Here is a 54,979-nt window from a genome sequence, read left to right on the forward strand (position 1 = left end):
CCGGCATCCGCCGTTCCGGTTTTTCATTCCCTTCGTTTCCGTTGGGAGTGCAAAGGTAGGAATCTTTTTTTAACTTCCAAATAAAATTTAATTTATTTTTTCGTCTTTTTCTTATTCCAAATCCCCCTCTTCAATACCGCTGTTTGACCAGCATCGCTTCCTTCCGAAGCGGGTTGCAAAAGTAGAAAACTTTTTTCAATCACCAAATTTTATTTTAAAATAATTTCCGGCGTTTTCAGCTTCTCATTTTCTTAACCCCTCTTCCTCCGAAGCGGGTTGCAAAAGTAGAAAAATTATCTGTTTGCACAAAGGAGGCAAACCTTTTATTTGTTAGTCTAGCCCTAACTGCATGGATTTCAAGGAGAAAAAATCATGTTGAATCAAAACTTTTTGGCCGCGTAGTTTGTTTGGAGTGGTTTTTCTGACGTTTACAGGGGTTGTTTATTTCGATGCACAGGCGTTTTTAAGGGTTTCCCGCAGATGCCCGCAGATAAAAAATGCAGATTCAAAAGGATTTTTTGTTTGTTAGAGGTTTTTTATCACCTAAGACACCTTGGTAGAATGCAATAACAACTTTCAAACTTCAAAACATTTTAACTTTCAAACTTTCAAACAATAGAACAACACTATAAGAATAACCACTTTTACCATCTAAGGCACTTAAGAATATCTAAGTGGCGAGGTTTGCTTTCAAATTCAAACCTTCCAACTTTAAAACATTCAAACTTTCAACTCTGCAACCTTCAAACCAAATCAGCCAGAGGAGCAAAACAGATAAAAAGAATGCATTTTCTTCGGAGCTTCTTCGAAGCTTGTTCGAAAAAAGCACCCATTTCTCGAAGAAGTCTCGAACAAGGCACCTAGAAAGTGCAATAAAACCCATGCGGTAGAAGATGGGATTTTCTAAAGATTATGGAAATTCAAAGCACTCCAAAGTTAAGCAGATTGTTCAATGCCTAAGCTCAAAACATTTCAACTTTCAAACTTTCCAACAATACAACAACACGATAAGAATAACCACTTTTACCATTTAAGGCATCTTAGAACAGCTAATTAGCGTGGCTTCTTTCAAATTCAAAACCTTTAAACCTTAAAACATTTAAACAATTAGCAAGCTCTAGTGCTGTAAACCTGCGTAAAATAAACCCGGGTGAAATGGAAAACCCGCAAGTGAAGCGCAGCGAAACGAGGATTTGGAATGGAAAACGGGACGAACGTTGATATGAAAGCCGAAGCCTGATTTACTAATTCTTTAATATTGTCCCGTACTTAAAAGCACTAATGTACAGGCTCTCATTGGTTCGATATTATGTTTATCTAAAAGTTTTTCGAATTCGTAATTTTCTGTACCAGGATTAAAAATTACACGTTTCGGCTTGGTATCGATAATATAATCATAGTATTGCGGCTGCAAAGCAGGGCCTATGTATAGGGTTATGGTATCAATATCTTTGTAGACTGCGCCCTGTTTTTCGATTCCTACGCCAGCAACTTCGCCACTTTTTATGCCCACATTTACAATTTCATGGCTGAAACGGGTTAGCATATGGGCTGCTTTATAGGCATAACGAGATGCATCTGGTGAGGCGCCAATAATTAAGGTCTTTTTCATTTTATTAAAATTTAGAAATTAATGCAATTTGGCCGGAGTGATATGCATGGTGTTGAATAAGTCCGCTTAGTAATTCCATCTTAGTAAGATTTGCCGTAGGTGTTAAGTTTTCTGACTTTCCCAATTTATTACTCCATTCTGCATCCTTAAATGTTTCGCAGAGGCGAATTAATTCTTCGTTAGCAATTTTAAAGTTAAAAATTATACGCTCCCATGCTTGTGGTGATTTTTCTACAGGCTCTGGCCAATCGCCGATTTGAGGTTCAGCAGCTTCATTACCCAATAAACGTGAGGTTACTTCTTCTGTCCAAGCGGTTAAGTGCAACGCAATTTCGGCAATGGAATGGGCATTTTGAATGAAATGCGTAAATGCAATTTCGGGTTTTACATTGTTTAGCGTTTGCATAACGTGATTTCCATGCCACGCATCTCCATTAAAAGATTTTTTTATTTCGCTAGTGATATTAAACATATTCTAAGAACAAGCCAAAATACATAATGTTTATTATTTTGAATTTAGAATTGCATTTGCGCAATTAATTCCATCAATAGCTGCAGAAACGATGCCACCTGCATAACCCGCACCTTCTGCGCAAGGATATAAACCTTTAATCTGCGGATGCTGATAGGTTTCCTTATCGCGGGGAATGCGTACTGGTGATGAAGTTCGACTTTCTACCCCAACCAGAATCGCCTCGTTTGTATAGTATCCTTTTATTTTTTTTCCGAATAAAGGAAGTGCAGATTTTAAGCTGTCTGAAACGAAAGTGGGCAAAATATTATCGAGCATCACACTTTTTGTGCCTGGTAAATATGAATTTTTAGGTAAATCGATAGAGAGCTTGTTGTTTACAAAATCCATCATCCGTTGTGCGGGCGCTACTAAATTCCCACCTCCAGCCTCAAAGGCCAGCTTTTCGATTTCAGACTGGAAGTTTAGCATTCTTAATGGATCGTAACCTAAAACATCATTTAATGTTACTTGAACAACCGTACCCGAATTGGCGTATGGATTATTTCTCTTGGATGGCGACCAGCCATTTACAACGATTTCATTTTCGCCTGTGGCGCAAGGTGCGATGATTCCACCAGGGCACATGCAGAAGGAAAATACGCCACGAGCGCCAACCTGTTCTACCAAACTGTAATACGCAGGGGGCAAAAATTCGGAACGGGTATCGCAGTGGTATTGAGCAGAATCGATTATTTGTTGTGGATGCTCGATACGAACACCCAATGCAAAGGGTTTTGCTTCTATTAAGATATTTTTACTGTGTAATAATTCATACACATCTCTGGCCGAGTGTCCTGTTGCCAGTATTACATTATCAGCAAAAAATTTATCTTCGAAATTGATTTCGATGCCTTTAATTTTCCCAAACTCGATAATAATATCGGTCATTTGGCTATCGAACATTACTTCTCCACCGGCATTTAATATGGTATCTTTTATTGAAGTAATAATATGCGGAAGTTTATTGGTACCGATGTGCGGTCGGGCATCGACAATAATATCTTTTTCGGCGCCATGATCTACAAAAACCTGCAGCACTTTATTGATATCGCCCCGCTTGTTGGAACGGGTATATAATTTCCCATCGGAGTAAGTTCCTGCACCACCTTCCCCATAGCAATAATTAGATTCTGTATTGACAAGGCCTTGTTTATTTATTGCAGCTAAATCTCGCCTACGTTGTTTAACATCTTTACCCCTTTCGATAATGATTGGCTTTAAACCATTTTCGATACATTGCAGAGCGGCAAATAGTCCGGCCGGACCAGCACCAATAATCAAAACCGGCTTCGCTTGACTGACATTTTGATACTTTATGGTGTGAATTTCTACCTGTGGATTTTCATCAATATAAACTTTTACCTGAAGGCGGAAAATAACTTTTCTAGAACGGGCATCTATAGACCTTTTTAAGATTTCAAAGCCCTTTATACGTTTTTGAGGAAGTTTTAAAGCTTCTTCAAGCTTTTGGTTTATCACTTCCACTTGCTCAACCTGATGCGGGAGCAGCGTAATTTCGATATCTTTCTGCATACAACATGTCAGGTTTTTATCCTGAATTGTAACAAAGGTACAGATTTTGCAATCTTATTAGTAAATTGAATAAAATTCGATTGAATCAAAAACAAAAACCATAAAAATGAAAAGATTAGTATTTGGAATTTTAGCTGCTGTTATTGCAGTAAGCACTTTAAGTTCATGCGGTTATAATAGCATGGTTAAGCTTGATGAAAATGTAAAATCTAAATGGGGAACTGTTCAAACCCAATATCAAAGAAGAGCAGATTTAATTCCGAATTTAGTAAGTACTGTAAAAGGTGCAGCAAAATTTGAACAAGGAACATTAACTGCTGTAGTGGAAGCCAGAGCAAAAGCTACACAAATGACCGTTAAAGCTGATGATTTGACACCTGAAAACATTCAAAAATATCAGGCAGCTCAAGGTCAGTTGAGTCAGGCTCTCGGTAAATTATTATCGATTACGGAAGCCTACCCAGAATTGAGGGCTACACAACAATTCAGCGATTTATCGGCACAGTTAGAAAGTACCGAGAATAGAATTACTGTTGCACGTAAGGATTTTAATGATGCTGTGCAGGAATACAATGGCAAAATCAGATCTTTTCCAAATAATTTAACAGCAGGCATGTTCGGGTTTAAGCCTAAGGGTTATTTCGAAGCTGATGCAACTGCGAAAGATGCGCCTAAAGTAGAATTTTAATATTCTGTAAAATAACATTTCAGGGTGATAGATGTTTATTCAGTTAAATATCTATTACCCTTTTTAATTAAATCTAAAATATAATCATGTCATTATTTTCTGATATTGAACAAGATAAAATTGCACACGCTATAGCTGAAGCTGAAAAAGCTACATCAGGAGAAATTAGAATTGCAATAGATAAGCATTGCGAAGGCGATGCTTACCACACAGCCACAGAATATTTTGCTAAACTTGATATGGATAAAACGGCGCAAAGAAATGGTGTTTTAATTTATCTAGCCCATGCTGACCATAAATTTGCAATAATTGGCGATAGCGGTATAAATAAACTAGTACCTGAAAATTTCTGGGAAACCACAAAGATTGCCATGAGTGCGCATTTTGCAAAAGGGAACCTTGCAGATGGAATTGTTGCAGGTGTTGCACTCGCTGGCGAAAAACTTGCGCTTTTTTTCCCGTACCAAAGTGGAGATATAAATGAGCTCCCGAATGATATCGTATACATGGACAAACAAGAAAACAAATAAGTAATGAAAAAAATAATCCTATTATCCGTTTTCAGCTTATTATGCCTGTTTGGATTTGCGCAAGATTTCCCTGCCAAACCAAGTACGCTTGTGAATGATTATTCTGGGGTTTTATCTGCCGAGCAAAAAGATAATTTAGAAAGAAAATTAGTTGCTTTTGATGATTCTTCTTCAACACAAATTGCCATTGCGGTTTTAAAATCAGTAGGTGATTACGATATTAATGAATATGCTGTAGAGTTAGGCAGAAAGTGGGGCGTTGGACAGAGCGGCAAAAACAACGGGATCATGATTGTTGTTGCCGTTGGCGATAGAAAAATTTCTATCCAAACCGGTTATGGTGTAGAAGGTGCGCTGCCAGATATTTATGCAAAGCGGATTATCGATAATGATATTAAACCAAATTTTAGGGCTGGTGATTATTATGCCGGTCTGGATGAAGCAACTACATCAATTATAAAGTACACAAAAGGAGAATACAAAAACGATAAACCGAGAGCTTCGAAAGGCGGCGGAACAGGCAGCATTGCGGTCATAATCATTATCGTAATTGTAATTATCATTATTATGCGAAAAGGTGGTGGAGGCAATGGTGGTGAAATCATTGGAAGCCGTGGTGCTTCAAACGCACTATTTTGGGCCATGCTTTTTGGCGGGAGTGGTCGTGGTGGAGGTGGTAGTGGTTGGGGCGGTGGCGGCTCATCAGGTGGAGGTGGATTTGGCGGTTTTGGTGGCGGAAGCTTCGGAGGCGGCGGCTCTAGCGGAAGCTGGTAATTTTATTAAAAGGGTTTCGTTGGTCGTCACTCGTTTTTCGATTATAAATTTGAATTACGAAGTTTTACCTGTACATATCCTAAAAATAAACGAAACTTGTAATGAAATAATTCCCTAATGACTAATTAACTGAAAAATGTATAGAAAAGATTTAATTACGTCTGAGATACAAAAACTAGCTGAAGTCTTAGCGAAAATAATGGGCCTCAAATTAGAAGGCAAATTCGTTGAGGCGCAAAACATTTTCGAGGAAACCATGGTTAATTCCTTTCATTTGCCTTTAGCAATTCTGGAAAACCAAGATGTTACGGTTTTTGAAGATTGGTTAGAAAAAAGCGAACTGCCAGCCGGGAAATTAGATTCGCTTAGCGAGTTTTTGTATTATGAACTCGGCTTAAGTTCTGAACAGAATAAACTCATTGCGCCAAAGCTTAACCTCATTTATAAATTACTTTCTGATAAACACAAAATTGTTCATCTGGTTAATTTCCATCGTCAAAATAATATACAACAGTATTTAAAATAAAACATTCAACTATATATGATTATTGAGAAGTGGCGAAAAATTGCCTCGAAATATTTGGTTCGAGAGAAATGGGCAACCTTAAGAGTTGATACTTGTGAATTACAAACTGGAGTGGTTAAAGATGATTATTATGTTTTAGAATATCCGAATTGGGTAAACGCAATTGCTTTAACAGAAGAGGGAAAAGTAATTATGGTTCGCCAGTACCGCCATGCGGCTGATATTATTTCCCTTGAAATTCCAGGTGGTGTTATTGATGGTGATGAAGAACCTGAAACTGCGATTAAAAGGGAGTTGCTTGAAGAAACCGGCTACAGTTTTAAGACTTGCAAATATATTATAGAACTCTATCCTAACCCTGCAACATCAACCAATAAAACATTTACTTATTTTTTAACTGGTGGCACTAAAACGCATGAACAGCATTTAGATGAACATGAAATTTTAAATGTTGAAGAATATACGGTTGAAGAAGTAAAGCAATTACTTACCGATAATCAGATTGCGCAAGCCCTGCATGTTGCGGCTTTGCATTATGGTTTAGCAGAAATAGATCGTTGAATGACTTAATTTATTTACCACCTAAGACACCTTAGAATATTTTACTATAAGATATCGGTTAAATAAATAAGGCCTGATTTTTATCAAATCAGGCCTTATTTATTTTGGTAAACTTTAGATTAGGCATTTTGATTTTACCTTAAACCCTCAGCCATCTAACCTCTAACCTTAAATTAGCTCATTTTTAATTTTTTCTGGATATCATGAACGTAAGCTTTAAACTTCTTATCCGTATCGATTAAATCTTCTACTGTTTGGCAAGCATAAATTACGGTACTATGATCACGACCCCCAAAGAAAGCACCAATAGTTTTTAGTGATGATTTTGTGTGGCTTTTTGACAGATACATTGAAATCTGGCGGGCTTGGACAATTTCGCGTTTACGCGTTTGTGATTTAACCATATCAACCGGAACTTCGAAATATTCGCAAACTAACTTTTGAATATATTCCATCGAAATTTCTTTTGAAGTATTTTTGATGAAGTTTTTCAACATTTGCTTCGCAAGATTTAAGTCGATTTCTTTTTTGTTCAAAGTAGCCTGCGCCAACAATGAAACCATTGCACCTTCCAGTTCACGTACGTTGTTATCAATATTATGCGCAACATATTCCACAACTTCACCAGGCAACTCAATACCATCGGCATACATTTTCTTTCTTAAGATTGCGATACGCGTTTCCAAATCCGGAATTTGTAAATCGGCAGATAAGCCCCATTTAAAACGGCTTAACAAACGTTCTTCTAAACCAGCTAAATCTTTTGGCGCTTTATCTGATGTTAAAATAACCTGTTTACCTGATTGATGTAAGTGATTAAAGATATGGAAGAAAATATCTTGTGTTTTTTCTTTACCCGCAAAGTTGTGTACATCATCCATAATGATAACATCCATTGCCTGGTAAAAGTTAACAAAATCGTTAATAGTATTATTCTTTAATGAATCTACAAACTGCTGGCAAAATTTCTCGCAAGAAACATAGATAACCAACTTATCTGGCATGCTGCGTTTAATCTCATTACCTATGGCCTGTGCCAAGTGTGTTTTACCTAAACCTACGCCACCATAAATCATTAATGGATTAAATGATGTACCTCCAGGTTTTGCGGCGACCGCATAACCAGCAGAACGTGCCAAACGGTTGCAATCTCCTTCAATATAATTTTCGAAAGTATAATTAGAGTTTAATTGCGGATCGACATTTAACTTTTTTAGTCCGGGAATAATAAACGGATTTTTAATGTCTTTATTTATTGATACCGGAATTGGCATCGATTGTACCTTTGCTTCTGCCCCATTTCCGTTTGAGGGCATATTTGTTGTATAAGGGCTTCCGCTATTAGAAGATTTATCTACTACAATATTATATTCTAACCTACCATCTTCCCCGAGCTGCTTTTTTACAGTCTTTCGGAGTAAGCCTACGTAGTGTTCTTCAAGCCATTCGTAAAAGAATAAACTCGGTACCTGAATGGTTAAAACCTTACCTTCCAATTTAAGGGCTGTTATAGGCTCGAACCAAGTTTTGAAACTTTGATTCGGGATATTATCCTTAATAATTTGAAGACAGTTCTTCCACACTTCTGTACAAGTTTTTTCCATTGCGATTTCTATAATTTATTGGTTTACAGTGCCGATTCGAATTTACGGGGTGGTCCGTTTCGGGACTACGAATATTGAGAAAATTATCAACATTTGAAACAAAAATTTCAATTATTTTGTAACCTATTCATAAGCAGGTAGCTAACCTACTTAACCTAAATTTTTAATGTGGATAACTATTTATTAACATAGGTTTTCCACATACAAAATCGTTTTATCGGCTATTTCACCCAATTATTCAAATCAGCATCGCAAATGCAAATTCCAAGCCATAATCTATAATTTTAATAAAAATAAAAACGAGAAATAGTTGAAACAACTGATAATCAAAGTCCTAATTTGATACACGACAAACAACCATCGTACTTGTATAATATATTGCGAAAATACTGTAGCCATATTTACCCTATTTGGGTAATTTTATCAAGTATTCGCCGCAAAATTTTAGTACTCACCAAAGGTTTCACGGAATACATCAGCAATTTCGCCAAGTGTAGCATATTGTTCAACGGCCACAACAATAAAAGGCATCAAATTTACATCAGTTCTTGCTGCATCCTTCAGGTTATTTAACGCTTGTTCAATTGCTTTGTTATCTCTCGATGCCTTCAACTGATTTAGTTTTTCCGTTTGAAGTTGCCTGATGGAATCATCAATATTAAAAACCTCGGTTAACCCTTGCTCTTCCTGAATGAATTTATTTACACCAACAGAGATGCGATCTCCATTTTCGATTTCTTTTTGGTATTGATAAGATGCTCCTGCAATTTCATTTTGCATATATTCGCTTTCTATTGCATTTACAGATCCACCCATTGCATCAATTTTATCAATGTATTTCCAGGCCGCATCTTCTACTTCATCTGTTAAATTTTCTATAAAATAAGAACCTGCTAAGGGGTCTACAGTGTCTGTAACACCACTCTCAAAACCTATAATTTGTTGAGTGCGCAAAGCGATTTTTGCCGCAGCCTCCGTTGGGAGCGACAAAGCTTCATCGTAACCATTAGTATGTAGCGACTGTGTACCACCTAAAACCGCAGCCATTGCCTGGTTGGTAACTCTTATTACATTATTAAGCGGTTGTTGTGCCGTCAAAGTAGAACCACCTGTTTGGGTATGAAAACGCAACATTTGTGCCTTTTCTTCAGTTGCACCGAGTTCTTTGGTTATTTTCGCCCACATCCTTCTTGCTGCCCTAAATTTTGCAATCTCTTCGAAAAAATTATTATGGCAATTGAAAAAAAACGATAACCTTTTAGCAAAAATGTTGATATCCAGGCCCTTGTCAATCGCAGCCTTTAAATAGGTTTTGCCATTGGCTAAGGTAAAAGCCAATTCTTGGACGGCCGATGAGCCTGCTTCGCGAATGTGATAACCTGATATGGAGATGGTATTCCACTTCGGAACTTCATTGCTGCAAAACTCAAAAATATCAGTAATTAAACGCATTGATGGCTTCGGTGGATAAATATAAGTTCCACGGGCAGCGTATTCTTTTAGTATATCGTTTTGGATGGTTCCCGAAATTTGCTTTAAATCTGCGCCTTGTTTTTTCGCTAAAGCAATGTACATAGCCAATAAAATTGAAGCCGTGGCATTGATTGTCATGGAAGTTGTTATATCTTTCAATTCGATGCCATCAAACAAAATTTCAATATCTTTTAACGAATCAATGGCCACACCCACCTTTCCAACTTCACCTTCTGCCATTTCATGATCAGAATCATAACCAATTTGAGTAGGTAAATCAAAAGCAACAGATAAACCAGTTGTTCCTTGCTTTAATAAGTAATGATATCTTTTATTAGATTCTTCTGCTGTTGAAAACCCGGCATATTGCCTCATCGTCCACAACCGACCACGATACATATCCTTCTGAATTCCTCTTGTAAATGGAAATTCACCCGGTTTTTCTTCAACAGGGTTAGCGGAAGTATAAAGTTCCTTGATCTCAATTCCTGAAGTGGTAGTATGTTTTTTATCGCTCATATTTGGTTGATTAGTTCATTGGCTCATTAGTGATTGGTTCATTAGTTATAGATTTCATATCTGAAATTATCAATACAACCTTTAAACTTTTTAATATTTCAACATTCCAACCTAACCTTAAAACAGCTGTTGTATATCTTTCTTAATCAATTCAATGGTTAAATCGTATGGGTTTTCATCGATGCTAGCCATATGTTGCAAAATTGCTTTACTTAATTCTATTCCATTTGCACCTGCAGGCAAACCTTGCACTGCATTATTAATCATGCCGATGGTATCATCCTTTAATTTTCGAACAACATTCCAGGTTACACTATTAATATATAGTTGTTGTGTAATGTTATGTTGATATTCCGAACGAACTTCATTTAAAATACCAGCCTGCAATGTAGAAATATCAATTCCTTGCTGATGTAAACGCACAAGTAAATTCGCCGGATTAATTCTATCGATAAAAATAATTAAGCGTTCGTGTGCTTGCAGTCTTAAAGGCAACAATTGAGCCCTACTTTCTTTATTCAGTTCTATATTTTTCAGATTAAAAAACCGATGAATATCGTTCTTTACCAAATAATAAATTGTTAGGAACGCTAAGGTAATGCCTACAAATAATGTTAAAATATCTATTACGATTTGCTGTATAATCATATCTATTGTTTAATTACGGTAATATTAACATCCCGCTAAAAGCAAAAATGTACATTATTATTTATATTTGTAAAAGATAAAATTTAAATAACATGAGTACTACAGTTGATACAGCATTTGCCCCGGTTTCTTTTTCAGAAGGAGCAACTAAAGAGTTATTAAAATTAAAAGATCAGCAAGAGATTAGTGAAGATTATGGCTTACGTGTAGGCGTTGAAGGAGGTGGTTGCGCAGGTATGAATTATGTTTTAGGCTTTGACCAGAAAAAAGACGGTGACCAGGAATTTCTTATCGAAGGCATTAAAGTTTTTATGAATAAAGCGCATCAAATGTATTTAATGGGCATGATGATTGACTGGCAAGACGGTTTAAACTCAAGGGGTTTCACGTTTGTTAACCCAAATGCAACTAGTACTTGTGGTTGCGGAACAAGTTTTTCAGCATAAAAAAAATTATATTGTAACATATTGCACAGTCCCTTTGTCTAAACATCGGGACTTTTTTATTTTTATAGATATTTGTCTGCCACAATTAATTGCAAACTCCAACAAACTAAATGAATTACAGGGAAAATATCAGGCTCGCACTGCAATCAATCAAAAGTAATCGGTTACGCACAATGCTTACTGCATTAATTATTGCTATTGGCTTAAGTGCTTTAGTTGGTATTTTAACCACTTTGGATGCAGTAAAAGCAAGTATGACCAGTGCTTTTAGTAGCATGGGTGCTAATTCATTTACCATTCGTAACCGAGGTACAGGTATTAGAATTGGCGGGCAAGGTAAAAGACCAAAACCCTTCAAAGCGATTAGATACGAAGATGCCGTTAAGTTTAAGGATAGTTTGAATACACCAGCAACTGTTGCCGTTAGTGTATTTGCAAGTGGCGGTTCTACTGTAAAAAACGGAAGTTTAAAAACTAACCCAAATATTAATGTTCAAGGTATTGATGAAAACGGATTAAATTCACAAGGCTTGAGTCTTTCTGATGGTCGTAATTTTAGCAAATCTGAAGTTCAAATGGGCAGCAACGTTTGTATCGTTGGTAGCGAAGTTGTAAATAAGTTATTTAAAGATACTGAAGCGATTGATAAGATGGTTAATGTTGGAAACAATCGATTTAAAATTGTAGGAATTTTAGCGGCTAAAGGTTCAAGTATGGGTTTTAGTGGCGATAGGGCGGTGTATGTACCATTATTAAAAGCCAAACAAATTAATTCGAATGCTAATCCATCTTATACGATAACCGTAATGGTTCCTACAAATGAGATGCAGGAAGCAGTTATAGGAGAATCAACATCGTTATTCAGAAACATCCGTAAGGTTAAAGTTAACGACCCGAACAATTTTGAAATCACTAAAAGTGATGCGATAGCGCAGACCTTATTTGAGAACTTAGCTTTCGTAGCGATTGGTGGTGTGGCCATTGGAGTTATTACACTAATCGGTGCATCAATCGGCTTAATGAATATCATGTTAGTTTCGGTTACAGAAAGAACACGCGAAATTGGCATACGTAAAGCCATTGGCGCAAATCCGAAAGTAATTAGAAGACAATTTTTAATAGAAGCTGTTGTAATTTGTTTAATGGGCGGGACGTTCGGTATATTTTTAGGAATCGTTATCGGAAACCTCATTTCGCTAGCGATGGGCGGCTCATTTATAATTCCATGGGCATTTATTATTGGTGGCTTTGGTATTTGCGTTGGAGTTGGAATTATGTCTGGCTATTATCCAGCTAAAAAAGCCTCTCGGTTAGACCCTGTTGAAGCACTCAGATACGAGTAAAAATATCTAAAGCGTGCTGTTAAGCAATTGATGTTGGGTGATTAGCGTATTAATTCCATTAGTAAGCAATGAACTTTCTAAGGCCGCAGCATGTTTTAGGTGATGCATGTCACTTCCGATAAAATCAACTAAATGATGCTCTACCATTTCATCGGCAATTTTCTTTGCACCTGTTCCATAGTAGCCTGTTACTGCAATAGAATTTAGTTGCAGTAAACATCCAGCCGACTTTATTTTGTGAAAATTCTCGATAGAAGCGTAGTAGTAAGGATATCTTTCGGGGTGCGCTAAAACGGGTGTGTAACCAGAATCTTGAATTAACTTTATAAACTCGAACAGGTTTTGCGGTAAGTTTATGTAAGATAGCTCAAACAAAACATATTGTGCACCGAAAGTTAAAACTTGTTTTTGCTTTATCTTCTTTTCCAGCGTTTCATCAAGGTAATATTCCGCGGCAGCATCAACTTCTAAATCAATTTCAGCTTCTGATAAACCTTTTCTTAATATATCCAAGCCACGATTAATGATATCAGGTGTATTACGAAAATAATCAGCCATTACGTGTGGTGTAGCAATCAGTTTCTTAAAACCAAGCGCTTTAAGCTTCTGAGCCAGTAACAGAGAATCTTTCAAGCTTTGTGCTCCATCGTCAATACCTGGAATAATATGCGAGTGCATATCGGTACCGATTGTCGAAAAGTTAAATTCAGGTGCTACTTTCTTTTTCTTGAATAATCCAAACATCTTAAGCTATGCGATAAATTAAACTTCTGTTGGTAAATCAGAAGATTCTGCAATTGCTGCTAATTTAGAAGAATATATTTTACTGAGCAATTGATTTAAGTTTTCGGTCAAATCAAACTGTATATCTTCGTGAAGTTTTTTGAATTTATTTATGGTAACCTGAATGGTTTTGATATAGAAGCTTGAAAATAGAATTCCAAAATCCCGATAGCCGAAAAAAGATTTTTTATACTCCAGAGGAATCACACTCAGTACAAATATTTTGAGCTCAACCTCGCCAACATTGTCTTTAGTAACCTTGTAGAAATGATTTACGAGTGTAATCATCTTTCTAACTTTTGCCAATGCCTCTTTAGCATTTAACTTTTTAAGTTCGGCAAGCTGGTCTTCAATAGTATTCTTAATGATTTCTTTGCGCCCTTCCAAATCGCTTTCATCTTCCAATAGTTTATAATGAAGATGTTCGGTAAGCACTTTATCTTTTGCAATTAATCGCAATAACAATTTATCCTTTTCTTTGATGGGTAAATCCGTTATTGCGATTTTTAAGTCTTTGTGCTCCGCAAGCTTCATTTAAAAAGGATTTGCCTTAATGTACTTTTCCCACTCCCAGGCAGAACGCATCATTTCATTTAAATCAAGTTCTGCTGTCCATTTCAAAACCTCTTTTGATTTTGTAACATCGCCATAAACCTGCTCGATATCGCCGCCGCGTCTTGGTCCGATTTGGTAGTTAAGTTTTTCTCCTGTAGAGCTTTCAAAGGCAGTAATGATTTCTATAACTGAAGAACCTTTTCCTGTACCTAAGTTAAATACTTCATAATTACTGTCGGCTTCGCCAGATTCTAACCTTTTAATGGCTGCAACATGTGCTTTTGCCAAATCCACAACGTGGATATAGTCGCGAATGGCACTTCCATCTGGAGTATTGTAATCGTTTCCGTGGACGGTAATGGGACCACGTTTGCCAATAGCAGATTGTGTGATAAAAGGAACTAAGTTTGCCGGAACACCATTAGGTAATTCGCCAATTAGCGCCGTTTTGTGTGCACCAACCGGGTTAAAGTAACGCAAAGCGATGATTTTTAAATCTGGTGATACTGCAGCAGTTTCTGTTAAAATTTCTTCGGCAATTTGTTTTGTGTTGCCATAAGGCGATTCGGCTTTTTTAACTTCAGCCGATTCTGTTACAGGCAAATTATCTGGCTGACCGTAAACGGTGCAAGATGAAGAGAAAACAAAATTTGTTTTAGTGAACGAATTCAATAAATTAATTAAACTGAAAAAGTTATTTCTGTAGTATTTTAATGGATTTTGAACAGATTCGCCAACTGCCTTTGAAGCAGCAAAATGAATAATGCCAGAAATATCTGCATGTTCAGCAGCAAAAGCTTTCACCTTTGCTTCATCGCACAAATCAAATTTATAGAATTCAGGTTTTAAGCCGATAATCTTTTCAATCTGATCTAAAATTTTAATATCAGAGTTTGAAAGGTCATCTACAATTACAACTTCGTAACCTGCATTATGCAGTTCAACAACCGTATGAGAACCAATATAGCCAGTACCTCCGGTAACTAAAATTTTAGACATTGTTATCGATTATATTTTTGAAAATCTTTATGCTCAATTTTTGCCAAAGCTTCCTCTGGCAAAGATTTGAAATATTCGTATGTAATTTTTAATCCTTCTGCCCTACCAACTTTTGGCTCCCAACCTAACAAAGCCTTTGCTTTGGTAATATCTGGTCTACGTTGCTTCGGATCATCTTGAGGCAATTCTTTATAAACTATCTTTTGTGATGTTCCTGTTAACTTGATGATTTCTTCGCAGAATTGTTTAATCGTGATTTCATCAGGGTTTCCAATATTTACTGGCTGAGCATAATCACTCATCAGTAAACGGTAAATGCCTTCAATCAAATCATCAACATAACAGAACGAGCGGGTTTGGCTTCCATCACCAAAAACAGTTAAATCTTCTCCTCTTAATGCCTGACCAATAAAAGCCGGAAGAACACGTCCATCATTCAATCGCATTCTTGGCCCGTAAGTGTTAAAAATTCTAATGATGCGGGTTTCAACTCCGTGGAAAGTATGATAAGCCATTGTTATCGCTTCTTGAAAACGTTTAGCTTCATCATAAACGCCCCTTGGCCCTACCGGATTTACGTTACCCCAATATTCTTCAGGTTGTGGATTAACGCTTGGATCGCCATAAACCTCAGAAGTTGATGCAATTAACATCCTTGCCCCTTTTGCCCTTGCTAAACCTAATAAATTGTGCGTACCTAACGAACCAACCTTTAAGGTTTGGATTGGAATTTTTAAATAATCTATCGGGCTTGCTGGTGATGCGAAGTGCAGTATGTAATCTAATGTTCCAGGAATATGTACAAATTTAGAAACATCATGATTGTAGAATTCAAAGTTTTCTAAGTGAAAAAGATGTTCGATGTTTGATAAATCGCCTGTTATCAGGTTATCCATTCCAATAACATGATAACCTTCTTTTATGAACCTATCGCAAAGGTGCGAACCCAAAAAACCTGCCGCTCCGGTAATTAATATTCTTTTAGTGCTCATCTTAATCTATTAATTTACGGCCAATACTGTTATAATAGTAACCTACGTCAACCATTTTTTCCAAGTTGTAAAGATTACGACCATCAAAAATCACTTTGTTTTTTAATGTAGATTCCATTTTTTCGAAATCAGGATTTCTGAATACAGACCATTCTGTAGCAATTAAAAGTGCATCGGCATTTTCAAGTGCTTCATATTGATTGGTTGCATAATTAACTTTATCACCAATTAAATGTCTAACATTTTCAATTCCTTCCGGATCGAAAACAGTAACTGTAGCACCATTTTCAACTAAGGCATCGATAATGTATAAAGCTGGTGCTTCACGGATATCATCAGTTTCAGGCTTAAAAGCTAAACCCCAAAGCGCAAAATGCTTACCCTGTATATCGTTTTTATAATATTTTAAAATTTTATCAACCAAAATAGTTTTTTGGCGTTCGTTAACTTCCATTACTGATTTAAGGATTTGGAAGTCGTATGTGTTCTCATCTGCAGCCATTACCAATGCTTGCACATCTTTCGGAAAACAAGAACCACCATAACCAATACCTGGGAATAAGAAGCGCTTACCAATCCTATCGTCGGAGCCAATTCCTCTTCTTACCGCATCAACATCTGCACCAACCAATTCGCAAAGGTTGGCGATTTCGTTCATGAAGGTAATTTTGGTTGCCAAAAATGAGTTTGCAGCATATTTTGTTAATTCTGATGAACGCTCATCCATAAACAAAATTGGATTTCCCTGACGCACATAAGGACCATAAAGATCCGTCATTAGTTTTTTAGCACGCTCGCTTTTTGTACCTAAAACGACACGATCTGGTTTCATGAAATCTTCTACCGCAACACCTTCACGTAAAAACTCTGGGTTTGAAACCACATCAACTTCTACGCTCGTGTTTTCAGTGAATACGGCTCTAACTTTATCTGCTGTACCAACCGGAACGGTAGATTTGTTAACAATGATTTTATAATCCTTGATGATTTTGGAAATATCTTTTGCCGCACCTAAAATATAAGAAAGATCGGCTGCACCATCTCCACCCGGAGGCGTTGGCAAGGCCATGAAAATAATTTTTGCTTCTTCAATAGCTTCGGCTAAGTTGGTGGTAAAATGCAACCTACCTTGTTCTATATTTCTATGGAAAAGAAGATCCAGACCGGGTTCGTAAATTGGAACCTGACCTTCTTGCATTTTCTTAACTTTGGCTTCATTTATGTCTACACAAATGACATTGTTGCCTGTTTCTGCTAAACATGTTCCGGTAACCAGACCTACATATCCTGTACCTACTACAGCTATTTTCATATTATATTTATAGGGGATTTTAAGTAATTTCGTTATATCTTGCCACGAAGATAATAAAATCCAACAAATGCTTTTACTTTATACATCAGGAATTAAATTTTATAGCTTAATAATTTGGATTTTCTCGTATTTTAATAAAAAAGCAGCGCTATTTATTTCTGGTAGACAACAGATTTTCAGCAAAATAGCGGATAAAGTAAATCCACATGATGAGAATATATGGTTCCATTTTGCCTCACTAGGCGAATTTGAACAAGGCCGACCGGTTCTTGAAAAAATAAAAGCATTTAGCCCTCAAAAAAAAATAATTATCACTTTTTTTTCTCCTTCGGGATACGAGATTAGAAAAAATTACGCATTAGCTGATGCAATTTTCTATTTGCCGATGGACACTAAATCAAATGCTAAAAAATTTATCGAATTGATTAAACCTGAAATGGCCATTTTCACGAAATATGAATTTTGGCATTTCTATTTTTCAGAGTTAAATAAGAACAATATTCCCTTGTATCTAATCTCTGGGATTTTTAGACCAAATCAGATTTTCTTTAAAAACTATGGAGGTTTTTATCGTAATATGTTAAAATCGGTAATGCATTTTTTTGTACAAAATGAAGAAAGTAAAAATCTGCTAAATTCAATTGGTGTAAGTGCCACCACAATTAGTGGCGATACCCGATTTGACCGGGTTTACGAAAATGCAGCACAGCCTAAGCAATTACCAAGTATTAAACAATTTTGTGAAAACGCTAAAACACTAATTTGTGGGAGTACATGGCCTGAAGATGAAAAACTTATCGCTGATTTAGCAACTAAATACCAAAATTGGAGGTTTATAATTGCGCCACATGAAGTAGACGAAAATCACATTCAAAATATTGAGAGGCTGTTTGAGAAATCTATCCGTTTCTCAAACCTGGAAAACGCTGCTTCATTAAAATCAAACATTTTAATAATTGATAATATTGGGATGCTTTCCTCTTTATACCAGTATGGCAGAATCGCATACATTGGTGGAGGATTTGGAGCCGGAATACACAATACATTGGAGGCCGCAGCATTTGGGCTTCCGGTAATTTTTGGCCCCAAATACGATAAATTTCAGGAAGCTAAAGATTTGATAAAAATTGATGCGGCAAAAAGCATTTCTACAAAAGAAGAACTTTTTGCCGCATTTGAGTATTTCATGGCGAATCAAAAATCATCCGCAGCCGCTAAAAATTACGTTTTAGAAAGTAAAGGCGCTACTGAAATTATTTTGGCGAAGATTTTGAAAGTTTAATTTACCATCCCAGCCAATGCTTCGATAAATTTTGGATTAGCATTTAAACTTTCTACCAGTTGTACGTGTTCGCCACCAAGTTCTTTAAACTCTTCATGGTATTCAACTGTAATTTCGTAAAGTGTTTCTAAGCAATCAGCAACAAAAGCCGGACTAAATACCAATAATCTCTTTTTACCTTCGGCGGCTAATTTCTTTAAAATATCGGTTGTATATGGCTGTACCCAAGGCTCTTTACCTAATCTAGACTGAAAGCAAACCGTGTAATTATCTTTCGGTATTCCAAGTTTTTTAGCGATTAATCTTGCTGTATCGTGTCCTTGTGCCGAATAACAAAATTTATTAGTATCATTTAAAGTTTGACAACAATCGGCATTTTTTAAACAATAATTTCCGGTGTGATCACATTTTAACAATTGTCTTTCAGGTAAACCATGGAAACTGAATAAAATATGGTCAAAGCTTTCCGGATTGTGTTTCTTTGCATTTTCAGCAAAAACCTCAATCATCAATTCATTATCATGAAACGAATTAACAAAGGAGATTGGGGGCACGGTGGGCCATTTACTAACAAGTTCCATTACCAGTTGCATAACCGAACCGCTACTTGCAGAAGCATACTGCGGAAATAATGGAATAACCTGAATGCTTTCTACCAAGCCTGCTTTTAAATTTGCTAAAGCCGATTCTATTGAAGGACTTTGATAGCGCATGGCCAATTCCACATGATAAGCATCACCTAATCGCTCTTGAAGCATTTTGGCTTGCAACTTACTATAGTACAGAAGTGGCGAACCATTTTCATTCCATATTTCTTTATATAATTTTGCAGTTTTAGGACTTCTAAAAGGCACAATAATACCCTTAACCAATAGAGTTCTATTTAACTTAGGAATATCGATAACGCGTTCATCCATTAAAAACTGATCTAAATATTTTCTTACATCAGCGGTTTCCGGACTATCGGGTGTGCCTAAATTAACTAGTAAAATTCCTTTCTTGCTCATTATTTACAATATGTTTTGTGTCGCAAATATCGCCTTTTTATTATTTTTTACCTACCAGAAAAAGTGACTAAAAGCATTTTTACGTCAACAAAAGGTAGTAATTATTCATTTAAATGAATTCGTTTAACCTTTTGCTTTATGCAATCGCCACCATGGTGTGCTAGGTTGCTCGTGATGTTCTAGGTGATAACCAAAAAAATAGCAGGTTATAAATGCAACAAAATGATTTTTGCTCAAGGTTGATGCATGATATTCATTATCGTGCTCTCCTTTGTGTGGTAAATAAGTTCCAAAGTAAAATAACTGAAAAGTGCTGAGTAACGATGGAAGCACCCAAAATATCAATAAATTCGTTTCCGTAACCCAAATTTTAAGAACATTAAAGGCAATTGCCATTATTATAAGTTGAATTATAGAAACGTAATTCAACATAAATCTAAAATACCATTTCCAAAATCCGTGTGGTGCGTAATCTGGATCTAATTCGGTATGTACATGATTATGATGCTTGTGATGCTTTGCATAAAGTTTATGATAGAAAAAACCTGCATAAAGAAAAACCGAGATATAACCCACCAAATTATTGATGTTTTTATTTGGTGAAACTGTTCCATGCATTGCATCATGAGCCGTAATGAATAGCCCGGTATATAAATGCATTTGAACCAAAATCATCAAGTAAACCAATGGATTATTCCAAGAGAACTCCCATGTGAGTAGAAAATATAGTGAAGTAAACCAGCACGAGATTACGGTAATGGCCACTAAAGACCCGATATTTTTACTAACTGTTTTCAAATAAATAATTCGATTGTTTGACAATTAAACAGTTTAGTATAAAAAATGATTTTGAAAAATTCAATTAGTAAAACTGTAATTCGGATTTAACTTTTTCCATAAGCCACATTGGGGTAGATGTTGCGCCACAGATTCCAACTTTATCATTCTCAGAAAACCAATTTTTATCCAATTCTTCTACGTTAGAGATAAAGTAAGAATTATTATTAAATTTCTTGCATACATCATACAAAACTTTTCCGTTTGATGATTTTTTACCTGATACAAAAACTATCTTATCATAATGGCCCACAAAGTTTTCTAATTCCTGATAGCGGTTAGAAACCTGCCTGCAAATAGTATCATTAGCTTTAACCTCGTAGCCTCTACTTAACAATTCATCTTTTATGCCATAAAATTTATCAACACTTTTAGTCGTTTGGCTATAAAGTGTAAATTTAGAAGGCAATTCTACGTTATCCAATTCAGCCAAATCCTGAAAAACAATTGCTTTCCCATCGGTTTGGCCTTGTAAGCCTATAACTTCTGCATGACCATGTTTGCCAAAAATCAGAATTTGTTCCTCATCATCATGTGAGTTTTTAATTCTATTTTGAAGTTTTAAAACAACCGGGCAAGAAGCATCGATTAAGGTTAAATTATTATCGAGCGCAAGTTGGTATGTTGATGGCGCTTCACCATGTGCTCTAATAAGAACTTTTTCGTTTTGAAGGGTTTTTAGAATATCATGATCGATAATTTTTAAACCCATATTGGTTAAACGCTCAACTTCCTCATCGTTATGTACAATATCACCAAGGCAATATAAACGGCCTTCGTTTTCTAAAATATCCTCTGCCATTTCAATTGCGTAAACTACGCCAAAGCAAAAGCCCGAAGCTTTATCAATAGTGACTTGTAAATTATAACTCATTGCTTTGCAAAATTAAGCAAAAATATTCTATCATCTTGTCATGTATAAAACAACAAAAAATATTAACTGAGAAATGTACATTGTTGTACCAATGTATTTTTGTTGTTTTAGGCCAAGCGCATAATAGAATTTTAATAAGATAACCGAAACGATAAACCAGGCAACATAATTTTGGACTGGTATTAAATTGTGATCCCAATGCCAATAATCAAACTTCATGGCGGTTGGTTCCAGAAAAAAATCCAAAAGTATTAAACATAAGCCTCCAATTAATGATGCTAAAATTCCGTTTCGAATTTTAAAACCCTTAATCATTTGCCCTGCGCTGAATATTAAAATTACCCAGTTTACGCCCATTAGCAATGGTACAGCGGCAACTTTAAAACCTAATGTTGTACCATAATAATAGCTGCCAAATATTTTACCGGTTTTTACACCTAAAACTTCAACCAAATAGCCACAGAGGAAAACTCCGCAAATAAATAATAAAAGCCTTTTAATATCTGCATTATACGAAAATATGATAACGGCAAACATTAACAGTAAGTGAAAAGGCACCAGTTTCGTAAAGTAGGGTTGTGCTACAGGCATTAAAAATCCTATCAAACCAACCAAATGAAAAATGATAATAATAGCTACTGATAGCCTTTTTACTTTTAAATCTGACTGGTCAATCTGCCCTTCCATGTTCCGTTTTTAAATAAATGCTTTTTTATTGATATTAATGATATTAGCAAAAAGAATAACATCTGTAATGGATGCAAAACTAAATTTAGCAAAACATTCTGTCCTGATAAAAAGGATATCATCAATCTACTTAAAACTACCAACGTTAATGGTAAAGCAAGAAGCGATAAATCAAAGTTTTGAATTAGGATTATCGGCCAGGCAATTACCAAGAGCTGGTAAATTAGTAATATTATGATGTTACTACCAAAACCTGCTAGTAAATTTTTACTAAAGCCATTAATACTTTCGTTAAGATTTTTGTACATCCGGCAGTAAATTAAACCGTTAGCTAAAAGTGCTTCAGTTTTACAACCTTGTTGCTTTACAAGTTTCATAATCTCAACATCCTCTACAACTTTGTCTTTAACTCTTTCATGCCATTCAAAATCATGGTAGTTTGATGCCTTAAAAAACATGCATTGACCACTTGCGGCAGAAAATGCTGGATTTTTTGAAGCCCTAACTAATCTTAGTGGGAGCAGGTTTAGCAAGATAAAATGCATTAAAGGAACGGTTAATTTCTCGCCAATACTTTTCATTACCTGATTTGTAAAAATGCTGAGTAAGCTTAAACTTCCATTTTCAGTTCTATAAATCAAGCTATTTATAAAACCTCTCTTTATCTCTTCATCAGCATCTAAAAACAAAAGATAATTTCCTGTTGCAACTTTAGAAAGTTGGTGACAAGCATAGTTTTTACCTAACCATCCTTTTGGCAATTGCCCACCTTGTATTACTGAAAAATTGGGATTTCCTTGTGCAAAGTCATCTACCAATTTAAAGGTATCATCTGAGCTATCATCATCAAGTACAATTACCTCGTAATTCTGGTAATCTTGTTCTTTAATTGATTGTAATAAACCGATAATGTTTTCCGCTTCGTTTCTAGCCGGAATCAATATTGAAACCTTGTAATCGTAATGTTTAACGCTTCGCGGAAGTTTTGGATTGGAGAGAAAGTTGAATACAGTAACAGAAAATCTGATAACCAGAAAAATTAATGCTGCGTATATAAAAACTGTCATTCTTTAATTTGTGTCTGTTTAACAAGCGATGCATTATAATGTTTGTTATAGGCACTTTTTAAAAGTTGCAGGCTTATGTACTCTTCGTTGTCCCAATTATGCAGATAAGTAAAAACAGATGGCTTTCTTTCAGCAAAATAATCGATAAAGGTTGCAGCAAAAATAATGTTGATTTTCTTGTTGCTTGAGTTTATCATTTGCATTACGCCTTTTTCGAAATTTATGTCTGGCGCATGGTTAGAATGAAGCTTACCCTGCGGAAATACAAGGACTAAGTTTTTTGGATCGTTTAAAAGTTCCCCTGCATAGCTTAGGGTTTCTAAAACATCTTTACCACTATTAGAAGCGGCAAAAGCTCCAAGATATTTCAAAAAGCGAACTTTTGCATAATTTTCAGCATTAACCAAAACATGAAAATTCTTTTTAAAAATTAATTTATTCAGATAGAAAATAAAAAAGCCATCCCACCAACTAAAATGATTGGCAAGCACTAAAACTGATGAATCTTCCTTGAGTAATAATGTATCGTACCTGAAAGCATGAAAATCTTTCTTGATAATAAATTTTATGTACCAGGAAAAAAACCTGTAAATAATATTATTTTTTTTAGGATGGTACATGCAGGGAAATTGCAAAAAATTAGACTTAATTGCAAGTATAGCTTTTCATGGGAATTTAACTTAAATAAACTCGGTCTTCTTCTCCCTCAACATCCATTACAACATCAACATGTTCTTTTAATATTGTAGCGAGTTCTAAGCCTACAAAATCTGTAGCAATCGGGAAAATTTTGTGACTTCTGTCTACCAAAACTACCGTACGAATTTTTTTATGCGGCGTATTTAAAAAAACACCTAAACCGTAAGCTAAAGTTTTACCGCTGTTCAAAACATCATCAACTAAGATAATAACCTTATTTTTCCAAACGCTTTCACTTAAATCTGTTTTGGCCACAAGTTTACTACTCTCCTTTTCTAAATCGATTCTTAACAAAACAATTTTAAGCGCTGAGATTTTTTTTAGCACTTTTTCAAGCCTCAAAGCAAGTTTATATCCCCTATCCCATATGCCGGCCAGAACAATTTCTTTCTCGTTCAAATTATCTTCGAGGATTTGATAGGCAATTCTATCTATCTTCTGCTGAATTTGTTTTTTATTAAGAATAAGTAATTGCGATGCTGCCATTTGCTTTAAAGGTTTGGTTACAAAAAGAACGATTTTAAGGATGAAATTCAAACTATTTGAAAAATAATTTCAATCGCTTGCAACGTTTGTGCTTTGCATACGTCTAATCATTAACCTAAAACATCAAAATTATCTCAAACATTTCAACCAATTAAATCTATTATGAAAACATCAAGATTTTCAAACTAAGCATTGGGATGAATAATCTGATAGCTTCATCATCATTAAAAAACAAATTATAAACAGATGAAAAACTTATTCAAAACATCAGCATTGCTAACATTATTCCTAGTTGCTACAAACTATGTTAATGCACAAGAAAGCAAAAACGTATCAATTAAAAATATAAGCAGTGTAACTGTAAGCAGCGGTATCGATTTATATTTGACTCAGGGCAGTTCTGAAAATCTGGATATCAAATCATCAGCAGATTTACTTAAAAATGTTGTTGTAGAGCAAAACGGCGGCAGTTTAGTTATAAAAGTAAAGGAGGGCTTAAATTGGGGCAATATGTTTAGAAACCAAAGCATTAAGGCCTACTTAAATTTCAAAACATTAAATGCTTTAACCGCATCTGGCGGAAGTGATGTTTATAGCCAAAATCAAATTAAGGCAGATAAATTTTCTGTTCGTTCATCTGGCGGCAGCGATGTAAAACTAAATTTGGTTTGTAAAGATATTCAGATTCAAAGTAGTGGTGGTAGTGATATAAAGTTAAGTGGGAAAGCTGAAAATATGGTTCTGCAAACAAGCGGAGGTAGCGATGTTAACGCTTACGAATTTCCGGTAGATTATGCTAAAGTTTCAGCTTCTGGTGGTTCTGATGCAAATATAAATGTAACTAAAGGGTTAGAAGCTGGCGCAAGTGGTGGCAGCGATGTACACTATAAAGGCAATGCTTCTTTAAAGAAAACATCATCATCTAAAAGTGGTGATGTTACTAAAGTAAATTAGTTAGTTTTAGGTTTAACTTAATTTACATATGCTGTTTTGCGGATGCAAAACAGCATTTTTTTTTATTTATAAGGGAAGTAAACAAAGTTTGCCCCTTCCGGAACAATTACAAACACACACATAAAATCTTCAGGTTTTTTATATGCTTTTAAAAATTGTTCTTTTCTTTCCTTATTAATCATACCTTTTTCGATAAATTCTTCAAGCGTAGAAGCCTGGATGGTCCAATCTGTATTTAATTCCTCTTTGTTAAGGATAACCTCTCCAATGCTAACTTCATGTTGATGCGCAATAAAAATCGGATGTGCAGAAATCCCTTCAACCATAATCTCTACGGCAACCTCTTTAATCGCATCAGAATAAAATTCTAAATCTTTTTCTAAACTAATTAATGGGCTTTCATTTTTCTTCGGAGTTCCGTTATCTTCTGGTGTTGCACCTAATAATTCTTCTCTATCCATCTATCTTTATTTTGATTGAATGAGTTATTGAATGTTGTTTGTGCAAATAATTGCACTTCATTCACTAATCCTATAACTTCATTCTCTAATTCACTAATTCTTTTAATTTCAATAAAACTACATTTTCAACGTGTTGTGTATGTGGAAACATATCAACAGGTTTTATTCTTGCAACTTCATATTTATCTTTCAATAACTCTAAATCTCGTGCCTGTGTTGCAGCGTTACAGCTTACATACACAATCTTTTCGGCTTCCATTTCCAGCAAGCGTTGCACCACATCAGCATGCATTCCGGCTCTTGGTGGGTCGGTAATTACAACATCAGGTTTTCCATGTGCCAAAATAAATTCTGCAGTCAGGATATCCTTCATATCACCTGCATAGAAAATTGTATTATCAATTTCATTTAGGGCAGAATTAAACTTTGCATCTTCAATTGCTGTAGGTACATATTCTACACCAACCACTTGTTTTACATCCTTTGCAACAAAATTTGCAATGGTTCCTGCGCCTGTATATAAATCATAAACCAACTCATCGCCTTTAAAACCGGCAAATTCTCTTGTTATTTTATAAAGTTCAAAAGCTTGTTCAGAATTGGTTTGATAAAATGATTTTACACCAATTTTAAATTTAATGCCATCCATTTCTTCGAAAATATGATCGCGACCAGCAAAAACATATACTTCCTGATCGAAAATAGTATCATTTTTCTTTTGGTTGATGATGTACAGTAATGATGTTATTTGAGGAAATTCTGCTCTCAGAAAATTCATCAAACCGTTAACCTGGGCTTCTTCCGGATATGCAAACACAACAGCAACCATAATTTCGCCTGTTGTAGATGTTCTGATAATCAAATTTCTTAAAACACCCTCATGGTTTCTTAAATCGTAAAATGATAAATCATTTTTCTGAGCATATTTTCTAACTGCATTTCTAATTTGGTTTGAAGGGTCATCTTGTAAATAACAATGCTCAATATCCAATATTTTATCAAAACGCAACGGAACGTGAAAGCCCAAAGCATTCATATCAAATTCTTCTGCCCGTTCTATATCCGTTTTTTCGAGCCATCTTTTATTAGAAAATGTAAATTCGAGTTTATTACGGTAATAACGATTTTTAACCGATCCTAAAATTGGTTCTGTACATGATGTATCTATTTTACCAAGGCGTTGAAGTGCAGCCTCAACATTTTTCTGCTTGAATTTTAATTGAGAATCGTAACCCATATGTTGCCATTTACAGCCTCCACAAGTTCCGAAATGAGCACAAAATGGTTCGGTACGTAAATCAGAACGTTCATGCAACTGTTCTATAACTGCCTCTGCAAAATTCTTTTTCTTTTTTGTTAAACGAACGTCTACAACATCGCCTGGAACGGCTTTATCAACAAAAATGACCAATTCATCGGCTTTGCCAACACCTTTACCTTCTTCTGCAATATCAATTATTTGTACGTTTGGAATTATAGTTACCGTACCTGGTTTTCTTCTACTCATTATACCGCAAATATAAGGCTAAAAGCTGAAAGACTAAAGCTGAAACAATAGGACAGAATGATTACAAATAATTAGAATATCTTGGGCAATAGAAATTATGCTAGACTTAAAAGTCTATTTGATAGTCTTAATTAGAGATGAAAATTATTTTCCAATAAATTTAAGTGCTGAAGCCCAAAAGCCGTCTAACCAATTAAATTGTAAATCAAATTTTTCATCAATTGATACAGAGATTTCTAAAATTTCTTTAGTCATGATAAAAAGCATTTCAATTATTACAATAATACATAATTTATACCAAAAACCAAAATGGTATAAAGTTAATTCGAAGAATGTTTCTTATCTTTTCGTGGATAGTTTAAGAAATTATATATTAGTTTAGGATAATGGCGCCAGAGTTCTTTAAGCCAATATATTTATGAGAAATTTTTATTTTTTATTCTTTTTAATTGCTTTTCTAACTACGAGTTCTTGCAAAAAAACAGAGAAAGATATTGTGATGAAGATTATTCAAACACTTAAAAATAAAAGCATTAACAGAGACAAAATAAATTGGCTTGAAGCTGAACAAGATGTATTAAATAGCCTGCTTATATCAAAGGATTCAGCAATAGTTAAAGCTTTGAGCATGAATAATAATCAACATACCTATTATTTAAAAGGCGAAAAAATTATTCAGGGTCATTATAAAAAAAATCAGAATTCGGACTCATGTTATTTATCTGGGCAGATAGATAATAGCAAACTACCTGATGTAGGATATTTAAAAATTGAAAGATTTCATACAAATCCAATAGCTAAAGACAATGATCTTTCATCGCAGGAATACATTAGCAAAATAATTCAATCCATAAAAAAACAAGATAGAAAAAACTTGAAAGGTTGGGTAATTGATCTTCGATACAATTCTGGGGGAGATATGTGGCCTATGCTTATAGCACTTACACCATTTTTATCATCAAAAGTAATTGGCTCATTTCAACAAGGAGATAAGACTCAAACATGGTTGCTAAAAAACAATGAGATATTACTGGATGAAAATTCTCAGAATGAAAGACTACATTTCAAACCTGTTAAGTATCGAACTTTAAATAAAGATGCAAAATTTGCAATATTAATCAATCATCGAACAGCTAGCGCAGGTGAAGCAGTTGCCATTGCGATGAAATCATTAAAAAATGTGAAATTTTTCGGTCAGGAAACTCGTGGCTTCGCAACATCAAATGAAATCATTCATATTACAAATAACGAAGCTTTAATTTTAACGGTTGGCTACATGGCAAGCCATAATGGGAAGATTTTTCCGGATGGACTAAGTCCTGATATTTATGCTTGCAAATTACCAGAATTGAATACCGAACTTCAGAACTGGTTTAAAAATAATTAAACACAGAATATCTATCATCAACCAATTACAACCCCAACAATCTTTCTAAATGATGGTATTGAATGCCGAAATATGCTTTGCTGGCTTTAATTTTTTGAAGGATTTCTTCCTTATTCCTTGTTCCTTGCTCCTTATTCCTAATGCCCACAACCAGTACATTTTTCGGTGTATGTGCATCAGAAATAAATTCGAAAACTTTAGTCTTATAGCCAAAATATTCTAAAATTAATGCTCTAATTCCATCAGTAACCATTTCTGCCTGGCGTTCTAGAAATATTCCATACTTAGTCAAAAAGGAAACATCATTTTTAACTTTATTTTGTTCAATCTCTCTGCGGATTTGTTTGTGGCAGCAGGGTGCAACAACAATTAACGCTGCATTTGCATTTATCCCTTTAAAAATAGCATCATCTGTAGCTGTATCACAAGCATGTAAAGCTATTAGTAAATTAACATCGCCCGCATCAAAGTCCTGGATGGAACCCTCTATAAAGTTTAGTTTTTTAAATGAAGATTCATTTGCAACATCATTACACAAATCAACCATGTCCTTTCGGTATTCAACGCCGATCACTTCAGAATCTAGGTTTAAAACTGAATGCAAATAATCGTACAGAGCAAAGGTTAAGTAGCCTTTACCAGAACCCATATCTGCAACTTTTTTTATTGTTCCTTCTGGTAATTCTTTAATTAAAGCATTTAGAATTTCGATGTAGTGATTAATCTGTCTGAATTTATCCTGGGCATTTTTAAACACTTTGCCATCAGAGTCTGTAATTTTTAACGATTGCAGATAAGCCTTTGCTTCTGGTTTAATTAGCCGTTCTTTCGCTTTATCGTGTGTTAATGCCGGCAAGCTTTTAGTTGATGGAGCCATTTCACGTAAAGCGATTTTTTTGTTATTTAATTCCTCGAGTATGATATCGTTTTCTGTAGTGAATAAGGTCGCAATTCTAAATCCATCCTCCAAGTAATTGAAAATTTGCTTAACACCATCTTTAATGGAAAAATTCTTAACAATATCGCGAGTTTTATACCGTAGAGTAAAAGTTAATTTATCCTCACGTTTAATGATTAGCTTTCTGATTAAAATCTGTTTTAAATTTTCTTCAGCTCCGCGATAATTTCCAAAAGAAATTTTGACAAATGTTTGCGCATCAATACTTTTAGTAATATTGAGTTTAAATTGTTTTACTTGTTCTGAAACTTCCATCATCAATTAAAAGCACAAAGATAAACAAGTTTAGTATGCAAATTCAATACCTTAGCGATTGTAACAATCGAGCGACTTTTTTTGAGTATTTTATAATCAAAAACGGGGTTCAGTTCAAAAACCATTCAGACAATATTAGTCCTAATACGATTTAGCGAATTAGCAATCATTGATTATCCATAATCATTCCAAAGAAGTTAATTAAATATCCAAATCCTTTTAATTAAAAAAATTATAAGTTAGATTAGAATTTCAATTAAATCTATTTTCCTATTCATGAGTGACTTTCAAATAAAAAAATCGCCCACTATTTACGATGCAATTGTTGTCGGTTCTGGTGCTGGTGGAGGAATGGCAGCATACGTTTTAGCAAATGCCGGACAAAAAGTTTTAATGCTCGAAGCAGGTCAGTATTTTGACCCTAGAATGGATTCACATCAGCTGAAATGGCCGTGGGAATCTCCACGACGTGGTGCCGGAACGGTACGCCCTTTTGGAGATTTCGATGCCTCATATGGTGGTTGGGAATTGGAAGGTGAACCATATACACAAAAAAATAAAACTGAATTTGAATGGTTTCGTTCGAGAATGCTTGGTGGCAGAACTAACCACTGGGGCAGAATATCACTCAGAATGGGTCCAATTGATTTTAAACCAACTGATGGTTTAACCGATGCATGGCCAATAACTTATGATGATGTAAAACCTTTCTACGATAAGGTTGACAGAATGATAGGCATTTATGGAACTGCTGAGGGTATTGAAAATGAACCAGATGGAATTTTCATGAAACCGCCAAAACCAAGATTAAATGAATTATTCATAAAAAAAGGTGCTGAAAAAGCGGGCGTAAAAGTTATTACTGGTCGTGGTGCAGTTATGACTGAAGCCATAAAAGGCAATAACGACCGTGCACCTTGTTTTTACTGTGGGCAATGTGGCAGGAGCTGCAAAGTTTATGGCGATTTCTCTGCCTCTTCTTGTTTAGTTATTCCGGCTGTAAAAACGGGTAATTTAACGGTGATTACTGATGCAATGGTTAGAGAGGTAATTACGGATAAAGATGGTAATGCTAAGGGTGTGTCTTATGTTAACAGAAAGGATTTACAAGAATATCAGGTTTCGGGCAAACTCGTTATTTTAGGTGCAAGCGCATGCGAATCGGCACGTATTCTTTTAAACTCAAAATCTTCTGCACATCCGGGCGGTTTAGCCAATAGTAGTGGTGTTGTTGGTAAATATTTACATGATTCTACCGGAGCAGGCGTTTATGGTTTTCTACCCCAATTAATGGATAGAAAGCGATACAATGAAGATGGTTTAGGGAGTGTACATATTTATTCACCTTGGTGGTTAGATAATAAAAAACTGGATTTTCCTCGTGGATATCATATTGAGTACGGAGGCGGCTTAGGCATGCCTTCTTACGGATTTGGCGGCGGTGTTGCAAAAATGAACGGTATGGTTCCAGACAGAAACGGCAACAAAAAAGAAGCAGGTGGTTATGGAAAATCTCTAAAGGATGATTATCGCCGTTTTTATGGAACAAGTGTTGGCATGGCCGGCCGGGGAACTGCAATTGCAAGAGCAGATAATTATTGCGAAATCGACCCTGATATGGTTGATAAATACGGCATCCCAGTGTTAAGATTTAATTACAAATGGGCGAAGGAAGAGATTCTACAAGCTAAACATATGCAAGAAACCTTTCTATCAATTATGAAAGAAATGGGTGCTGTGGTTACTTCAGAAATTCATGGTGCGGATACTAATTATGGTTTACTAAATCCGGGTAAAATTATTCACGAGGTTGGAACAATCAGAATGGGAGATGACCCTAAAAAATCTGCGTTAAACAAATATTGCCAGGCTCACGATTGTAAAAACCTATTTGTAGTTGATGCGGGTCCGTTTGTGCAACAAGGTGATAAAAACGCTACCTGGACAATTTTGGCATTGGCTATGAGAACTGCAGAATACATATTGGCTCAAAAGAAAAAACAAAACATTTAAGAATTACATTATGAACAGACGTGATTCACTAAAAGCATTGGGCTTAACAGCCATTAGCACCAGTGTTATAATTGATGCTTGTAAGCAACCCGAAAACAAAACAGAAGTTGCTACAACACCAGAAGAAGGAACTAAAGAAACCGGCAGAGAACAATGGGAATTAGACCGAGATAAAAAGCTAAATGCCGAAACCTATTTCACTAAACATGAAATGGCTACAATTACCATTCTTGCAGATATTATCATTCCAAAAGATGATGTTTCTGGAAGTGCTTCTGAGGCAAAAGTGCCTGAATTTATAGAGTTTATTGTTAAGGATATTCCAGAGCACAAAGTTCCAATGCGTGGGGGATTAAAATGGCTGGATATTTATTGCTTTAACAAATTACAGAAATCGTTTGTAGAAGCTTCTGAGAAGGAAAGAATATCAGTTGTTGATGAAATTGCCTATCCTAATAAAGCCAGACCTGAGATGCTTCCAGGCGTTAAATTCTTCAACAGGATGCGTGATTTAACCGCTTCAGGTTTTTACACAACAGAAATGGGTGTTAAAGATATTGGTTATGTAGGCAATAGCCCTAACCAATGGGCAGGCGTACCAGATGACGTATTGAAACAGTACGGCATGCAAAACGTAAAAATATAATGCTATTAGTGCAGAAGTGTTTTAGAAAATGCTTCTGTACTAATCTTTTTTGATTGCCTCCTATCCAGTTTTTCGTATTGTTTAAATCGATCTGGGAAAGACGTTTTAACGTCATCAACTGAGTGTGATGTTAAAATTAAATTGAAATCAAAATTCAGTTCATCACCTTGGTTTAAACTCAACTTTCCGGTATATATATCAGTAAGCATAGAACTACCCTTTATATTTATCTGTATTGAGCCATTATTTCTCTTTAACCAATTACTATTGGTATTTATTCTTAAATAAAGTCCTAAACTGTCATTACCAATCCAAAATGCGGGCTTAATTTTATTCCACTGCTGGTCATTCCATTTAACAGTATCTCGTCTGTAATAATCTTTACGACCTAGACCCAATAAATATTTAGAAACTGATTTTTGAAATGGAATGTGAAAATTTATGCTTGATAGTTCAACGTCTTTGAGTGCTGTTAACTTCACTTTGTAGTTTACAAAACCATTTGAAAACATCGTTGCGGCAACATTCATGCTTAAATTATTTGACGCACTTTTAGCATTCCAAATTACCGAATCGCCACTTTCTGAGGATATGTTGCAATTTATAATATTCATCTTCTCCTGAGATTTAGTAGAAGTATAGAAATGAAAATGCATTGGCTCATATAGAAGGTTTTCTGATTTATCAAACAAACCTCCATTAATGTTGTAGTACTGTTTTGGAAAGCCATCAGCATTTACATCAAACTTCATATTATTTAGAGATATTAACTGACCTTGAACTTTCAGCTTACTTGATGAAACATCTTGTGAAAAAACAACTATGCTATTTAAAAAAAGAATGAATGCAACTAATATTCTGGACATGGTTACCGTTTTGAAGAATTTACGAATGAATATAAACAAAAAAAGTCCTGTTCTAATGAACAGGACTTTTAAGATTTTAAAGTGAATTGAATTATTCGCCCTTTGGCTCTTCTGTAGAAGGCGCTTCTTCAGTAGCAGCTTCTGGAGCAACCTCTTCAGCAGTTTCAGCTTTCGCTTCTTTTGCTTTTGGAGCTGCAGCTTTGCTTCTACCACGACGAGTAGTTTTCTTCTCTTCTTTAGCTTCTACATCTTTACCATAAACTTCGTTGAAATCAACTAATTCGATTAAAGCCATCTCAGCATTATCACCTAAACGATTGTTTAATTTGATAATACGAGTGTAACCACCCGGACGATTTGCAACTTTCTCAGCAACTTCACGGAATAAAATCGTTACAACTTCTTTATCTTGAAGATAAGAGAATACAGTACGACGAGAGTGAGTTGTATCATTTTTTGATTTAGTGATAATTGGCTCAACATAAGTACGTAAAGATTTAGCTTTAGCTAAAGTTGTAGTAATTCTTTTGTGCTTAATAAGTGAAGTAGCCATGTTAGCTAACATCGCTTTTCTGTGGCTGTCGGTTCTGCCTAAGTGATTAACTTTTTTACCGTGTCTCATTGTTCTTTAATTAAGTGTATACCGTCTCTGTCTCAGAGGGAATTATACACTGTGAAATAATAATTTATTATTAAAGTAATAAGTTGTAAGTTTTACGTAATACGTACTACCTATAACTTAAAACAATTTTATTCTTCGTCTAATTTAAATTTAGACAGGTTCATACCAAATGACAAACCTTTTGATTTTACAAGCTCTTGAATCTCTGTTAAAGATTTCTTACCGAAGTTTCTGAATTTTAACATATCAGCAACATCGTAAGAAACTAAATCAGCTAAAGTGCGGATATCAGCAGCTTTTAAGCAATTTAATGCTCTAACTGAAAGATCCATATCTACTAATTCAGTTTTAAGGATTTTACGCATATGTAAAATTTCTTCATCAACTTCTTTAGTTTCTTCTTTAGCTTGAGATTCTAATACTAAATTCTCATCAGAGAATAACATAAAGTGTTGGATAAGAATCTTAGCCGCTTCTTTTAATGCTTCTTCAGGATGAATTGAACCGTCAGTAGAGATATCTAATACTAATTTCTCATAATCCGTTTTTTGCTCAACACGAAAGTTTTCAATCGTGTATTTTACATTTTTCATCGGAGTATAAATCGAATCGATTGCGATAACACCTACAACAGCATCAGCAACTTTATTTTCTTCAGCGGGTACATAACCACGTCCTTTATTGATGGTTAATTCCACTTCCAAAGTAACAGATTTGTCCATGTTGCAAATTACATGCTCAGGGTTTAAAACTGTAAAGTTGTTAGAGAATTTAGTGATATCACCAGCTTGAAACTGATCTTGACCATTAACGATGATGAAAACTTTCTCAGAATCACCTGAATCACCAGTCTTCTTAAAACGAACTTGTTTTAAGTTTAAGATGATATCAGTTAAATCTTCTACAACACCTTTCATGGTAGAAAATTCATGAGAAACGCCTGAAAAACGAATAGTAGTAATAGCATAACCTTCTAAAGAAGAAAGTAAAATTCTTCTTAAGGCATTACCAATTGTTACACCGAAACCGGGCTCTAAAGGACGAAATTCAAATGTGCCATCGAAATCAGTAGATTTCTGCATGATCACTTTGTCAGGTTTCTGAAATGCTAAAATTGCCATTTATAATTTTTTAAATTCGTTAGTGAATATATAGTAACAAGAAAAAAGTTAATTACCCTTTCGATGTAATTAACTATTCTATTTATTACTTTGAGTATAACTCGATGATTAAGTTTTCCTTAATGTTTTCTGGAATCTCATCGCGTTGAGGATAAGTTAAGAACTTACCTGTTAAATCGCTTGCATTCCATTCTAACCAGGCAAATTTATTAATTGTTCTGCCTGCAACAGAGTTAGTAATTGATTCTAATGATTTAGACTTTTCACGAACCGCTACAACATCACCAGCTTTTAACTGATATGAAGGGATATTTACAACTTCACCATTCACGGTTACGTGTTTATGGCTAACTAACTGGCGTGCACCAGAACGGGTTGTTGCAATACCTAAACGGTAAACTGTGTTATCTAAACGTGCTTCTAATAATTGAAGTAAGTTATCACCTGTGATACCTGCACGTGAAGATGCTTTTTTAAACAAGTTACTGAACTGCTTTTCTAATACACCATAAGTATATTTTACTTTTTGTTTCTCCATTAACTGGATAGCATACTCAGATTGTTTTCCTCTTCTTTTAGACACGCCATGTTGTCCAGGAGGATAATTTTTTCTGTCTAACACCTTATCAGGACCGAAGATTGGTTCTCTGAATTTACGGGCGATTTTTGATTTTGGGCCTGTATATCTTGCCATTTTTTTCTGTTTTTAAAGTATCATTCAGCCTGTAACTGAAGATTCTTAGCTTTAAAATTAATTAAACTCTTCTCTTTTTAGGAGGACGACATCCGTTGTGAGGAAGTGGAGTAATATCTTTAATAGATGTTACTTCGATACCTGCTACTTGCAAAGTTCTGATTGCAGATTCACGACCTGAACCCGGACCTTTTACAAATACTTCAACTTTACGTAAACCTAAATCAAACGCAACTTTACCACAATCTGAAGCTGCTTGACCAGCTGCATATGGTGTGTTCTTTTTAGAACCTTTAAAGCCCATTTTACCAGCAGAAGACCAAGAAATAGTCTGTCCGTTGTTGTTTGTTAAGGTAACGATAATGTTGTTGAAGGTAGCATTGATATGCGCCTGACCAACAGGCTCAATTACAACGATACGTTTTTTTGTTACTTTTTTACTCTTAGCCATGTTTTTTATTACTGAATGAGAGAATGTTTGATTGATTAAATGAAAGAATGCTAAACATTCAATAATTCAATCATACTAAATTCAATCATTAATTTTTCCTACTTAGTAGCTTTTTTCTTGTTAGCAACTGTTTTTCTCTTACCCTTACGAGTACGTGAGTTATTTTTAGTACGCTGACCACGAGAAGGTAAACCTTTTCTGTGACGTAAACCACGGTAGCAACCAATATCCATTAAACGTTTAATGTTTAACTGAACTTCTGAGCGTAAAGCACCTTCTACTTTAATCTCATCGTTAATCATTGTACGGATAGCCGATAATTCATCATCAGACCAATCTTGTACTTTTTTGTTTAAGTCGATACCTGCAGTAGTTAAAATACGTTGCGCAGTTGTTCTACCTATTCCGTAGATGTAGGTTAACCCTATCTCTCCTCTTTTGTTTCTTGGTAAATCAATACCTGAAATCCTTGCCATATTTATTTTATGTTTTTACGTAATTCCGAACGGCGGGCCACCGTTGTACGGTAAATTACAATATTTTCTAATTACCCTTGACGTTGCTTGTATTTCGGATTTTTCTTGTTGATAACGTAAAGTTTACCTTTACGGCGAATAATCTTACAATCAGCGCTACGTTTTTTAATTGATGATCTAACTTTCATTTTATTTGTATCTATAAGTGATGCGACCTTTTGTTAAATCATAAGGCGACATCTCTAGTTTCACTTTATCACCAGGAAGAATTTTGATGTAGTGCATCCTCATCTTACCTGAAATGTGCGCAATAATCTCATGCCCGTTTTCGAGTTCAACCCTAAACATCGCATTTGATAATGCTTCTCTTATTACTCCGTCTTGTTCAATTGAGGCTTGTTTAGCCATATTTTATTGATTGTTACTTAATTAGCTGCTTACAAACAGGGTTGCAAAATTAAATAAAAAATTTTAATAATTTATTTTTTTTGTTGTAAAACTTCTTCTATTATCGAAAACGTTGATAATACGTCTGCTTTCCCCTTTTTTATTGCTATTGTATGTTCAAAATGTGCTGATGGTTTATTGTCTCTGCTGGTAATTGTCCAACCATCCTTATGGAAATAAACACCGGCAACGCCTGCATTTATCATTGGCTCAATCGCGATAACCATGCCCTCTTCAAGCTTTGGTCCGCTACCTCTTTTTCCGTAATTAGGAACATCCGGTTTTTCGTGAAGTTTAACACCAACTCCATGACCAACCAACTCTCTAACTACACCAAATCCGTTCGCTTCTGCATGCTGTTGTACAGCGTAGCTGATGTCTCCAACACGCATCCCAACAACAGCCTTTTCAATTCCAAGAAGCAAGGATTGTTTTGTAACTTCAACGAGTTTCTGTTTTTCTGTATCTACTTCTCCAATTGAAAAAGTATAAGCCGAATCGCCAAAAAAATTGTTTTTAATTACACCACAATCTACTGAAATCAAATCACCCTCTTGAATTACATAATCACTAGGAAAACCATGAACAACTTGTTCATTTGGTGAAATACATAGTGAGTATGGAAAGCCATTGTAGTTTAAAAACGCAGGAACTGCTCCATTATCGTTAATAAACTCGAATGCTAATTTATCCAGTTGCTTCGTGCTAATGCCTGGAGCAATAACTTTAGCAACTTCAGCTAAAGTATTGGATACAAGCATAGAGCTCTCTCGTATTAACTCGATCTCTTCCAGAGATTTGTAATAGATTTTAGACATTCATTTCAGCTTTGAATGACTGAATTTAAAATGAGTGAAACTCCATATGGCGTTTCACTCATTTTATCATTCAAATTATAATAATGTTATGATTACAATGCTGCATTGCTACTAGCTGCAGGAACACCTGTTCTGCCAGTAACTCTACCAGTTTTCATTAATCCATCGTAATGACGCATCAATAGGTAACTTTCAATTTGTTGTAAAGTATCTAAAACAACACCTACTAAAATCAATAGTGATGTACCACCAAAGAAATGAGCAAACTCTTGTTTAATACCAAATTTTACAGCTACCGAAGGTAATACAGCAATAATTGCTAAAAATACTGCTCCTGGGAATGTGATTTTTGAGATAACATCATCAATAAAAGTTGATGTTGCCAAACCTGGTTTTACACCTGGAATAAAACCACCATTTTTCTTCATATCATCACTCATTTGAGTTGGATTGACCGTAATGGCTGTATAGAAAAATGTGAAGGCAATAATTAAAAATGCAAATGTTAAGCTGTATGCTAAAGATGTTGTATTGCTAAATTGAATTAACCATGAACCTTGCAATGAAGGAACGAATTGAATCAAAGCACCAGGAATAAACATTAAAGCCTGAGCAAAGATAATCGGCATTACACCTGCAGCATTTACCTTTAACGGAATGTATTGACGAACACCACCAAATTGACGGTTTCCAACAATTTTTTTCGCATATTGTACAGGCACCTTACGTACACCTTGTACAATTAAAATAGTAAACATTACAATTGCAAATAAAGCAACAACCTCTAATACCAAAGCAACCGGACCACCACCTGTACTTGCAGCACCAACTTTATCAGAAAATTCCTGACTAATAGCTTGCGGTAAGCGAGCGATAATACCCACCATAATAATTAAAGATGTACCGTTACCAATACCTTTATCAGTAATTTTTTCACCTAACCACATTACAAATAAAGTACCCGCAGTTAAAACAAACGTAGATACAATGTAAAACATGGTTTGGCTCATAACTGGCAATATTGCAGTTTCTGGAACCTGTGTTTTAACGTAACCAACTGATTGAACAATCGTAATGGCAACTGTTAAATAACGTGTAATCTGATTTAATTTCTTTCTACCACTTTCGCCCTCTTTCTGCATTTTTTGGAAAGTAGGAACAGCAATACCTAATAATTGCACCACAATCGATGCAGAGATATAAGGCATTACGCCTAACGCCAAAATTGAAACACGAGAGAAAGAACCTCCGGCAAACATATCAAGTAAGCCTAAGATGCCCGATTTTTCGTTTTCGCCTAAAGCGGTTGGATCAACACCTGGTAAAACCACGTGAGATACGAAACGGTATACCAAAAGAATCATAACCGTAAATAAAATACGATCTTTTAATTCTTGAATTTTCCAGATATTACTTAAAGTAGTAAATAGCTTCTTCATTTAATAATTACAATTTTACAATTGAACCACCTGCTGCTTCAATAGCTTTTTGTGCGGTTGCAGAAAACGCATGTGCTGTAACTTCGATTTTTGCTTTTACTTCACCACGACCTAAAATTTTAACTAAGTCGTTCTTAGAAGCTAAACCATGTTGTTGTAAAGCTGCAAAATCGATAGTAGTTAAATTGAATTTTTCAGCTAAGCCTTGTAAAACATCTAAGTTTACACCAACATATTCTGTACGGTTAATTGGTTTGAAACCAACTTTAGGCACACGACGTTGTAGAGGCATTTGACCACCTTCGAAACCGATTTTGGTAGAGTGACCAGAACGTGAACCAGCACCTTTGTGACCACGAGTTGAAGTACCACCACGGCCTGAACCTGTACCACGACCAATTCTTTTACTGTTTTTTGTAGAACCTTTTGCAGGTTTTAAATTACTTAAATTCATTTTTTTGAATTTGTGTTGCCCTTCGCTTTCACTAAACAGGTACAACGATTAATAAATAATGATTGAATTTTGAATGATTGAATGTTTTGCAATATGCACATTCTTTCACTCAAAACTCATTCATTCAATAATGTTCTTAAATTGCTTCGATTGCGATTAAGTGATTCACTTTACGAATCATACCGATAATTTGGGGAGTAGCTTCTACCTCAACACTTTGGTTCATTTTTGATAAACCTAAAGCCTGAACGGTTCTTTTTTGGCGCTCGCTTCTATCGATAACGCTTTTTACTTGTGTTATTTTGATCTTAGCCATGATATTATCCGTTAAAAACTTTGTTTAAATCGATACCACGAGTTTGAGCTACTGTATAAGCATCACGCATTTTAGTCAATGCATCAACAGTTGCTTTTACCACGTTGTGAGGATTTGATGAACCTTTAGATTTTGCAAGTACGTTGTGTACACCAGCACTCTCTAATACAGCACGCATTGCACCACCTGCAATTACACCAGTACCTACTGCCGCTGGTTTGATTAAAACAAAACCACCAGAGAATTTACCGATTTGCTCGTGAGGAACAGTACCGTTTAAAATTGGAACTTTTACTAAGTTCTTTTTAGCATCATCCACACCCTTTGCAATTGCTTCAGTTACTTCTTTCGCTTTACCTAAACCGAAACCAACAACACCGTTCTCATCTCCAACAACAACAATTGCTGAGAAGCTGAAAGTACGACCACCTTTGGTTACTTTGGCAACACGTTGTATACTAACCAAACGATCCTTTAATTCGATATCGGTGGTTTTAACTCTTTTTATATTAATAGTTGACATCTTACTTTTTCTTTCAGATTAAAATACTAGACCAGCCTCGCGAGCACCTTCTGCTAACGATTTTACACGACCGTGGTATAAATAGCCATTTCTATCGAAAACAACTTGTTTTACACCTGCAGCAATTGCTTTTTCGGCTACTAATTTACCTACTGCAACTGATTGGTCTGATTTATTTCCAGTACCAGCAAAATCTTTCGATAATGATGATGCCGAAGCGATTGTTGTACCGGTTACATCGTTAATTACCTGAGCATAAATCCCTTTATTGCTTCTATATACAGATAACCTTGGACGCTCTTCCGAACCGGTAAGTCTTTTTCTGATCCCTTTTTTAATACGATCTCTTCTTGATAATTTTTTACCTGCCATGATTACTATTTTTTAGACGCTGATTTACCTGCTTTTCTTCTTAACACTTCACCTACAAACTTGATACCTTTACCTTTATATGGCTCCGGTGCACGTAACGAACGGATTTTCGCTGCTACTTGTCCAATCAATTGTTTGTCAATACTTTCTAAAATGATTTTAGGTGTTTGACCTTTTTCTGATGTCGTAGTTACTTTAATTTCTTGTGGCAATTGGAATACATAGTGGTGAGAATAACCTAAAACTAAATCCAAAGTATTACCTTGATTTGTTGCACGGTAACCAACACCTACTAATTCTTGCTCTAATTTATAACCATCTGTTACACCAACAACCATGTTGTTAATTAACGAACGATATAAACCATGTAAAGCTTTGTGTTTCTTTTGCTCTGATGGACGGTTAACTGTTAAAGTACCTTCCTCTTGACTTACAGTGATATCTGAATCTACTGCTTGTGTTAATTCACCTTTAGGTCCTTTTACAGTTACAACGTTATCTTTTGATACGGTAACAGTAACACCTGCAGGGATTGTAATTGGGGCTTTTCCTATTCTTGACATTGTGTTGTTCTCCTAAATATTAATAAACGTGACACAATACCTCACCACCAATGTTTAATTTGGCTGCTTCTTTATCAGTCATTACACCTTTAGAAGTAGATAAGATTGCGATACCTAAACCGTTTAATACTCTTGGCATATTTTCTACACCAGCATAGTTTCTCAAACCTGGTTTACTTACTCGCACTAATGTACGAATAGCAGGAACTTTAGTAATTGGATTGTATTTCAAAGCGATTTTAATAATGCCTTGAACTGTAGTATCTTCAAACTTATAGTTCGCGATGTAACCTTTATCGAAAAGAACTTTAGTAATTTCTTTTTTAAGGTTTGATGCAGGAATTTCTACAACACGGTGGTTGGCCTTAATGGCATTCCTTACTCTTGTTAAATAATCTGCTATTGGATCTGTATTCATTATAATTGTTTTTGATAGTGGTTTCCTTCTGCTACCCAGCTGTGGGACCTGCTATCGGTTAAAATTCTATTTTTTTTGCAAAAATACAAAAGCACAAAGACTAAAGCGAATAAAATCGCTTTAGACTTTGAAACATTTTGTTTTAAGCTATATTACCAAGATGCTTTTTTAACCCCTGGTATTTTACCGTCTAAAGCCATTTGGCGGAAAGTTACCCTTGAAATACCAAAGGTACGCATATATCCACGTGGACGACCAGTTAATTTACAACGGTTGTGTAAACGTACCGGAGATGAGTTTTTAGGTAATTTATCTAAACCCTCTAAATCTCCTGCAGCTTTTAAAGCTGCACGTTTCTCAGCGTATCTAGCTACCAATTTTTGGCGCTTTACTTCGCGTGCTTTTACACCTTCTTTTGCCATTATTCTGCTGTTTTTTGATTTTTAAATGGTAATCCGAATTGTTTCAATAACTCAAGAGCCTCAACGTCAGATTTTGCCGAAGTTACGAAAGTTATATCCATCCCTAAAATTTTATTGATTTTATCGATATTAATCTCAGGGAAAATGATTTGCTCAGTAACACCTAAGGTGTAGTTACCTTTTCCATCAAATCCTTTATCATTGATACCTTTGAAATCACGAATACGTGGCAAAGCTACAGAAATCAAACGATCTAAAAACTCGTACATATTGTTATCACGTAACGTTACACGCACACCTACAGGCATACCTTTACGTAATTTAAAGTTCGAGATATCTTTTTTAGATTGAGCCGGAACCGCTTGCTGACCAGTAATAGTAGTCAACTCAACGATTGTCGTGTCCATAATCTTTTTATCCGTTACAGAAAAACGACCTACACCCTGATTGATACAGATTTTCTCTAATTTAGGAACCTGCATTACAGTTTTGTACTGAAATTTTTCTTTTAAAGCACTTACAACTTCTTCTTTGTATTTGCTTTTTAGTCTTGGTGTAGTAGCCATTATTTAATCTCCTCTCCTGATATTTTAGCAACTCTAACGATTTTGCCATCAGCGTTAAGTTTACGACCCACGCGTGTAGCTTTACCAGATTTTGGATCAACCAACATCAAGTTAGAAATATGAAGAGCAGCCTCTTTTTTAATAATACCACCGTTAGGATTTGCAGCATTTGGTTTAGTATGTTTAGATACTAAGTTAATGCCTTCTACAATGGCTCTGTTTTTATCTATTTGTACTGAAAGTACTTTTCCTTGTTGACCTTTTGAATCGCCAGCAATTACTTTAACTAAATCTCCAGTGCGGATTTTAAGTTTTGATGGTGTATTTACTTTGTTTCCCATTTTATAATACCTCCGGTGCTAATGATACAATTTTCATGAATTGTTTTTCACGTAGTTCTCTCGCAACCGGGCCAAAGATACGTGTACCTCTTGGCTCATCCTGTGCGTTCAATAATACAGCAGCATTATCGTCAAAACGGATATAAGAACCATCTTTACGACGGATTTCTTTTTTTGTTCTTACAACAACTGCTTTAGAAACTGTACCTTTTTTAATATTACCTGACGGTAAAGCGCTTTTTACGGTAACAACTACTTTATCACCAATTGAAGCATAACGCTTGCCGGTTCCACCTAGCACACGAATTACTAATACTTCTTTTGCGCCGCTGTTATCAGCAACGTTTAATCTCGATTCCTGTTGTACCATCTTATTTAGCTCTTTCTAAAATTTGTACCAATCTCCAGTTCTTGTTTTTACTCAATGGACGAGTTTCCATGATTAATACTGTATCACCGATACCGCATTCATTTTTCTCATCATGAGCCATAAATTTGGTAGTTTTCTTTACGAACTTACCATAAATCGGGTGTTTTACTTTACGTTCCACGCTCACTACAACAGATTTATCCATCTTGTTGCTTACCACTAACCCGGTTCTTGTTTTTCTTAATTGTCTTTCCATTTCGACTCTCAAATTAATTAGTTTCAGTAGCTGACTCAGCGTTTTTTACTTTAGTCAGTTCAGTGTTTAAACGGGCTATGTCTTTTCTTACTTTAGCAATACGAGAAGGATTCTCGATAGCTGAAATAGTATGAGCGAACTTTAATTTTGATAAGTTCTCTTTTTCTTCCGCAATCTTAGCTACTAATTCTTCTTTTGAAAGCCCTGTGATTTCTGAATTTTTCATTTTTATTTTTCTTTACGGTTGAGTGTAGCGGTTATAATAAACAAGTATTTACAACATTCATCTCAACACTTTATTATGCTTCTACGTAATCTCTACGTACTACAAATTTTGTTTGGATTGGTAATTTCTGTGCGGCTAAACGTAATGCTTCTTTAGCAACTTCTAAAGGCACACCTTCAGCTTCGAAAATTACGCGTCCTGGTCTTACCACTGCTACCCAGTATTCAGGAGCACCCTTACCTTTACCCATACGTACTTCGGCAGGTTTTTTAGTTACCGGTTTGTCAGGGAAAATTCTGATCCATACTTGGCCTTCACGTTTCATGAAACGTGTTACCGCGATACGGGCAGCCTCTATCTGGCGACTTGTAATCCAAGTTGCTTCTAAAGATTTGATACCGAAAGATCCGAATGCTAATTCAGCTCCACGAGAAGCTAAACCCTTCATTCTGCCTTTTTGCATCTTCCTGAACTTCGTTCTTTTTGGCTGTAACATTTTATTTTGTTCTAATCGTTAAACGATGTTAATAAATCAATTATTTACGAGGACCTCTGTTAGCGCCTGCGCCACCACCTCTGTTTGCACCACCTTGGCCCGGACCACGACCGCCGCCCTGGTTTCCACCACGTCTGTCGTTACCACCACGGTTGTCTCTTCCACCACCTCTGTTATCTCTACCACCGAATGCTGGTTTATCAGATGCGCCTTTTGGACCGTTGTTTGTTGCACCAATGTTTGGAGACAAATCACGTTTTCCATAAACTTCACCTTTACAGATCCATACTTTAACACCGATTTTACCATAAGTGGTTAAAGCTTCAGCTAAAGCATAGTCAATATCAGCACGGAATGTATGCAAAGGTACTCTTCCTTCTTTGTACTGCTCAGTACGTGCCATCTCAGCACCACCTAAACGACCAGAAGTCATGATTTTAATACCTTCAGCACCCATACGCATTGTTGATGCGATAGAAGATTTCATTGCTCTACGGAATGAGATCCTTGCTTCTAATTGTTTTGCAACACCTTCTGCAACTAATTGTGCATCAAGCTCTGGGCGTTTAATTTCGAAGATGTTAATTTGAATTTCCTTTTTAGTCAATTGCTTTAACTCTTCTTTAATTTTATCAACCTCAGCACCTGCTTTACCGATTACGATACCTGGGCGAGCTGTGTGGATAGTTACAGTGATACGTTTTAAAGTACGCTCAATAACTACCTTTGCAACACCACCTTTAGCGATACGAGCAGAAAGGTATTTTCTTATTTTCTCATCTTCAACTAATTTATCGGAGTAGTTATTGCCACCGAACCAATTAGAATCCCATCCTTTGATGATACCTAATCTGGCACCTATTGGATTTGCTTTTTGTCCCATTTCCTTTAAATTAGTTTTGAGTTGTTTCTGTATTTTTACTATCTACAATCAGCGTGATGTGATTAGAACGCTTACGAATTCTATATCCACGGCCTTGAGGTGCCGGACGTAAACGTTTAAGTTGACGACCACCATCTACCATAATTGTTTTAACAAATAGTTCACTTCCATCAGAAGTTTTACCATTTTTAGCTTCCCAGTTGTTAATTGCAGATAATAATAATTTCTCAACTCTTATTGCTGCTTCTTTATTGGTAAACTTTAAAACACTTAATGCTTTCTCAACACGTTCACCTCTGATAAGATCTACAACCAAACGCATCTTACGCGGTGAGGTTGGACAATTGTTTAATTTTGCTATTGCTTCCATTGTCTAATTATTTTTTCTTTTCAGCGTGTCCTCTGAATGTTCTGGTTGGAGCAAATTCTCCCAACTTGTGACCAACCATGTTTTCTGTAACATATACGGGAATGAATTTATTACCGTTGTGTACTGCAAATGTATGATTAACGAAATCTGGTGAAATCATTGATCTACGAGACCAAGTTTTGATTACAGATTTTTTGCCCGAATCGTTCATAGCGTTTACTTTCTTCTCAACGTTATGATCAATATAAGGTCCTTTTTTTATCGAACGTGCCATTATTTCTTCCTTCTTTCTACGATGAAACGATTAGAATATTTTTTAAGTTCTCTGGTTTTGTAGCCTTTAGCCAATACACCATTTCTCGAACGTGGGTGACCACCTGATGATCTACCTTCACCACCACCCATTGGGTGATCTACTGGGTTCATCGCTACCGGTCTAGTTCTCGGACGACGACCTAACCAACGTTTACGACCAGCTTTACCTAATACTTCGTTTGCGTGATCTGAGTTAGATACAGCACCGATAGTAGCAAGACAAGTAGTCAAGATTAAACGGGTTTCGCCAGAAGGCATTTTTAAAGTAGCATATTTACCATCGCGGGCAGCTAATTGTGCATAAGCACCTGCACTACGAGCTAATTGTGCTCCTTTTCCAGGATGGATTTCTACGTTGTGAACGATAGAACCTAATGGAATGTTTGATAATTTTAAAGTGTTACCTACTTCTGGAGCTGCAGTATCGCCCGATAATAATACCGAACCAACTTGTAATCCTTCAGGAGCAATAATGTAACGCTTCTCGCCATCTGCATAATTCAATAATGCGATGCGGGCAGTACGGTTCGGATCGTATTCAACAGTAGCTACTGTTGCAGGAATATCGAATTTATCGCGTTTGAAGTCGATTAAACGATATGATTTTTTATGACCACCACCCATGTAGCGCATAGTCATTTTACCTGTGTTGTTACGTCCACCAGACTTTTTTGATGATACAACCAATGATTTTTCGGGCTTGGTTGCTGTAATCTCCGTAAAGCTGGCCCCTACTCTAAAGCGGGTACCCGGAGTAACTGGTTTAAATTTTCTTAAGCCCATAGTTATAATTAATAATTAAATTAAAGATTTGCGTAATAATCTATTGTTTCACCGTCTTTCAACGTTACAATTGCTTTTTTGTATTTCGGGCTACGGCCAGAAACAAAACCTGCTTTAGTATAACGAGATTTAGCTTTACCATCTACAACCATAGTATTGATGGCTACGATAGTTACTCCATAAAGTTTTTCGATTGCAGATTTAATCTGTAATTTATTTGCTTTATGATTAACGCTAAACGTGAAAACGTTTAATTTTTCAGTTAAACCTGAAGCTTTTTCGGTTAATATTGGTTTTTTTAAAATTTCCATATTACTTGGCAAATGCCTCCTCCAAAGTTTTAACAGAATCTGCAGTTAAAACAAGTACACCTGCGTTTAATACATCATATGTATTTAAATCTGCTGCAGTAATTACTTTAGTTTTCTCTACGTTTCTGCTTGATAAATAGATATTATTATTTTGTGAAGGTAAAACCAACAAAGTTTTTTGTGTACCTACGTTTAACGCAGCTAATAAACTTGTATAGTTTTTAGTTTTAATTGTATCGAAGTTGAAATCTTCTAAAACTACCACGTTGTTATCTTTTGCTTTGTAAGCTAAAGCAGATTTACGTGCTAATGATTTTAATTTCTTGTTCAATTTAAAACTGTAATCACGTGGTTGAGGACCGAAAACACGACCACCACCGTTAAATAACGGAGATTTAATGCTACCTGCTCTTGCACCACCTGTACCTTTTTGTTTGTATAGTTTACGAGTTGAACCAGCAATCTCATTACGTTGTTTAGATTTGTGAGTACCTTGACGTTGGTTAGCCAAATACTGTTTAACATCTAAATAAATCGCGTGGTCGTTAGGCTCGATACCAAATACCGATTCAGGAAGTTGCACCTTGGCACCTGTTTCTTTACCTGAAATGTTTAATACTTTAACTTCCATCTGATTACTTGTCTAAGATTACGTAAGAACCTTTAGCTCCTGGAATGGAACCACTAACTACTAATAAGTTTTGCTCAGCATAAACCTTCAAAACCTGTAAGTTTTGAACTTTCACTCTGTCTCCACCTGTTCTTCCTGCCATGCGCATTCCTTTGAATACACGTGATGGGAATGATGATGCTCCCAATGAACCTGGGGCACGTAAACGGTTATGCTGACCGTGAGTCTGCATACCAACACCGGCAAATCCGTGGCGTTTTACAACACCTTGAAAACCTTTACCTTTTGAGGTACCTACAACATCAACAAAATCGCCTTCTGCAAATGCATCTACAGTTACCACATCACCTAAATTAAGTTCTGTTGTAAATGAGTTGAATTCTACCAGCTTGCGTTTCGGAGTTGTGTTTGCTTTCGCGAAATGGCCTTTTAACGGTTGAGTTGTGTTTTTCTCTTTTTTCTCATCGTATCCTAACTGAATAGATGAATACCCGTCTTTTTCTTCGGTCTTCACTTGTGTAACTACACAAGGCCCAGCCTCGATTACAGTACATGGAATGTTTTTTCCGTCTGCATCGAAGATACTGGTCATTCCTACTTTTTTTCCAATAATTCCTGACATTTTATCTTTTAATTTAACACCCATCGAAGCAGTAGGGCTTCGTTCAAGGTGGTTGTGCATCCCCCGAAAGGGAGGGCAAAGATAGGCAAGAATTATTAATTTTCAAATAGTTAGCTAAAAAATTTTTAACTATTATTGATTTTTTTTCAAAGGCGTTGAAGCGACCATGATTTCATTACAGAAAATGTGCTATTATGGAAAAATCATTCTGGTTATCAAATGATATGCTAATAGATTGCAGTTTGCTAAAAAAATATTATTAATGTGCTATACCACCGCTTAAACTAATGGCTATTATGGCTAAAATTATGAAACCTATTAATACATACAGATAATCTTTTTCAAGAGAAAAGCTAAATATGGCGAATACGATACGGGCAATGGGCGTGAAGATAAGCATTAAAACCCCAAACTGAACAATGGCATCGCCTTGAAGGCTTGTTACGCCTTTTAAGATTTCTAACACCGATGAAAATTTTGATACCTCTGGCGTAAACACTTTATAATCAATAATTGCACCGTTGTTGTGCACCAAAAAGATAACCCCACCGATTAATACGATGCTCATGGAGATGATTACGCCTGCTCTTAGGAGCGTTCCTAATAAAACCTGAATGTCTTTTTCTTTAATCTCTCTCATTACATTATGCCTGATATGCCTTTATAAATCATTTGAAGTGCTAAAAATGTAACTACAATAGCGAATACAATTTTTAATTTATCAGTATTTGTTCTTAATAAAATTTTTGAACCAATGGTTGCGCCTGCCAATACACCAATGCAAACCGGCATTGCAATGCCAGGATCTATTTGCCCACGATGTAAATAAACAATTGCGCTTGCAGCGGCAGTAACGCCCATCATAAAATTACTGGTGGTGGTAGATACCTTAAATGGCAAACGCATAATATTATCCATTGCGATAACTTTTAAAGCGCCACTGCCTATACCTAACAAACCTGATAGTGTACCAGCGAAAAGCATCATAAAAAAACCACCTGGAACATTTTTAACAGCATAATTATATTCTACACCTTTATCTGGATAACTGCCATTAAGCTTGAAGAATTTTGCCCATCTATTTGAATAGTCCATAGTAGAATGGTCTACCTTTTTTTTCAAAGTCATGATGGCAGAGAAAATCAAAATACACCCAAATATGATGGCAATATAATTTGCATTCAGGTAAACAGCAATTACAGCTCCGCAAATTGCTCCAACGGTAGTGGCGATTTCCAGAAACATACCTATCCGGATATTGGTAATTCCTTCTTTTACATAGGCGGCTGCAGAACCCGAAGAAGTAGCAATTACAGAAACAATTGAAGCACCAATTGCATAATGAATATCTACACCTAAAGCCAAAGTTAGTAACGGAATAATAATTACACCACCCCCTAAACCCGTTAAAGAACCTAATAAGCCTGCTAAAAAAGCACCCAATAACACAATAATCGTAAATAATAATACCGACATGTGGGCAAATATAAGCGACTAATTATAGGGAAACGAAAGATTAAAGCAATAAAATAAAGTCTATATGGTATATGGAAGATGTAAAATGGGAGATGGATTAAGGAAGATTGATAGTAGGAAATGGTTAATAGTAAATAGGCTTGAGCATCAACTACAGTTACAAATTTTAAGATATTGAGTACGCTAAACCAAATAAGTTGACAAAAAATTGGTTGGTGAACGGTATACCGACGGCATAGCGACGGCATACCGACGGTCAAAAGACGGTGAAAGACTCATATTTAAACGTCAAATACGTCATTAAGCGACAAATACGACATATTCAAAATTCAGTCACTCAGTCATTCTATAATTATTTCCCCAACCTCTTAATCATCTCGGCACTTAAATCTCTTCCATCATTTAATCTGTTAGCGAAGAAAGATTTTGCAGCTTCGAAGTGTTCTTTGTAACCTTTTAAATCTCCGTAACCAATTATCGATGCCCACTCATGTACCGCCGTATGAAATTCCAAATCGTCTCCACGGATGGATTTATCATACAAAGCGGTTTGAATAGACTCCTCAAGCATATCTTCATTTTTAAAAAGATATTCGGCTATACCTAAACGAAGTTTGAATGGAGGTGTCTGACAAATTAAGTTATCGTAAGGATTGACACCCATTTTGTACCAGGCATAAACCATACTCAATAAACTTAAATGCGAGTTTGGTTTTTGTTTATGATTAGCATCAGATAAGCTAAATTCTTTCATTATGTTATCATCTAATAGCAATAGCTTTCGACTTTCGTGAAATACAAAATCGCGGGCAGCATAAATTTTTGCTCTAAAGTCTGTTTCATTTTCGCAAATCATTAATTTGAAAAGTTCAGATTCTGCTTGTGCGTAATATTTAACTTGCTTTTGAGCATAAGGGTTTAAAATTGCCAAACCTGCGTAGATGTGAGATTTGTAACTGAAAATTCTGAGCGTGGTTAAGATTTTAACATTATCTATACCTCCGGAATAGGAAGGATTATCCCACGGAAAAAAACCAGCGTTTTTCCAAGCTGAACCCATACTTTCAAACCCCATGTGGGTAACAGCTTGTGTATCGGCAACAATTCTGTCATGCTCATGAAAATCATCCATTTCGATAATGTTTGATTTTAATGATTTATATATTTCTAATGCTTTTGAATAAACCTCATCTGTTGCCCGGTGCCTAACCACAACTAAAGTTTGTCCTTCAGGACTAAAGGCCGGACCGTGTAAAGAATGGCACGTTACTATTTGCGTTTCTTTAGGAAGATGTTTCTCAAAAGCAGCAATCTCTGGATGTTTTACAGAAGTTTGCCCCGCAACTATTGCCCCGTATTTTGTTGATAGCGCAAAATCTGCTACAACTTCATCGATTTTCTCTGCCTCAACACAGTAAATTATAAAATCAGATTTTCTTGAAACTTCATGCCCATCATTCAAAATTTCAATACCTCTTGGTTCAAGCTCTTGCTTTAAATCGTTGTAGCGCAAAGGTATATCTGCTCCACATACCTTATAACCAGCTTTTGCAAACGATTGGGCATACAATTTTCCCATATCGCCTAACCCAATAATTCCTATTTGCATGAAACAAATGTAATCTATCAGAAATTAATTTATAATAAATTATATAAAAATGTAGTTTTACATTTTAACATTTACATTTAAACTATGCAGAAAATTAAACACATCCTTTATTGTTTAGGAGCGCTACTATTTTTAAACGTTGCATTTGCACATGCACAGCAAGATACATCAAAGAACACTGACCCATCCTTAAACGGACAGTATCAGTTTATGTTAAAAAAATCTAAAACCTTGTATGGAGCAAAACTCATTAATCCGGCTAGGTTAACAAGTTTATGGAAAAGTGTAAGCGATACATTGCGTAAAGAACGAAAACAACTAGTAGAATCTAAACAGCAGATTAAAACTCAGGCTGAAAACATTTCCAGTTTAAAAGGTGAGGTATCTGGCAAAGAGAGTTCGTTAGCGAGCGCTACGGCTTCTGTAAATGAAATTAATTTTTTAGGAATTTCTTTTAATAAGGGCACTTACAACACAATTGTATGGGCAATCATTATTGTTTTGGCTGCTGCATTAGCTATTGTTATACTCCAAACCGGGAAATATAGAAAAGAAGCAACTTACCGCACACAACTTTATCAAGAAGTAGCAGATGAGTTTCAGGCACATAAGGTTAAGGCTAAGGATAAAGAGATGAAACTTGCCAGAGAGTTACAAGATGAACGGAACAAATGGGACGATATGGGCAGGAGATAAATATCAAAATAGGTTCGCTATAAAAAACGAACCTATTTTTTTGCTAAAATTTTCGGAAGCTGTATCGCAATCCGATTTCAAACTCGCCATTACTATAATTTTGCAAAGCTGAAGTATTTGTGGTGTACTGAAGCAAAAGCTGAAGTTTACGTTGATAATTGAGCGCAGCTCCAAATGTTACGCTATTGGTACTGTGATAAATACCACTTACCGCAAATTTTTCTTGCAAAAAACCAAAATTTGCGCCTAGATCTAAAATGCCTTTATAATTTTCAATCCCTCTAAATACAATTTTCGGTTCAATTACATTAAGGGTTTGACTTTTTGTTTTAATTTTATAACCAGCTCCAACGAAATAGATGGATCTATCTACAACATTTCTAATTTGATCTCGCTTAAAAAATCTTTTCAAATTTGGCAATGAGCCTTGAACTGTTAGTTTATCGTTTCTATAAGCTAAGCCAAAATCGCCATCGAGATATAATTGTCTATCTCTGAAATTAGCTAAAACATCGTCATTCACATCGCCTATGGCTTTACCTAAATCAAGCCATTCATTCATTACACCAGCAGATAATCCAAAATCGATATAACTGGAATCTCGGTTAAGTTTTAAGTGATAAGCATAACTAAACGTTGCTCTGGTTCTGTTTATTAAACCTGCACTTTCATTATAAATTAATATCCCCAAACCTACCTTTTTGCTTTTTAACTGTAAATCGCCAGTTAGGTACTGAATTCTTGGAGAACCTTTAATACTTGTCCATTGTGCTTTGAAAGCACCATTTAGATTTATCATTGTATCTATACCCGCCATTGCAGGGTTAGCCAAATATTGATTTTGGTAATAAACACTGCCCATTGGATTAAGCTGACTATATGCTGGTTGCAGTGCAAAAATTAATAACAGCCCTATGATGTATATTTTTATCTTTTTCAAAGCCGTTATTTTTTATAAATTATAGAGATAAAACCTTTAGCAGTACCGGCATTATCCAAATCGATAATGTAGTAATAAGTATCTTCAGCAAGAGGCTTTCCATTAAAATATCCGTCCCAATCATTTTGATAATTTGAAGCACTGTAGATAACGCGTCCTGCCCTATCAACTATCTTAATCTTATTATTTAGATATTTTTCTAAACCTTTCACCACGAAGAAATCATTTTTTCCATCTCCGTTTGGCGTTAGAAAGTTGTTAACCACAATTAAATCATTTGCATTTTGCGATATTATTATTGGCTGTAAAAATCCCTGGGTTAAACTAATACCGTTTGATTGAAAAGTTTCAACCAATACCATTTCACCAATTGAAAAATCGAAATATAAATTATTGATTTTACCATAGCTACTTGCTGCATTTACAACCTGTGGAAGATTGGCGGGTATATTTGTTTGCGCTTTAGTAGTCAGAAAAAGACACGCCAGCATCATACAGCCTATAATTGAGTAGAGTTTGCTCATTGCGATTACTGTGAAATTTTTACCCAATCCGTTCCGTCACTTTGAATCGTAATAACCTGATTAATCGCCGGCGCTGCAATTGCAGTTCCATCAGGATTTACCACAGCTGTTACAAAACTTAAAGCAGCAGCAGAACCATTTATAATTCTATAAACTCTGCCTTTAACATCAGCAGCAGCAGGTAAGGTAATAGATGTAGCCAATGCCCCAAGAATTCTAACTGAATGATGACTCTCATTTAAGGTTAAACTTCCTCCTGTTGTATATCTTAAAATACCAGCTGCAAATGAGCCATTGATATTTAACGTACTTGTTGCTGATGGAGCAGAAGTTGCGGTACCCAAACCATTATTTAAAGTTAATGTACCACCATTGGATGCCATTTGCCCTGAAATTAATGGCAATGCAGTATTGGTATTTGCAATAACTAATGTATTATTGTTGGTAGTTAAGGTACTGCCAGCATTATTTCCAATTAAAATATTGCCAGTACCTGTAGTTATTGCCGCACCAGCAGAGTGTCCAAGTGCTGTATTATCATTTCCGGTATTAAATGTTAATGAGTTACTTCCAATACCTGTATTTCCAGTTCCACTAATATTCCTTATCAATGAATTTGTACCAATTGCAGTGTTATCAGAGCCAGATGTATTCACCAATAATGCTTGCGAACCAAATGCAGAGTTATTAAAACCACTCATATTTCTTTGCATTGCCAAATAACCAAAAGAGCTATTCTCGTAACCAGAATTATTTAATGAAAGCGATTCTTTACCGAAAGCACTATTATAATATCCTGTAATGTTATTAGTTATGGTCCTATAGCCATAAGAAACATTCAAATCTAAAGAATTGCCTATTCTTCCAGATTTTTGACCATTTATTGTGAAATTAATGGCAACGTCATCTGTGTTACCCAAAAGGTTTGTTACATTATCTTGATTGCCTGTATTACCCCTTAATGCCCAGCCCGAAGAATTAATAAATGCATTTCTACTAATCAATTCTGGTACACCTGAAGTTGTATTGG

General features: G+C 35.6%; 71 protein-coding genes (1 of these 71 cut by a window edge). 13 read left to right on the plus strand and 58 right to left on the minus strand.

What is annotated here, in order from left to right; all coding sequences use genetic code 11:
- Window positions 1-1,252: 1,252 nt before the first annotated feature.
- The 3 genes from QWY86_RS10020 to QWY86_RS10030 are packed head-to-tail and all read right to left on the minus strand — an operon-like array spanning window position 1,253 to window position 3,659.
- Entirely contained in the window at window positions 1,253-1,612 is a 360-nt protein-coding gene (locus tag QWY86_RS10020; protein WP_290241500.1) for a CoA-binding protein, read from the minus strand.
- A 4-nt stretch (window positions 1,613-1,616) separates the two neighbouring features.
- Window positions 1,617-2,084 (minus strand): DinB family protein, encoded by a 468-nt coding sequence (locus QWY86_RS10025; RefSeq protein ID WP_290241502.1) that lies wholly within the window; start codon window positions 2,082-2,084, stop codon window positions 1,617-1,619.
- Window positions 2,085-2,117: 33 nt separating this feature from the next.
- On the minus strand, window positions 2,118-3,659 hold the full coding sequence (locus QWY86_RS10030) for an NAD(P)/FAD-dependent oxidoreductase (protein ID WP_290241505.1): 1,542 nt from the start codon (window positions 3,657-3,659) through the stop codon (window positions 2,118-2,120).
- Between the two features lie 106 nt (window positions 3,660-3,765).
- Here QWY86_RS10030 and QWY86_RS10035 point away from each other — a divergent pair, with 106 nt between their 5' ends.
- The 5 genes from QWY86_RS10035 (at window position 3,766) to QWY86_RS10055 (ending at window position 6,738) form a co-directional block, all read left to right on the plus strand.
- The gene (locus tag QWY86_RS10035; RefSeq protein ID WP_290241508.1) at window positions 3,766-4,347 is read left to right on the plus strand and encodes a LemA family protein; all 582 of its coding nucleotides are present in this window, start codon (window positions 3,766-3,768) and stop codon (window positions 4,345-4,347) included.
- Window positions 4,348-4,433: 86 nt separating this feature from the next.
- The gene (locus tag QWY86_RS10040) at window positions 4,434-4,877 is read left to right on the plus strand and encodes a TPM domain-containing protein (protein WP_290241510.1); all 444 of its coding nucleotides are present in this window, start codon (window positions 4,434-4,436) and stop codon (window positions 4,875-4,877) included.
- 3 nt (window positions 4,878-4,880) lie between these two features.
- Window positions 4,881-5,651: a TPM domain-containing protein gene (locus tag QWY86_RS10045; RefSeq protein WP_290241512.1), complete on the plus strand. Its 771-nt coding sequence runs from the start codon at window positions 4,881-4,883 to the stop codon at window positions 5,649-5,651.
- 136 nt (window positions 5,652-5,787) lie between these two features.
- A complete protein-coding gene (locus tag QWY86_RS10050; RefSeq protein ID WP_290241514.1) occupies window positions 5,788-6,177 on the plus strand; it encodes a hypothetical protein in 390 nt (129 codons plus the stop codon).
- 15 nt (window positions 6,178-6,192) lie between these two features.
- Entirely contained in the window at window positions 6,193-6,738 is a 546-nt protein-coding gene (locus QWY86_RS10055) for an NUDIX hydrolase (protein WP_290241516.1), read from the plus strand.
- 173 nt (window positions 6,739-6,911) lie between these two features.
- Here the strand turns inward: QWY86_RS10055 and dnaA are convergent, their stop codons facing one another.
- The 3 genes from dnaA to QWY86_RS10070 form a co-directional block, all read right to left on the minus strand.
- On the minus strand, window positions 6,912-8,342 hold the full coding sequence (gene dnaA / locus QWY86_RS10060) for a chromosomal replication initiator protein DnaA (RefSeq protein ID WP_056088409.1): 1,431 nt from the start codon (window positions 8,340-8,342) through the stop codon (window positions 6,912-6,914).
- A 444-nt stretch (window positions 8,343-8,786) separates the two neighbouring features.
- The gene (locus QWY86_RS10065) at window positions 8,787-10,334 is read right to left on the minus strand and encodes an acyl-CoA mutase large subunit family protein (protein WP_290241520.1); all 1,548 of its coding nucleotides are present in this window, start codon (window positions 10,332-10,334) and stop codon (window positions 8,787-8,789) included.
- 117 nt (window positions 10,335-10,451) lie between these two features.
- The gene (locus QWY86_RS10070; RefSeq protein ID WP_290241522.1) at window positions 10,452-10,982 is read right to left on the minus strand and encodes a DUF7935 family protein; all 531 of its coding nucleotides are present in this window, start codon (window positions 10,980-10,982) and stop codon (window positions 10,452-10,454) included.
- Window positions 10,983-11,074: 92 nt separating this feature from the next.
- Between QWY86_RS10070 and QWY86_RS10075 the strand changes: the two genes are divergently transcribed.
- Both QWY86_RS10075 and QWY86_RS10080 read left to right on the plus strand, forming a co-directional pair.
- Window positions 11,075-11,428, plus strand: a complete 354-nt coding sequence (locus QWY86_RS10075; RefSeq protein WP_290241524.1) for a HesB/IscA family protein — start codon at window positions 11,075-11,077, stop codon at window positions 11,426-11,428.
- A 110-nt stretch (window positions 11,429-11,538) separates the two neighbouring features.
- Window positions 11,539-12,771: an ABC transporter permease gene (locus tag QWY86_RS10080; RefSeq protein WP_290241527.1), complete on the plus strand. Its 1,233-nt coding sequence runs from the start codon at window positions 11,539-11,541 to the stop codon at window positions 12,769-12,771.
- Between the two features lie 6 nt (window positions 12,772-12,777).
- Here the strand turns inward: QWY86_RS10080 and QWY86_RS10085 are convergent, their stop codons facing one another.
- Genes QWY86_RS10085 through QWY86_RS10105 form a run of 5 tightly spaced genes read right to left on the minus strand, consistent with a single transcriptional unit; the run spans window position 12,778 to window position 17,412 of the window.
- The gene (locus tag QWY86_RS10085; protein WP_290241530.1) at window positions 12,778-13,515 is read right to left on the minus strand and encodes a tyrosine-protein phosphatase; all 738 of its coding nucleotides are present in this window, start codon (window positions 13,513-13,515) and stop codon (window positions 12,778-12,780) included.
- An 18-nt stretch (window positions 13,516-13,533) separates the two neighbouring features.
- Complete coding sequence (locus QWY86_RS10090; RefSeq protein ID WP_290241532.1) at window positions 13,534-14,088, minus strand: hypothetical protein; 555 nt, start codon at window positions 14,086-14,088, stop codon at window positions 13,534-13,536.
- Window positions 14,089-15,108 (minus strand): UDP-glucose 4-epimerase GalE, encoded by a 1,020-nt coding sequence (gene galE / locus QWY86_RS10095; protein ID WP_290241534.1) that lies wholly within the window; start codon window positions 15,106-15,108, stop codon window positions 14,089-14,091.
- A gap of 2 nt (window positions 15,109-15,110) precedes the next feature.
- Window positions 15,111-16,100 (minus strand): UDP-glucuronic acid decarboxylase family protein, encoded by a 990-nt coding sequence (locus QWY86_RS10100; protein ID WP_290241538.1) that lies wholly within the window; start codon window positions 16,098-16,100, stop codon window positions 15,111-15,113.
- Between the two features lies 1 nt (window position 16,101).
- The gene (locus tag QWY86_RS10105) at window positions 16,102-17,412 is read right to left on the minus strand and encodes a UDP-glucose dehydrogenase family protein (protein ID WP_290241539.1); all 1,311 of its coding nucleotides are present in this window, start codon (window positions 17,410-17,412) and stop codon (window positions 16,102-16,104) included.
- Between the two features lie 67 nt (window positions 17,413-17,479).
- On the opposite strand from QWY86_RS10105, the gene QWY86_RS10110 reads away from it, so the two are divergent.
- On the plus strand, window positions 17,480-18,694 hold the full coding sequence (locus QWY86_RS10110; RefSeq protein WP_290241541.1) for a 3-deoxy-D-manno-octulosonic acid transferase: 1,215 nt from the start codon (window positions 17,480-17,482) through the stop codon (window positions 18,692-18,694).
- Here the strand turns inward: QWY86_RS10110 and hemH are convergent.
- The 7 genes from hemH to QWY86_RS10145 all read right to left on the minus strand — a co-directional run bounded on the left by hemH (window position 18,691) and on the right by QWY86_RS10145 (window position 24,351).
- The gene (hemH, locus tag QWY86_RS10115) at window positions 18,691-19,701 is read right to left on the minus strand and encodes a ferrochelatase (protein ID WP_290241545.1); all 1,011 of its coding nucleotides are present in this window, start codon (window positions 19,699-19,701) and stop codon (window positions 18,691-18,693) included. The genes QWY86_RS10110 and hemH overlap by 4 nt on opposite strands.
- A 123-nt stretch (window positions 19,702-19,824) precedes the next feature.
- Window positions 19,825-20,499: a fatty acid desaturase gene (locus QWY86_RS10120; protein WP_290241548.1), complete on the minus strand. Its 675-nt coding sequence runs from the start codon at window positions 20,497-20,499 to the stop codon at window positions 19,825-19,827.
- A gap of 64 nt (window positions 20,500-20,563) precedes the next feature.
- Window positions 20,564-21,412 carry a 4-hydroxy-3-methylbut-2-enyl diphosphate reductase gene (locus QWY86_RS10125; protein WP_290241550.1) on the minus strand — a complete coding sequence of 283 codons (849 nt, stop codon included), beginning with the start codon at window positions 21,410-21,412 and terminating at the stop codon, window positions 20,564-20,566.
- Between the two features lie 30 nt (window positions 21,413-21,442).
- Entirely contained in the window at window positions 21,443-22,099 is a 657-nt protein-coding gene (locus QWY86_RS10130) for a carotenoid biosynthesis protein (protein WP_290241552.1), read from the minus strand.
- Window positions 22,069-23,166, minus strand: a complete 1,098-nt coding sequence (locus tag QWY86_RS10135; RefSeq protein WP_290241554.1) for a glycosyltransferase family 2 protein — start codon at window positions 23,164-23,166, stop codon at window positions 22,069-22,071. Before QWY86_RS10135 ends, QWY86_RS10130 begins: the two co-directional genes overlap by 31 nt.
- Complete coding sequence (locus QWY86_RS10140) at window positions 23,163-23,786, minus strand: 1-acyl-sn-glycerol-3-phosphate acyltransferase (protein ID WP_290241556.1); 624 nt, start codon at window positions 23,784-23,786, stop codon at window positions 23,163-23,165. The genes QWY86_RS10135 and QWY86_RS10140 overlap by 4 nt, the downstream gene beginning before the upstream one ends.
- A 55-nt stretch (window positions 23,787-23,841) precedes the next feature.
- On the minus strand, window positions 23,842-24,351 hold the full coding sequence (locus tag QWY86_RS10145; RefSeq protein ID WP_290241558.1) for a phosphoribosyltransferase family protein: 510 nt from the start codon (window positions 24,349-24,351) through the stop codon (window positions 23,842-23,844).
- A gap of 246 nt (window positions 24,352-24,597) precedes the next feature.
- Here QWY86_RS10145 and QWY86_RS10150 point away from each other — a divergent pair, with 246 nt between their 5' ends.
- Window positions 24,598-25,305 carry a head GIN domain-containing protein gene (locus QWY86_RS10150; protein ID WP_290241560.1) on the plus strand — a complete coding sequence of 236 codons (708 nt, stop codon included), beginning with the start codon at window positions 24,598-24,600 and terminating at the stop codon, window positions 25,303-25,305.
- A gap of 62 nt (window positions 25,306-25,367) precedes the next feature.
- Here the strand turns inward: QWY86_RS10150 and QWY86_RS10155 are convergent, their stop codons facing one another.
- The 3 genes from QWY86_RS10155 to QWY86_RS10165 form a co-directional block, all read right to left on the minus strand.
- Window positions 25,368-25,766: a hypothetical protein gene (locus QWY86_RS10155; protein WP_290241563.1), complete on the minus strand. Its 399-nt coding sequence runs from the start codon at window positions 25,764-25,766 to the stop codon at window positions 25,368-25,370.
- A gap of 85 nt (window positions 25,767-25,851) precedes the next feature.
- Complete coding sequence (rlmD, locus tag QWY86_RS10160) at window positions 25,852-27,273, minus strand: 23S rRNA (uracil(1939)-C(5))-methyltransferase RlmD (RefSeq protein WP_290241565.1); 1,422 nt, start codon at window positions 27,271-27,273, stop codon at window positions 25,852-25,854.
- 144 nt (window positions 27,274-27,417) lie between these two features.
- Entirely contained in the window at window positions 27,418-27,528 is a 111-nt protein-coding gene (locus QWY86_RS10165) for a phenylalanyl-tRNA synthetase subunit alpha (protein WP_290241568.1), read from the minus strand.
- A gap of 163 nt (window positions 27,529-27,691) precedes the next feature.
- On the opposite strand from QWY86_RS10165, the gene QWY86_RS10170 reads away from it, so the two are divergent.
- The gene (locus QWY86_RS10170; protein WP_290241570.1) at window positions 27,692-28,660 is read left to right on the plus strand and encodes a S41 family peptidase; all 969 of its coding nucleotides are present in this window, start codon (window positions 27,692-27,694) and stop codon (window positions 28,658-28,660) included.
- 25 nt (window positions 28,661-28,685) lie between these two features.
- Here QWY86_RS10170 and QWY86_RS10175 read toward each other — a convergent pair whose 3' ends face one another.
- Complete coding sequence (locus QWY86_RS10175) at window positions 28,686-29,876, minus strand: class I SAM-dependent methyltransferase (protein ID WP_290241572.1); 1,191 nt, start codon at window positions 29,874-29,876, stop codon at window positions 28,686-28,688.
- 273 nt (window positions 29,877-30,149) lie between these two features.
- On the opposite strand from QWY86_RS10175, the gene QWY86_RS10180 reads away from it, so the two are divergent.
- Complete coding sequence (locus QWY86_RS10180) at window positions 30,150-31,886, plus strand: GMC family oxidoreductase (protein WP_290241574.1); 1,737 nt, start codon at window positions 30,150-30,152, stop codon at window positions 31,884-31,886.
- A 10-nt stretch (window positions 31,887-31,896) separates the two neighbouring features.
- The gene (locus QWY86_RS10185) at window positions 31,897-32,532 is read left to right on the plus strand and encodes a gluconate 2-dehydrogenase subunit 3 family protein (protein WP_290241576.1); all 636 of its coding nucleotides are present in this window, start codon (window positions 31,897-31,899) and stop codon (window positions 32,530-32,532) included.
- Between the two features lie 5 nt (window positions 32,533-32,537).
- On the opposite strand, the gene QWY86_RS10190 is transcribed toward QWY86_RS10185, so the two are convergent.
- From QWY86_RS10190 to QWY86_RS10350, 33 genes are all read right to left on the minus strand, one after another.
- The gene (locus QWY86_RS10190) at window positions 32,538-33,398 is read right to left on the minus strand and encodes a glycoside hydrolase domain-containing protein (RefSeq protein ID WP_290241577.1); all 861 of its coding nucleotides are present in this window, start codon (window positions 33,396-33,398) and stop codon (window positions 32,538-32,540) included.
- Between the two features lie 91 nt (window positions 33,399-33,489).
- Window positions 33,490-34,020, minus strand: coding sequence for a 50S ribosomal protein L17 (rplQ, locus tag QWY86_RS10195; RefSeq protein ID WP_290241579.1), 531 nt, complete (start codon window positions 34,018-34,020; stop codon window positions 33,490-33,492).
- A gap of 128 nt (window positions 34,021-34,148) precedes the next feature.
- Window positions 34,149-35,141: a DNA-directed RNA polymerase subunit alpha gene (locus tag QWY86_RS10200; protein WP_290241581.1), complete on the minus strand. Its 993-nt coding sequence runs from the start codon at window positions 35,139-35,141 to the stop codon at window positions 34,149-34,151.
- Between the two features lie 85 nt (window positions 35,142-35,226).
- On the minus strand, window positions 35,227-35,835 hold the full coding sequence (gene rpsD / locus QWY86_RS10205; RefSeq protein WP_290241583.1) for a 30S ribosomal protein S4: 609 nt from the start codon (window positions 35,833-35,835) through the stop codon (window positions 35,227-35,229).
- A gap of 61 nt (window positions 35,836-35,896) precedes the next feature.
- The gene (rpsK, locus tag QWY86_RS10210) at window positions 35,897-36,286 is read right to left on the minus strand and encodes a 30S ribosomal protein S11 (RefSeq protein WP_010599885.1); all 390 of its coding nucleotides are present in this window, start codon (window positions 36,284-36,286) and stop codon (window positions 35,897-35,899) included.
- A 98-nt stretch (window positions 36,287-36,384) separates the two neighbouring features.
- Window positions 36,385-36,762: a 30S ribosomal protein S13 gene (gene rpsM, locus QWY86_RS10215; protein WP_010599886.1), complete on the minus strand. Its 378-nt coding sequence runs from the start codon at window positions 36,760-36,762 to the stop codon at window positions 36,385-36,387.
- Between the two features lie 71 nt (window positions 36,763-36,833).
- The gene (gene rpmJ / locus QWY86_RS10220) at window positions 36,834-36,950 is read right to left on the minus strand and encodes a 50S ribosomal protein L36 (protein WP_010599887.1); all 117 of its coding nucleotides are present in this window, start codon (window positions 36,948-36,950) and stop codon (window positions 36,834-36,836) included.
- A gap of 1 nt (window position 36,951) precedes the next feature.
- Window positions 36,952-37,170, minus strand: coding sequence for a translation initiation factor IF-1 (infA, locus tag QWY86_RS10225; protein ID WP_010599888.1), 219 nt, complete (start codon window positions 37,168-37,170; stop codon window positions 36,952-36,954).
- Between the two features lie 71 nt (window positions 37,171-37,241).
- Entirely contained in the window at window positions 37,242-38,027 is a 786-nt protein-coding gene (map, locus tag QWY86_RS10230) for a type I methionyl aminopeptidase (protein WP_290241630.1), read from the minus strand.
- Between the two features lie 92 nt (window positions 38,028-38,119).
- Window positions 38,120-39,466: a preprotein translocase subunit SecY gene (gene secY / locus QWY86_RS10235; RefSeq protein ID WP_290241631.1), complete on the minus strand. Its 1,347-nt coding sequence runs from the start codon at window positions 39,464-39,466 to the stop codon at window positions 38,120-38,122.
- Window positions 39,467-39,473: 7 nt separating this feature from the next.
- Window positions 39,474-39,920, minus strand: coding sequence for a 50S ribosomal protein L15 (rplO, locus tag QWY86_RS10240; protein WP_231459177.1), 447 nt, complete (start codon window positions 39,918-39,920; stop codon window positions 39,474-39,476).
- 136 nt (window positions 39,921-40,056) lie between these two features.
- On the minus strand, window positions 40,057-40,236 hold the full coding sequence (gene rpmD, locus QWY86_RS10245; protein WP_231427279.1) for a 50S ribosomal protein L30: 180 nt from the start codon (window positions 40,234-40,236) through the stop codon (window positions 40,057-40,059).
- A 4-nt stretch (window positions 40,237-40,240) separates the two neighbouring features.
- Complete coding sequence (gene rpsE, locus QWY86_RS10250) at window positions 40,241-40,759, minus strand: 30S ribosomal protein S5 (RefSeq protein WP_010599893.1); 519 nt, start codon at window positions 40,757-40,759, stop codon at window positions 40,241-40,243.
- Window positions 40,760-40,777: 18 nt separating this feature from the next.
- Window positions 40,778-41,131, minus strand: coding sequence for a 50S ribosomal protein L18 (gene rplR, locus QWY86_RS10255; protein WP_290241639.1), 354 nt, complete (start codon window positions 41,129-41,131; stop codon window positions 40,778-40,780).
- A gap of 5 nt (window positions 41,132-41,136) precedes the next feature.
- Entirely contained in the window at window positions 41,137-41,694 is a 558-nt protein-coding gene (gene rplF / locus QWY86_RS10260; RefSeq protein WP_290241642.1) for a 50S ribosomal protein L6, read from the minus strand.
- 19 nt (window positions 41,695-41,713) lie between these two features.
- Complete coding sequence (rpsH, locus tag QWY86_RS10265) at window positions 41,714-42,112, minus strand: 30S ribosomal protein S8 (protein ID WP_025145213.1); 399 nt, start codon at window positions 42,110-42,112, stop codon at window positions 41,714-41,716.
- 152 nt (window positions 42,113-42,264) lie between these two features.
- The gene (rpsN, locus tag QWY86_RS10270; protein WP_231459173.1) at window positions 42,265-42,534 is read right to left on the minus strand and encodes a 30S ribosomal protein S14; all 270 of its coding nucleotides are present in this window, start codon (window positions 42,532-42,534) and stop codon (window positions 42,265-42,267) included.
- Window positions 42,534-43,100 (minus strand): 50S ribosomal protein L5, encoded by a 567-nt coding sequence (gene rplE, locus QWY86_RS10275; RefSeq protein WP_056097523.1) that lies wholly within the window; start codon window positions 43,098-43,100, stop codon window positions 42,534-42,536. The genes rpsN and rplE overlap by 1 nt, the downstream gene beginning before the upstream one ends.
- Window positions 43,100-43,441: a 50S ribosomal protein L24 gene (gene rplX / locus QWY86_RS10280; protein ID WP_290241648.1), complete on the minus strand. Its 342-nt coding sequence runs from the start codon at window positions 43,439-43,441 to the stop codon at window positions 43,100-43,102. The genes rplE and rplX overlap by 1 nt, the downstream gene beginning before the upstream one ends.
- A gap of 1 nt (window position 43,442) precedes the next feature.
- Complete coding sequence (gene rplN / locus QWY86_RS10285; protein ID WP_010599900.1) at window positions 43,443-43,811, minus strand: 50S ribosomal protein L14; 369 nt, start codon at window positions 43,809-43,811, stop codon at window positions 43,443-43,445.
- Window position 43,812: 1 nt separating this feature from the next.
- Window positions 43,813-44,067, minus strand: a complete 255-nt coding sequence (rpsQ, locus tag QWY86_RS10290) for a 30S ribosomal protein S17 (RefSeq protein ID WP_010599901.1) — start codon at window positions 44,065-44,067, stop codon at window positions 43,813-43,815.
- A 13-nt stretch (window positions 44,068-44,080) separates the two neighbouring features.
- Entirely contained in the window at window positions 44,081-44,293 is a 213-nt protein-coding gene (gene rpmC, locus QWY86_RS10295; protein WP_056097521.1) for a 50S ribosomal protein L29, read from the minus strand.
- Between the two features lie 73 nt (window positions 44,294-44,366).
- Complete coding sequence (rplP, locus tag QWY86_RS10300; RefSeq protein ID WP_010599903.1) at window positions 44,367-44,789, minus strand: 50S ribosomal protein L16; 423 nt, start codon at window positions 44,787-44,789, stop codon at window positions 44,367-44,369.
- A 40-nt stretch (window positions 44,790-44,829) separates the two neighbouring features.
- Window positions 44,830-45,672: a 30S ribosomal protein S3 gene (rpsC, locus tag QWY86_RS10305; protein WP_290241654.1), complete on the minus strand. Its 843-nt coding sequence runs from the start codon at window positions 45,670-45,672 to the stop codon at window positions 44,830-44,832.
- 10 nt (window positions 45,673-45,682) lie between these two features.
- On the minus strand, window positions 45,683-46,042 hold the full coding sequence (gene rplV / locus QWY86_RS10310) for a 50S ribosomal protein L22 (RefSeq protein ID WP_231459164.1): 360 nt from the start codon (window positions 46,040-46,042) through the stop codon (window positions 45,683-45,685).
- A 7-nt stretch (window positions 46,043-46,049) separates the two neighbouring features.
- A complete protein-coding gene (rpsS, locus tag QWY86_RS10315; protein WP_290241656.1) occupies window positions 46,050-46,316 on the minus strand; it encodes a 30S ribosomal protein S19 in 267 nt (88 codons plus the stop codon).
- Window positions 46,316-47,140 carry a 50S ribosomal protein L2 gene (gene rplB / locus QWY86_RS10320; protein WP_290241658.1) on the minus strand — a complete coding sequence of 275 codons (825 nt, stop codon included), beginning with the start codon at window positions 47,138-47,140 and terminating at the stop codon, window positions 46,316-46,318. Before rplB ends, rpsS begins: the two co-directional genes overlap by 1 nt.
- A gap of 20 nt (window positions 47,141-47,160) precedes the next feature.
- On the minus strand, window positions 47,161-47,451 hold the full coding sequence (gene rplW / locus QWY86_RS10325; protein WP_231459159.1) for a 50S ribosomal protein L23: 291 nt from the start codon (window positions 47,449-47,451) through the stop codon (window positions 47,161-47,163).
- A 1-nt stretch (window position 47,452) separates the two neighbouring features.
- Complete coding sequence (rplD, locus tag QWY86_RS10330) at window positions 47,453-48,082, minus strand: 50S ribosomal protein L4 (RefSeq protein WP_231459157.1); 630 nt, start codon at window positions 48,080-48,082, stop codon at window positions 47,453-47,455.
- Window positions 48,083-48,086: 4 nt separating this feature from the next.
- Window positions 48,087-48,704: a 50S ribosomal protein L3 gene (rplC, locus tag QWY86_RS10335; RefSeq protein WP_290241746.1), complete on the minus strand. Its 618-nt coding sequence runs from the start codon at window positions 48,702-48,704 to the stop codon at window positions 48,087-48,089.
- Window positions 48,705-48,963: 259 nt separating this feature from the next.
- Complete coding sequence (locus QWY86_RS10340) at window positions 48,964-49,344, minus strand: DUF1634 domain-containing protein (protein ID WP_290241662.1); 381 nt, start codon at window positions 49,342-49,344, stop codon at window positions 48,964-48,966.
- Window positions 49,344-50,180 carry a sulfite exporter TauE/SafE family protein gene (locus QWY86_RS10345; RefSeq protein WP_290241664.1) on the minus strand — a complete coding sequence of 279 codons (837 nt, stop codon included), beginning with the start codon at window positions 50,178-50,180 and terminating at the stop codon, window positions 49,344-49,346. Before QWY86_RS10345 ends, QWY86_RS10340 begins: the two co-directional genes overlap by 1 nt.
- Window positions 50,181-50,532: 352 nt before the next feature.
- Entirely contained in the window at window positions 50,533-51,789 is a 1,257-nt protein-coding gene (locus tag QWY86_RS10350) for a prephenate dehydrogenase (protein ID WP_290241666.1), read from the minus strand.
- An 84-nt stretch (window positions 51,790-51,873) separates the two neighbouring features.
- Here QWY86_RS10350 and QWY86_RS10355 point away from each other — a divergent pair, with 84 nt between their 5' ends.
- The gene (locus QWY86_RS10355; protein ID WP_290241669.1) at window positions 51,874-52,485 is read left to right on the plus strand and encodes a hypothetical protein; all 612 of its coding nucleotides are present in this window, start codon (window positions 51,874-51,876) and stop codon (window positions 52,483-52,485) included.
- A 43-nt stretch (window positions 52,486-52,528) separates the two neighbouring features.
- Here QWY86_RS10355 and QWY86_RS10360 read toward each other — a convergent pair whose 3' ends face one another.
- The 3 genes in view from QWY86_RS10360 to QWY86_RS10370 are tightly spaced (at most 5 nt apart) and all read right to left on the minus strand, a layout consistent with a single transcriptional unit that may run on beyond the window.
- Complete coding sequence (locus QWY86_RS10360; RefSeq protein WP_290241672.1) at window positions 52,529-53,425, minus strand: PorP/SprF family type IX secretion system membrane protein; 897 nt, start codon at window positions 53,423-53,425, stop codon at window positions 52,529-52,531.
- A 5-nt stretch (window positions 53,426-53,430) separates the two neighbouring features.
- Complete coding sequence (locus QWY86_RS10365; RefSeq protein ID WP_290241674.1) at window positions 53,431-53,949, minus strand: T9SS type B sorting domain-containing protein; 519 nt, start codon at window positions 53,947-53,949, stop codon at window positions 53,431-53,433.
- A gap of 5 nt (window positions 53,950-53,954) precedes the next feature.
- Window positions 53,955-54,979: the 3' end of a DUF8740 domain-containing protein gene (locus QWY86_RS10370; protein WP_290241675.1), read on the minus strand. The gene runs 1,312 nt beyond the window's last position; the window shows 1,025 of its 2,337 coding nt (coding positions 1,313-2,337); its start codon lies beyond the right edge, outside the window; it ends in the stop codon at window positions 53,955-53,957.

Source organism: Pedobacter aquatilis (assembly GCF_030409415.1).
Classification (GTDB): domain Bacteria; phylum Bacteroidota; class Bacteroidia; order Sphingobacteriales; family Sphingobacteriaceae; genus Pedobacter; species Pedobacter aquatilis.

Excerpts from the sequence above, each read along its gene's own strand:
- rpsQ (WP_010599901.1), bottom strand. The coding sequence starts at position 44,067 with ATGGAAAGACAATTAAGAAAAACAAGAACCGGGTTAGTGGTAAGCAAC.
- QWY86_RS10055 (WP_290241516.1), top strand. The coding sequence starts at position 6,193 with ATGATTATTGAGAAGTGGCGAAAAATTGCCTCGAAATATTTGGTTCGA.
- rlmD (WP_290241565.1), bottom strand. The coding sequence starts at position 27,273 with ATGAGTAGAAGAAAACCAGGTACGGTAACTATAATTCCAAACGTACAA.
- QWY86_RS10350 (WP_290241666.1), bottom strand. The coding sequence starts at position 51,789 with ATGCAAATAGGAATTATTGGGTTAGGCGATATGGGAAAATTGTATGCC.
- QWY86_RS10340 (WP_290241662.1), bottom strand. The coding sequence starts at position 49,344 with ATGAGAGAGATTAAAGAAAAAGACATTCAGGTTTTATTAGGAACGCTC.
- QWY86_RS10025 (WP_290241502.1), bottom strand. The coding sequence starts at position 2,084 with ATGTTTAATATCACTAGCGAAATAAAAAAATCTTTTAATGGAGATGCG.
- rplC (WP_290241746.1), bottom strand. The coding sequence starts at position 48,704 with ATGTCAGGAATTATTGGAAAAAAAGTAGGAATGACCAGTATCTTCGAT.
- QWY86_RS10100 (WP_290241538.1), bottom strand. The coding sequence starts at position 16,100 with ATGAGCACTAAAAGAATATTAATTACCGGAGCGGCAGGTTTTTTGGGT.
- rplO (WP_231459177.1), bottom strand. The coding sequence starts at position 39,920 with ATGAATTTAAGTAATTTAAAACCTGCAAAAGGTTCTACAAAAAACAGT.
- rpmJ (WP_010599887.1), bottom strand. The coding sequence starts at position 36,950 with ATGAAAGTTAGATCATCAATTAAAAAACGTAGCGCTGATTGTAAGATT.
- rplV (WP_231459164.1), bottom strand. The coding sequence starts at position 46,042 with ATGGAAGCAATAGCAAAATTAAACAATTGTCCAACCTCACCGCGTAAG.
- QWY86_RS10035 (WP_290241508.1), top strand. The coding sequence starts at position 3,766 with ATGAAAAGATTAGTATTTGGAATTTTAGCTGCTGTTATTGCAGTAAGC.
- QWY86_RS10190 (WP_290241577.1), bottom strand. The coding sequence starts at position 33,398 with ATGTCCAGAATATTAGTTGCATTCATTCTTTTTTTAAATAGCATAGTT.
- QWY86_RS10355 (WP_290241669.1), top strand. The coding sequence starts at position 51,874 with ATGCAGAAAATTAAACACATCCTTTATTGTTTAGGAGCGCTACTATTT.
- rplD (WP_231459157.1), bottom strand. The coding sequence starts at position 48,082 with ATGGAAGTTAAAGTATTAAACATTTCAGGTAAAGAAACAGGTGCCAAG.
- infA (WP_010599888.1), bottom strand. The coding sequence starts at position 37,170 with ATGGCTAAACAAGCCTCAATTGAACAAGACGGAGTAATAAGAGAAGCA.
- dnaA (WP_056088409.1), bottom strand. The coding sequence starts at position 8,342 with ATGGAAAAAACTTGTACAGAAGTGTGGAAGAACTGTCTTCAAATTATT.
- rplW (WP_231459159.1), bottom strand. The coding sequence starts at position 47,451 with ATGGAAATTTTAAAAAAACCAATATTAACCGAAAAAGCTTCAGGTTTA.
- QWY86_RS10165 (WP_290241568.1), bottom strand. The coding sequence starts at position 27,528 with ATGACTAAAGAAATTTTAGAAATCTCTGTATCAATTGATGAAAAATTT.
- QWY86_RS10065 (WP_290241520.1), bottom strand. The coding sequence starts at position 10,334 with ATGAGCGATAAAAAACATACTACCACTTCAGGAATTGAGATCAAGGAA.
- rplE (WP_056097523.1), bottom strand. The coding sequence starts at position 43,100 with ATGGCTACTACACCAAGACTAAAAAGCAAATACAAAGAAGAAGTTGTA.
- rpmD (WP_231427279.1), bottom strand. The coding sequence starts at position 40,236 with ATGGCTAAGATCAAAATAACACAAGTAAAAAGCGTTATCGATAGAAGC.
- rplP (WP_010599903.1), bottom strand. The coding sequence starts at position 44,789 with ATGTTACAGCCAAAAAGAACGAAGTTCAGGAAGATGCAAAAAGGCAGA.
- QWY86_RS10170 (WP_290241570.1), top strand. The coding sequence starts at position 27,692 with ATGAGAAATTTTTATTTTTTATTCTTTTTAATTGCTTTTCTAACTACG.
- QWY86_RS10125 (WP_290241550.1), bottom strand. The coding sequence starts at position 21,412 with ATGAGTTATAATTTACAAGTCACTATTGATAAAGCTTCGGGCTTTTGC.
- QWY86_RS10200 (WP_290241581.1), bottom strand. The coding sequence starts at position 35,141 with ATGGCAATTTTAGCATTTCAGAAACCTGACAAAGTGATCATGCAGAAA.
- rpmC (WP_056097521.1), bottom strand. The coding sequence starts at position 44,293 with ATGAAAAATTCAGAAATCACAGGGCTTTCAAAAGAAGAATTAGTAGCT.
- QWY86_RS10175 (WP_290241572.1), bottom strand. The coding sequence starts at position 29,876 with ATGATGGAAGTTTCAGAACAAGTAAAACAATTTAAACTCAATATTACT.
- QWY86_RS10045 (WP_290241512.1), top strand. The coding sequence starts at position 4,881 with ATGAAAAAAATAATCCTATTATCCGTTTTCAGCTTATTATGCCTGTTT.
- rplN (WP_010599900.1), bottom strand. The coding sequence starts at position 43,811 with ATGGTACAACAGGAATCGAGATTAAACGTTGCTGATAACAGCGGCGCA.
- QWY86_RS10180 (WP_290241574.1), top strand. The coding sequence starts at position 30,150 with ATGAGTGACTTTCAAATAAAAAAATCGCCCACTATTTACGATGCAATT.
- QWY86_RS10145 (WP_290241558.1), bottom strand. The coding sequence starts at position 24,351 with ATGGCAGCATCGCAATTACTTATTCTTAATAAAAAACAAATTCAGCAG.
- rpsC (WP_290241654.1), bottom strand. The coding sequence starts at position 45,672 with ATGGGACAAAAAGCAAATCCAATAGGTGCCAGATTAGGTATCATCAAA.
- rpsH (WP_025145213.1), bottom strand. The coding sequence starts at position 42,112 with ATGAATACAGATCCAATAGCAGATTATTTAACAAGAGTAAGGAATGCC.
- secY (WP_290241631.1), bottom strand. The coding sequence starts at position 39,466 with ATGAAGAAGCTATTTACTACTTTAAGTAATATCTGGAAAATTCAAGAA.
- QWY86_RS10080 (WP_290241527.1), top strand. The coding sequence starts at position 11,539 with ATGAATTACAGGGAAAATATCAGGCTCGCACTGCAATCAATCAAAAGT.
- QWY86_RS10040 (WP_290241510.1), top strand. The coding sequence starts at position 4,434 with ATGTCATTATTTTCTGATATTGAACAAGATAAAATTGCACACGCTATA.
- QWY86_RS10140 (WP_290241556.1), bottom strand. The coding sequence starts at position 23,786 with ATGTACCATCCTAAAAAAAATAATATTATTTACAGGTTTTTTTCCTGG.
- QWY86_RS10345 (WP_290241664.1), bottom strand. The coding sequence starts at position 50,180 with ATGTCGGTATTATTATTTACGATTATTGTGTTATTGGGTGCTTTTTTA.
- QWY86_RS10020 (WP_290241500.1), bottom strand. The coding sequence starts at position 1,612 with ATGAAAAAGACCTTAATTATTGGCGCCTCACCAGATGCATCTCGTTAT.
- map (WP_290241630.1), bottom strand. The coding sequence starts at position 38,027 with ATGTCTAAAATCTATTACAAATCTCTGGAAGAGATCGAGTTAATACGA.
- rplQ (WP_290241579.1), bottom strand. The coding sequence starts at position 34,020 with ATGAGACACGGTAAAAAAGTTAATCACTTAGGCAGAACCGACAGCCAC.
- rplR (WP_290241639.1), bottom strand. The coding sequence starts at position 41,131 with ATGGCAGGTAAAAAATTATCAAGAAGAGATCGTATTAAAAAAGGGATC.
- rpsS (WP_290241656.1), bottom strand. The coding sequence starts at position 46,316 with ATGGCACGTTCGATAAAAAAAGGACCTTATATTGATCATAACGTTGAG.
- QWY86_RS10150 (WP_290241560.1), top strand. The coding sequence starts at position 24,598 with ATGAAAAACTTATTCAAAACATCAGCATTGCTAACATTATTCCTAGTT.
- QWY86_RS10105 (WP_290241539.1), bottom strand. The coding sequence starts at position 17,412 with ATGAAAATAGCTGTAGTAGGTACAGGATATGTAGGTCTGGTTACCGGA.
- rpsN (WP_231459173.1), bottom strand. The coding sequence starts at position 42,534 with ATGGCAAAAGAAGGTGTAAAAGCACGCGAAGTAAAGCGCCAAAAATTG.
- QWY86_RS10030 (WP_290241505.1), bottom strand. The coding sequence starts at position 3,659 with ATGCAGAAAGATATCGAAATTACGCTGCTCCCGCATCAGGTTGAGCAA.
- QWY86_RS10075 (WP_290241524.1), top strand. The coding sequence starts at position 11,075 with ATGAGTACTACAGTTGATACAGCATTTGCCCCGGTTTCTTTTTCAGAA.
- QWY86_RS10070 (WP_290241522.1), bottom strand. The coding sequence starts at position 10,982 with ATGATTATACAGCAAATCGTAATAGATATTTTAACATTATTTGTAGGC.
- hemH (WP_290241545.1), bottom strand. The coding sequence starts at position 19,701 with ATGAGCAAGAAAGGAATTTTACTAGTTAATTTAGGCACACCCGATAGT.
- rpsK (WP_010599885.1), bottom strand. The coding sequence starts at position 36,286 with ATGGCTAAGAGTAAAAAAGTAACAAAAAAACGTATCGTTGTAATTGAG.
- galE (WP_290241534.1), bottom strand. The coding sequence starts at position 15,108 with ATGTCTAAAATTTTAGTTACCGGAGGTACTGGCTATATTGGTTCTCAT.
- rplB (WP_290241658.1), bottom strand. The coding sequence starts at position 47,140 with ATGGGCTTAAGAAAATTTAAACCAGTTACTCCGGGTACCCGCTTTAGA.
- QWY86_RS10090 (WP_290241532.1), bottom strand. The coding sequence starts at position 14,088 with ATGAAGCTTGCGGAGCACAAAGACTTAAAAATCGCAATAACGGATTTA.
- rpsE (WP_010599893.1), bottom strand. The coding sequence starts at position 40,759 with ATGTCAACTATTAATATAAAAAGAGTTAAAACCACCGATATCGAATTA.
- QWY86_RS10110 (WP_290241541.1), top strand. The coding sequence starts at position 17,480 with ATGCTTTTACTTTATACATCAGGAATTAAATTTTATAGCTTAATAATT.
- rplF (WP_290241642.1), bottom strand. The coding sequence starts at position 41,694 with ATGTCAAGAATAGGAAAAGCCCCAATTACAATCCCTGCAGGTGTTACT.
- QWY86_RS10365 (WP_290241674.1), bottom strand. The coding sequence starts at position 53,949 with ATGAGCAAACTCTACTCAATTATAGGCTGTATGATGCTGGCGTGTCTT.
- QWY86_RS10085 (WP_290241530.1), bottom strand. The coding sequence starts at position 13,515 with ATGTTTGGATTATTCAAGAAAAAGAAAGTAGCACCTGAATTTAACTTT.
- QWY86_RS10050 (WP_290241514.1), top strand. The coding sequence starts at position 5,788 with ATGTATAGAAAAGATTTAATTACGTCTGAGATACAAAAACTAGCTGAA.
- QWY86_RS10135 (WP_290241554.1), bottom strand. The coding sequence starts at position 23,166 with ATGACAGTTTTTATATACGCAGCATTAATTTTTCTGGTTATCAGATTT.
- QWY86_RS10185 (WP_290241576.1), top strand. The coding sequence starts at position 31,897 with ATGAACAGACGTGATTCACTAAAAGCATTGGGCTTAACAGCCATTAGC.
- QWY86_RS10155 (WP_290241563.1), bottom strand. The coding sequence starts at position 25,766 with ATGGATAGAGAAGAATTATTAGGTGCAACACCAGAAGATAACGGAACT.
- rpsD (WP_290241583.1), bottom strand. The coding sequence starts at position 35,835 with ATGGCAAGATATACAGGCCCAAAATCAAAAATCGCCCGTAAATTCAGA.
- QWY86_RS10130 (WP_290241552.1), bottom strand. The coding sequence starts at position 22,099 with ATGGAAGGGCAGATTGACCAGTCAGATTTAAAAGTAAAAAGGCTATCA.
- rpsM (WP_010599886.1), bottom strand. The coding sequence starts at position 36,762 with ATGGCAAGGATTTCAGGTATTGATTTACCAAGAAACAAAAGAGGAGAG.
- rplX (WP_290241648.1), bottom strand. The coding sequence starts at position 43,441 with ATGGGAAACAAAGTAAATACACCATCAAAACTTAAAATCCGCACTGGA.